We start from the raw sequence: 53449 nt of genomic DNA, 5'->3' as shown, positions 1-53449 counted from the left end.
CCGTCACTATGCTCACGTGGACTGCCCCGGCCACGCCGACTATGTGAAGAACATGATCACGGGTGCGGCACAGATGGACGGCGCGATCCTGGTTGTTTCGGCAGCCGATGGCCCGATGCCGCAGACGCGCGAGCACATTCTTCTTGCCCGCCAGGTTGGCGTTCCGGCGATTGTGGTGTTCCTGAACAAGGTCGACCAGGTTGACGATGAGGAGCTTCTTGAGCTGGTGGAGCTCGAGGTTCGCGAGCTTCTTTCGTCCTACGACTTCCCGGGCGACGACATTCCGATCGTGAAGGGTTCGGCGCTTGCAGCTCTTGAAGACTCCAACAAGGAGATCGGCGAGGACGCGATCCGCAAGCTGATGGCCGAGGTTGACGCCTACATTCCGACGCCTGAGCGTCCGGTTGACCAGCCGTTCCTGATGCCGATCGAGGACGTGTTCTCGATTTCGGGTCGCGGCACGGTGGTGACGGGTCGCGTCGAGCGCGGCATCATCAAGGTTGGCGAGGAAATCGAGATTGTCGGCATCCGTCCGACGACGAAGACGACCTGCACGGGCGTTGAGATGTTCCGCAAGCTTCTGGATCAGGGCCAGGCTGGCGACAACATCGGTGCGCTTCTTCGCGGTGTCGAGCGTGAGGGTGTTGAGCGCGGTCAGGTTCTGGCCAAGCCGGGTTCGGTTACGCCGCACACGAAGTTCAAGGCAGAAGCCTACATCCTGACGAAGGAAGAGGGCGGCCGTCATACGCCGTTCTTCACGAACTACCGCCCGCAGTTCTACTTCCGTACGACGGACGTGACGGGCATCGTTCACCTTCCGGAAGGCACGGAGATGGTGATGCCGGGCGACAATGTGACGGTCGACGTCGAGCTGATCGTGCCGATCGCCATGGAAGAGAAGCTGCGCTTCGCTATCCGTGAAGGCGGCCGCACCGTCGGTGCCGGCATCGTCGCATCGATCACTGAGTAAGAACGGCAACCTTCCGACGCGGCGCGGTTACCCGCGTCGCAGCGGAACAAGGAAGTGACACATGAACGGACAGAATATCCGTATCCGCCTCAAGGCGTTTGATCATCGCGTTCTTGATGCCTCGACGCGGGAAATCGTGTCTACGGCGAAACGCACGGGCGCGAACGTGCGCGGCCCGGTGCCGCTGCCCACGCGCATCGAGAAGTTTACTGTGAACCGGTCTCCTCACATCGACAAGAAGAGCCGCGAGCAGTTTGAGATGCGCACCCACAAGCGGCTGCTCGACATTGTCGATCCGACGCCGCAGACGGTCGACGCGCTGATGAAGCTCGACCTCGCTGCTGGTGTGGATGTCGAGATCAAGCTCTAGGGCGCAAGACAAAAAGTCAGGAACCCGAGCCTCTGTCCGTGACAACGGGTGAGGGGCTGGGAACCCCGAAAGGAAATCGAACCGATGCGTTCAGGTGTTATCGCACAAAAGATCGGTATGACACGCGTCTACAACGAAGCGGGCGAGCATGTGCCCGTGACGGTTCTGCGCATGGAGAACTGTCAGGTCGTTGCGCAGCGTACCGAGGAGAAGAACGGCTATACGGCTGTTCAGCTTGGCGTTGGACTGGCCAAGGTGAAGAACACGTCGAAGGCGCTGCGCGGCCATTTCGCGACCGCTTCCGTCGAGCCTAAGGCCAAGGTGGCCGAGTTCCGTGTGTCGCCCGACAACCTTCTGGATGTCGGCGCCGAGATCACGGTCGAGCATTTCGTCCCCGGCCAGAAGGTCGATGTGACGGGCACCTCGATCGGTAAGGGCTTCCAGGGTGTCATGAAGCGCCACAATTTCGGTGGTGGCCGTGCAACCCATGGTAACTCGGTTTCGCACCGTTCGCATGGTTCGACCGGTCAGCGCCAGGACCCCGGCAAGGTGTTCAAGGGCAAGAAGATGGCCGGGCACATGGGCGCGCATCGCGTGACCACGCAGAACCTGGAGATCGTCTCTACCGACACCGAGCGTGGCCTTATTCTGGTCCGCGGTGCCGTTCCCGGTTCCAAGGGTGCTTGGATTACAGTGCGTGACGCCGTTAAGGCTCCGCTGCCAGACAATGTGCCGATGCCGGCCGCTATCCGTAGCAATGGCGCTGCAAAGGCTGAAGAAGCTGCCGCCACCGAGGGGGCTGAATAATGGACATTAAAGTTACGACCCTCGCAGGCAAGGATGCCGGGAAGCTGAAGATCTCGGATGAGATTTTCGGTCTGGACCCCCGCGAAGACATCCTGCACCGCGTTGTGCGCTGGCAGCTTGCCAAGAAGCAGCAGGGCACACACAAGACCAAGGGACGCTCGGAGATCGCGCGTACCGGCGCGAAAATGTACCGTCAGAAGGGTACGGGTCGCGCGCGTCACTCTTCGGCTCGTGTGCCTCAGTTCCGCGGCGGTGGCCGTGCTCATGGTCCGGTCGTTCGCGACCACAGCCACGATCTTCCCAAGAAGGTTCGTGCGCTCGGCCTTAAGCATGCCCTGTCGGCCAAGGCGAAGGACTCCAGCCTCATCATTATTGATGATCTGGCACTCGCCGACGGCAAGACGAAGTCCCTGGTGGAGAGCTTCGCCAAGCTCGGCCTGAGCAACGCTCTGCTGATCGGTGGCGCCGAAGTCGATGCCGGCTTCAAGCGCGCTGCCCAAAACATCGCCAACATCGACGTTCTGCCGGTGCAGGGCATCAATGTTTACGACATTCTGCGCCGCGGCACGCTGGTCCTTTCCAAGGCCGCCGTCGAGGCCCTTGAGGAGCGTTTCAAATGACGGAGCTTCGCCACTATGACGTGATCGTCAGCCCGGCGATCACCGAGAAATCGACAATGGCGTCGGAAAACAACCAGGTGGTCTTCAATGTGGACCGCAAGGCGACGAAGCCGGAAATCAAGGCTGCTGTCGAGGCGCTCTTTGGCGTCAAGGTGACCGGCGTCAATACGCTTGTTCGCAAGGGCAAGGTGAAGCGTTTTCGCGGAACGATTGGCCGCCAGAGCGACGTGAAGAAAGCGATCGTCACGCTGGCCGAAGGTCATTCCATCGACATCGCGACTGGCCTCTAATCGGGCGGCGAGGAAGAGACAATGGCACTGAAGAAGTTTAAACCGGTAACCCCAGGCCAGCGCCAGCTGGTCATCGTTGACCGCTCCGGCCTTCACAAGGGCAAGCCCGTTAAGGGCCTGACCCAGGGTCTGACGGGCAAGGGCGGCCGCAACAACACGGGTCGCATCACCGCTCGCTTTCAGGGTGGTGGTCACAAGCGCACCTACCGTCTGATTGACTTCAAGCGTCGCAAGCTTGATATCTCGGCGACGGTGGAGCGTATCGAGTACGATCCCAACCGTACGGCGTTCATCGCGCTGGTGCGTTACGAAGACGGCGAGCTGTCCTACATCCTCGCTCCGCAGCGTCTGGCTGCCGGCGATAAGATCATCGCCAGCGACAAGGCGGTCGACGTAAAGCCGGGCAATGCGATGCCGCTCGCGGCGATGCCCATCGGCACGATCGTGCACAATGTCGAGATGAAGCCCGAGAAGGGCGGTCAGATCGCACGCTCAGCCGGCGCATATGTTCAGCTCGTCGGCCGTGACCAGGGTATGGCGATCCTTCGCCTCAATTCGGGCGAACAGCGCCTGGTGTCTGGTCGTTGCTTTGCAACCGTCGGCGCGGTGTCCAACCCCGACCATGGCAATGTCAGCCTGGGCAAGGCCGGTCGCAAGCGCTGGATGGGCAAACGCCCGCACAACCGCGGCGTCGTCATGAACCCGGTCGATCACCCCCATGGTGGTGGTGAAGGCCGTACCTCCGGTGGCCGTCACCCTGTGTCGCCCTGGGGCAAACCCACAAAGGGCATGAAGACCCGGTCGAACAAGTCGACCGACAAGTTCATCATGCGCTCGCGCCACAAGCGCAAGAGCTAAGGAAAGGTAGCGGCAAGTGTCCCGTTCAGTCTGGAAAGGCCCCTTCGTCGACGGCTATCTTCTGAAGAAGGCCGAGAAGGTGCGCGATAGCGGCCGTAACGAGGTCATCAAGATGTGGAGCCGTCGCTCCACCATTCTGCCCCAGTTCGTGGGTTTGACCTTCGGTGTTTACAACGGCCAAAAACACATTCCCGTTTCCGTCTCCGAGGAGATGGTCGGTCACAAGTTTGGTGAATTTGCTCCGACCCGCACCTATTACGGCCATGGGGCGGACAAGAAGGCAAAGAGGAAATAACGATGGGCAAGGCCAAAGCGCCGCGCAGGCTTGCTGACAATGAGGCCCGTGCCGTATTGCGCACGATCCGCGTCAGCCCGCAGAAGCTGAACCTCGTTGCTGCGATGATCCGCGGCAAGAAGGTGGCGACTGCGCTCGCCGACCTGGAGTTTTCGCGCAAGCGGATCGCCGAAACCGTCAAGAAGACGCTGGAATCGGCAATTGCGAATGCGGAAAACAATCACGACCTGGACGTGGATGCGCTGGTCGTGGCCGAAGCCCATGTCGGTAAGTCGATCGTCATGAAGCGGTTCCATGCGCGTGGTCGTGGCCGCGCCAGCCGCATCGAGAAGCCATTTTCACATCTGACGATTGTCGTGCGTGAAGTGGAAGAGAAAGTGGAGGCCGCCTGATGGGTCAGAAAATCAATCCGATCGGGTTCCGTCTCGGTATCAACCGCACGTGGGACTCTCGTTGGTACGCCAATGACGGCGAGTACGGCGATCTGCTGCACGAGGATTTCAAGATCCGCAACTATATCGAGAAGGAGCTGAAGCAGGCTGCCATCTCGAAGGTCGTGATCGAACGTCCGCACAAGAAGTTCCGCGTGACCATTCACTCTGCGCGTCCGGGCCTGATCATCGGCAAGAAGGGTGCGGACATCGAGAAGCTGCGCCGCAAGGTCTCGCAGATGACGAATGCGGAAACGCATTTGAACATCGTCGAGGTCCGCAAGCCGGAGATCGATGCCACGCTGATCGCTCAGTCGATCGCTCAGCAGCTCGAGCGCCGTGTGGCTTTCCGCCGTGCCATGAAGCGTGCCGTCCAGTCGGCCATGCGTCTTGGTGCCGAGGGCATCCGTATCAACTGTGCGGGTCGTCTTGGCGGTGCGGAAATCGCCCGCATGGAATGGTACCGCGAGGGCCGTGTTCCGCTGCACACGCTGCGCGCCGATGTCGATTATGGCACGGCCGAAGCAAAAACCGCTTATGGCATTTGCGGCGTCAAGGTCTGGGTCTTCAAGGGCGAGATCCTTGAGCATGATCCGATGGCTTCCGAGCGCCGTGCCACCGAGGGTGACCAGGGCGGTAGCAGCAACCGGCGTCGCGAGAACGCTTAGGAATTTTGGAGTAGAGAACGATGCTGCAACCAAAGCGCACAAAGTTCCGCAAGCAGTTCAAGGGCCGTATCCACGGCGCTGCCAAGGGCGGCACGGAACTCAACTTCGGGTCCTTCGGTTTGAAGGCGCTCGAGCCGGAGCGCGTTACTGCGCGCCAGATTGAAGCGGCCCGCCGCGCGATCACACGCTACATGAAGCGTCAGGGTCGCGTCTGGATCCGCATTTTCCCGGACGTCCCGGTCACGTCGAAGCCGACCGAAGTTCGTATGGGTAAGGGCAAGGGCTCCGTTGACTATTGGGCCTGCCGTGTTAAGCCCGGCCGCGTCATGTTTGAGATCGATGGCGTTGGTGCAGACATTGCGCGTGAAGCGCTGCGTCTGGGCGCTGCAAAGCTGCCGGTCAAGACGCGCTTCGTGCAGCGTATTGCAGAGTAGGAAAGGCGAACGCTATGAAGGCTGTTGATGTCAGGGCGATGACGCCGGACCAGCTCAACGATGAGCTGACAAAACTCAAGAAAGAGCAGTTCAACCTCCGCTTCCAGAAAGCGACCGGACAGCTCGAGAAAACCGCGCGCGTGAAAGAAATCCGTAGGGATATTGCGCGCATTAAGACAATCGCGGCCGAGAAGTCGGCCGGCAGCAAGGCCTGAGGACAGCGAACATGCCAAAGCGCGTTTTGCAGGGCACCGTGGTGAGCGACAAGAACGACAAGACCGTTGTCGTCCGTGTCGAGCGTCGCTTTACCCATCCGATGATGAAAAAGACGGTGCGTATGTCCAAGAAGTACAAGGCGCATGACGAAGAGAATGCGTGCAAGGTCGGCGATGTGGTCATGATTCAGGAGACCGCGCCGATTTCGAAGGACAAAAATTGGGTCGTCCTCAAAGACGCCCAGGCACAATAAACATTGAAATTGCCGGGAAGCGGAGTATCTGAGCCGCTTTCCATTGAACGAGAAGGCGGCCAGTCATGATTCAGATGCAAACAAACCTCGATGTGGCGGACAATTCCGGCGCCCGTCGTGTCATGTGCATCAAGGTGCTTGGCGGTTCGAAGCGGAAGTATGCCTCCGTGGGCGACATCATTGTCGTTTCCGTGAAAGAGGCGATCCCGCGCGGCCGCGTAAAGAAGGGCGACGTGATGAAGGCGGTTGTTGTGCGCACGGCGAAGGACATTCGCCGCGCTGACGGCAGCGTCATCCGTTTCGACAAGAACGCAGCTGTTCTCGTCGACAACAAGAAAGAGCCCGTCGGCACGCGTATTTTCGGACCGGTTCCGCGCGAGCTTCGCGCCAAAAACCACATGAAAATCATTTCGCTCGCGCCGGAAGTGCTCTAGGAGGCCGGGGATATGCAGAAGATTAAAAAAGGCGACAACGTCGTCGTGCTCGCCGGCAAGGACAAGGGCCGCACCGGCGAAGTGGTGAAGGTGATGCCGAAGGAAGACAAGGCGCTCGTGCGCGGTGTCAACCTGGTTCGCCGCCATCAGAAGCAGTCCGCTCAGGCAGAGGGCGGCATCATTACGAAGGAAGCGCCAATCCACCTGTCGAACCTGGCGCTGGCCGACCCAAAGGATGGCAAGCCGACCCGCGTTGGCTTCAAGGTCCAGGAAGACGGCAAGAAGGTGCGCGTGGCAAAGCGCTCTGGAGAATTGATCGATGGCTAATGCTCAGTACCAGCCGCGCTGGAAGAAGAAGTATGATGAGGTGATCCGTAAGGAACTCCTCGATACTTTCAAGTACGAGAACGAGATGCAGGTGCCGCGCATCGACAAAATCGTCATCAACATGGGTGTTGGCGAGGCGACGGGCGATTCCAAGAAGCCGACTTCGGCTGCTGAGGATCTTGCCAAAATCGCCGGTCAGAAGCCGGTCATCACCCGTGCTTCGAAGTCGATCGCCGGTTTCAAGGTGCGCGAGGGCATGCCGCTCGGCGCCAAGGTGACGCTCCGCAAGGACCGCATGTATGAGTTTCTGGACCGCCTCGTGACGATCGCGCTTCCGCGCGTCCGCGACTTTCGCGGTCTGAACCCGAAGAGCTTTGACGGCCGTGGCAACTTCGCCATGGGCCTGAAGGAGCATATCGTGTTCCCCGAGATCAACTATGATCAGGTCGATCAGATTTGGGGAATGGACATCATCGTTTGTACGACTGCAAAAACCGACGACGAAGCGCGGGCCTTGCTCAAGGCCTTTAACTTCCCGTTCCGGCAGTAACGGCAGGCGAGAAGAAGGACACTTTAAATGGCAAAAGTCAGCGCAGTCGAAAAGAACAAGCGTCGACGCAAGATGGTCGATCGCTACGCTGCAAAGCGCGCAGAGCTCAAGGCGATCGTCAAGGATCAGTCCAAGCCGATCGAGGAGCGCTTCCAGGCGCAGCTCAAGCTTGCTGCTCTCCCGCGCAACTCGTCCAAGACGCGTATCCGCAACCGTTGCGATGTGACCGGGCGTCCGCGTGCGTATTACCGCAAGCTTAAGATGTCGCGTGTCGCGCTGCGTGAACTGGGCAATAACGGGCTCATCCCGGGCCTGGTCAAGTCGAGCTGGTAAGGGGTAAGAACGATGTCCGTGAATGATCCGCTCGGCGATATGCTGACCCGTATCCGCAACGCCATCGGCCGCAACAAGCCGAAGGTTTCTACGCCGGCTTCGCGTCTGCGTGCCCGTGTGCTCGATGTTCTCAAGGCCGAAGGGTATATCCGCGATTATAGCCAGGTCGACTATGACAATGGCAAGTCCGAGATCGAAATCGAGCTGAAATATGCCGAAGGTGGCTCCGTGATCCGCGAGATCGCGCGTGTTTCGAAGCCGGGCCGTCGCGTGTATGTGTCGGTGAAATCCATCCCGCAGGTCGCCAACGGTCTCGGTATCGCCATCCTTTCAACGCCCAAGGGCGTGATGGCTGATCACGAGGCGCGCGAACAGAATGTGGGCGGCGAGGTGCTCTGCCAGATCTTCTGATCCGGCAGCAGGCATACGCAAAGAACGAGGGCAGACAAATGTCTCGCATTGGCAAAAAGCCGGTCCCGGTTCCACAGGGTGTTACTGCCCAGGTCGAGGGCCAGACCGTGACGGCCAAGGGGCCGAAGGGTGAACTGAAGTTCGTCGTCAACGACGAAGTTTTGGTGAAGCTTGAGAACGACGCAATCGCTGTTGACCCGCGCGATCAGTCCAAGGACGCTCGCTCCAAATGGGGCATGTCGCGCACGCAGATCGCCAACATCCTTCAGGGCGTGAAGGACGGTTTCGAGAAGCGTCTTGAGATCAATGGCGTCGGTTACCGTGCTGCGATGCAGGGAAAAAACCTGCAGCTTTCGCTTGGCTATAGCCACGAAGTGATTTACGAGGCTCCGGAAGGAATCAGCATCAGCTGTCCGAAGCCGACCGAAATCGTCATCGCAGGCATCGACAAGCAGGTTGTCGGTCAGGTAGCGGCTGAGATTCGCAAGAAGCGTGGCCCCGAGCCGTACAAGGGCAAGGGCGTCAAATATGCGGACGAGACGATCGTTCGCAAAGAAGGCAAGAAGAAGTAGGAACTCGAACCATGGTCTCGAAAGTCTCCGTCAAGCGGCGTGCGGGACGTGTTCGCCGGAAGATCAAGGCGGTCTCCAATGGCCAGCCCCGTCTTTCGGTCTACCGTTCCTCCAAGAACATCTATGTCCAGGTTATCGACGACGCCAAGGGCCATACGCTCGCGGCTGCTTCGACCCTGGACAAGGACCTCAAGGGTCAGATCAAGACTGGTGCCGATTCCGCTGCTGCTGCCGCCGTTGGCAAGCTGGTTGCAGAACGCGCCAAGAAGGCAGGCGTAGAGGAAGTGGTCTTCGACCGCGGCCCCTATCTCTTTCACGGTCGCGTCAAGGCTCTGGCCGATGCCGCCCGCGAAGGTGGCCTGAAATTCTAAACCGTTCGGGCGCTTCCGAAGGAAGCGCCCGAATTATCATTTTCAACCCCGTGCTTCCGGAAAAGAACAAGGAAAAGGGCAATGGCACAAGGACGTAGGGACGATCGCCGCGAGCGTGAAGAGCGCGACAGCGAATTCGTCGACAAGCTTGTACATATCAATCGCGTCGCCAAGGTGGTGAAGGGTGGCCGTCGTTTCGGTTTTGCCGCACTCGTCGTGGTCGGCGATCAGAAAGGCCGTGTTGGCTTCGGTCATGGCAAGGCACGCGAAGTGCCGGAGGCCATCCGCAAGGCGACCGAGAGCGCCAAGCGTGAGATGGTTTTCGTTCCGCTGCGCGGGGGCCGTACGCTGCATCACGATGTTTCGGGCCGTCATGGCGCCGGTCGTGTTCTCCTGCGCGCCGCGAAGCCTGGTACCGGCATCATCGCCGGTGGTCCGATGCGCGCCGTCTTCGAGACGCTCGGCGTTCAGGACGTGGTGGCCAAGTCGCTCGGCTCATCGAATCCCTACAACATGGTTCGTGCCACTTTCGATGCCCTGAAGCATCAGTTGCATCCCAAGGACGTTGCTGCCCAGCGCGGCATTAAATATTCCACGCTCCAGGCGCGCCGCGGCGCTGCTGCAGGCAGCGAGGAATAAGGATCACGGCAGATCGGCTCGTTTTTCAACGGGCTTTGATCGCCAGGTTTGCAAGGATTGATGAAAATGGCAGAAAAGAAGAAGGGCAAGACGGTCACCGTCGAACAGATCGGCAGCCCGATCCGCCGCCCGGCCAACCAGCGCCTGACGCTGATCGGCCTTGGTTTGAACAAGATGCACCGCCGTTCCACGCTTGAGGACACGCCGTCCGTGCGCGGCATGATCGCGTCGGTGCAACATCTCGTCCGCGTCGTGGACGAGGCCTGAGGATCCCAGGAGCGATATTATGAAACTGAACGAACTCAGGGATAAAGAAGGCGCCACCAAGTCGCGCAAGCGCGTCGGGCGTGGCATCGGTTCGGGCACCGGCAAGACCGGTGGCCGCGGCGTGAAGGGCCAGAAGTCACGCTCGGGCGTGTCGATCAACGGCTTCGAGGGTGGTCAGATGCCACTCTATCGCCGTCTGCCCAAGCGCGGCTTCAAGAACATCTTTGGCAACGACTTCAATGAAGTGTCGCTCGGCCGCATTCAGGCCGCGATCGATGCCAAGAAGCTTGATGGCAAGGCTGTTATCGATGTGGCAGCTCTGGTCTCTGCCGGTGTTCTGCGCCGTGCAAAGGATGGTGTTCGCGTCCTCAGCGACGGTGAACTGAAGACCAAGGTCACGCTCGAGGTCGCCGGTGCCTCCAAGGCTGCTGTCGAGAAAATCGAGAAGGCCGGCGGAACGGTCAAACTCCTTGAAGCAGCGGCCAAGGCCGGGTAATCCGATCCACAGGCGGCGGGCGATTGTCCGCCGCTTGCATCTATGCCTGTCAGACCCTATTTCGGGTTTTCGACAACGTGTGCCCGTATCGATTCGATAATCTGCGGGGCATGACGAAGCGGAGAATTCTTCATGGCATCGGCAGCGGAACAGCTTGCGTCCAATCTCAATTTCGCGGCCTTCGCGAAGGCTGAGGATCTCAAGAAACGCATCTGGTTCACGCTCGGGGCGTTGCTGGTTTACCGGCTGGGCACCTATATCCCGATGCCAGGCATCAATCCGGATGCTTTCGCTCAGGCTTTTCAGCAGCAGTCTGGCGGTGTTCTGGGCATGTTCAACATGTTCGCCGGTGGCGCCGTGGAGCGCATGGCGATCTTTGCCCTCGGCATCATGCCGTATATTTCCGCCTCCATCATTATGCAGCTCATGACGTCGGTCGTCCCGTCGCTCGAGCAGCTGAAGAAGGAAGGTGAGCAGGGCCGCAAGGTCATCAACCAGTATACACGCTACGGCACGGTCATTCTCGCGACGGTTCAGGCCTACGGCATTGCCGTGGGATTGGAAGGCGGCGCGAACATCGTTGCTGATCCGGGCTGGTTCTTCCGCATTTCCGCCGTCATCACGCTTGTCGGCGGCACCATGTTCCTGATGTGGCTGGGTGAGCAGATCACCGCTCGCGGCATCGGTAACGGCATCTCTCTCATCATTTTCTCTGGCATTGTCGCTGGTCTGCCTTCTGCCATCGGCGGCACGCTTGAGCTTGGCCGCACTGGCGCGCTGTCGACCGGCCTCATCCTCGCGATCATTGTTCTGGTCGTTGCGGTGATTGCCGTGATCGTGTTCTTCGAGCGCGCCCAGCGCCGCCTTCTGATCCAGTATCCCAAGCGCCAGGTCGGAAACCGCATGTTCCAGGGCGACACGTCGCACCTGCCGCTCAAGCTCAACACGGCCGGTGTGATCCCGCCGATCTTCGCTTCGTCGCTTCTGCTGCTGCCTGCAACTGTCGCCGGTTTCTCCGACACGACACAGCTTCCTGGCTGGGCGTCCACCATGTTGGCCTCTCTGGGCCATGGTCAGCCGCTGTTCATGTTTCTCTACGCGGCGCTGATTGCATTCTTCGCCTTCTTCTACACGGCCATCGTGTTCAATCCGAAGGATACGGCCGACCAGTTGAAGAAGCATTCGGGCTTCATTCCGGGCTACCGTCCTGGCGAGCGCACGGCAGAATATATCGACTATGTTTTGACGCGTATCACCGTTATCGGTGCCATCTATCTTGTCTTGATCTGCCTTCTGCCGGAGTTCTTGATTTCGGCCACCGGCGTTCCCTTCTATCTCGGCGGCACGTCTCTGCTGATCGTGGTGAGCGTTACGCTCGACACTGTTGCCCAGATGCAGGGGCATCTGATTGCCCATCAGTATGAAGGGCTGATCAAGAAATCCAAATTGCGTGGGGGTAAGAGGGGACGATGAGGCTTATACTTCTTGGACCGCCGGGAGCGGGTAAGGGCACGCAGGCCCAGCGGCTGGTCGAGAAGCACGGCGTTCCGCAACTCTCCACGGGTGACATGTTGCGGGCCGCGGTTGCAGCCGGAACGGAAGTCGGCAAGCGCGCGAAAGCCGTGATGGATGCCGGGGAGCTGGTGTCGGACGAGATCGTCAACGCGATCGTTGCAGAACGTATCGATCAGCCCGACTGCGCGAACGGTTTTATTCTCGACGGATATCCGCGAACTCTTGCGCAGGCTGATGCCGTTGAGGCGATGCTGGCCGAACGCGAAGTCAAGCTCGATGCGACCATTGAGCTTGTGGTCGACGACGCGGCTCTGGTGGGGCGTATCGAAAAGCGTGCGCAGGATGCCATTGCTGCCGGCCAGACGCCGCGCAAGGATGATAATGCTGCGGTTTTCGACGAGCGCCTGCGCGAATACTACAAAAAGACTGCAGCGCTGATTGGCTATTATCATGCCAAGGGTTTCCTGCGGCGGGTCGATGGGATGAAGACCATCGATGAGGTGACAGCAGAGATCGAGCAGGTCCTCGCTTCACTTTAGGCCGAAGCGTTCTTCGGCAGTGCTTGACTGCGTGGTGTTTATCGACTAATGCCACTCGGTCTCCTGATCGAACGTAACGTTGGTCGGGCCGTCAGGCTCGGCCATCTTGTTTGTAGGAACAATCATCTCCCGCAAGGGCCGGCCTCCACCGGACGCGGGCAAACGAAGCGCCGGGGAACCGGCTCACATGGAGAAGAAGATGGCCCGTATTGCAGGCGTCAATATTCCGACCAACAAGCGCGTTGTTATTGCGCTTCAGTATATCCACGGTATCGGTCCGAAGACCGCCGGGGATATCGTCAAGCAGGTCAACATCCCGCTCGAGCGCCGCGTCAGCGAGCTTACCGATGCCGAGATCCTCGCCATCCGCGAGACGATCGATCGCGACCTGCGCGTTGAGGGTGATCTTCGCCGCGAAGTTTCGATGAATATCAAGCGTCTGATGGACCTGGGCTGCTATCGCGGCCTGCGTCACCGTCGTTCGCTTCCGGTCCGCGGTCAGCGCACGCACACCAATGCACGCACCCGCAAGGGCCCTGCCAAGGCAATCGCCGGCAAGAAGAAGTAATTGAGTGAGTAGCGAATAGCGAATAGCGAATAGAAGCCGATCTTGTTTCTACCCGCTACTCGCTAACCACTATTCGCTTCTCCAGGTGGAGCCGCTGGTGTTACGGCGGTGTAGAGATCGACTGAAAGGAAGATTATGGCCAAGGAAGCCGCACGCGTTCGGCGTCGCGAACGTAAGAATATCTCGTCGGGTGTTGCTCACGTCAATTCGAGCTTCAACAACACGATGATCACCATCACGGACGCACAGGGCAATGCCATTGCCTGGTCGTCCGCTGGCGCACAGGGCTTCAAGGGCTCGCGTAAGTCGACCCCGTTTGCGGCCCAGGTTGCTGCCGAGGACTGCGCCCGCAAGGCTGCCGAGCATGGCATGCGCACGCTTGAGGTTGAGGTTTCCGGCCCCGGTTCGGGTCGTGAGTCCGCGCTGCGCGCGCTGCAGGCTGCCGGCTTCACCATCACGTCCATTCGCGATGTGACGCCGATCCCGCACAATGGCTGCCGCCCGCGCAAGAAGCGCCGCGTATAATCAGAGTTTTGCCGCAAGAGCGCTTCGGCGCTCCTCTGTGGTTTTCCAGATCGCCCGTCACGAATGGATGGTGGCGGGGTAACGGAAGGAACCCGGAATGATCCAGAAAAACTGGCAAGAGCTTATCAAGCCGAACAAGGTCGAGTTTTCGTCCAAGGGCCGCACCGTCACCACGCTGGTGGCTGAGCCTCTTGAGCGTGGCTTCGGTCTGACGCTCGGCAATGCGCTGCGGCGTGTGCTGCTGTCGTCGCTTCGCGGCGCGGCCGTGACCGCGGTGCAGATCGACGGCGTGCTGCACGAATTCTCGTCGATCCCCGGCGTGCGTGAAGATGTGACGGACATCGTTCTGAACATCAAGGAAATCGCGCTCTCCATGGAAGGCGAGGGGCCCAAGCGCATGGTTGTGCGCAAGCAGGGACCCGGCACCGTGACGGCTGGCGACATCCAGACCGTAGGCGATGTGGAAGTTCTCAACCCCGACCACGTGCTGTGCACACTGGACGAGGGCGCGGAAATCCGCATGGAATTCACGGTCGACAACGGCAAGGGTTATGTCCCGGCCGAGCGCAACCGCGCCGAAGACGCGCCGATCGGTCTGATCCCGGTCGACAGCCTCTACTCGCCGGTTAAGAAGGTCTCCTACAAGGTTGAAAATACCCGCGAGGGCCAGGTTCTCGACTATGACAAGTTGACCATGACCATCGAGACCAATGGTTCGGTGACGGGCGAGGACGCGGTGGCTTTTGCTGCGCGCATCCTGCAGGACCAGCTTGCGCTGTTCGTCAACTTCGAAGAGCCGCAGAAGGAGCAGCCCGCCGAACAGGTGGCAGAGCTCGCCTTCAATCCGGCGCTTCTCAAGAAGGTGGACGAGCTGGAGCTTTCGGTTCGCTCTGCAAACTGCCTGAAGAACGACAACATCGTTTATATCGGCGACCTGATCCAGAAGACGGAAGCCGAGATGTTGCGCACGCCGAATTTCGGCCGCAAGTCGCTCAACGAAATCAAGGAAGTGCTGGCTTCGATGGGCCTTCACCTCGGCATGGATGTCGAGGACTGGCCGCCGGAAAATATCGAAGAACTCGCCAAGCGCTACGAAGACCAATACTAGGCCCGTAGAGCCCGCCAAGATCGGGCGACGGGGATTGAAGGAGAAAGGCCATGCGTCACGGAAAATCCGGCCGCAAGCTGAACAGGACGGCAAGCCACCGCAAGGCGCTCTTTGCCAACATGGCGGCTTCGCTGATCGAACATGAACAGATCGTCACCACTCTGCCCAAGGCGAAGGAACTTCGCCCGATCGTGGAAAAGCTGGTGACGCTCGGCAAGCGTGGTGACCTGCACGCCCGTCGTCAGGCCATTTCGGCCATCCGCGACGAGAGCTTGGTCAAGCGCCTGTTCGACACGCTCGCTCCGCGTTATGCAGAGCGCAATGGCGGCTACACCCGCATCATGAAGGCGGGCTTCCGCCATGGCGACAACGCACCGATGGCTGTCATCGAGTTCGTTGACCGCGATGTGGAAGCAAAGGGCGCTGCCGACCGTGCGCGTCTCGAAGCTGAAGGCGGCAACGAAGAGGCGGAAGCCGCATAAGCCGGCCAGTCTTGTACGTGCTTTTAAAGAAGGGGCTTCGCGGCCCCTTTTTTGTTGCGCAAATTTCATTCTTTACGAGGCGGAGCCTTTCAATGTGCACAATGCTCTGAAAAAAGCGATTTGCGTCGCTGCACGATCATTTGCATTCTTCAGTAACGGATAGAGGCCAGGCATATGCGGATGCGTTCTGTTTTCCTAAGCGTTGTTCTTCTTGCTTCTTTTGCTGGAACCGTGGTCACGGGTTCGGTCCAAGCGCAGCAGGATGAAAACGGTACTCTGCGCGGATTCCTTTCCAACCTTCTGGATGAAGATGAAAGCAAGACGCTGGCCGTCCCGCGGCAGGAAGCTGCAGAACGTCGCGTTCCTTTCGGGCGGGCCGATATTCAGTTGTCGTTCGCGCCATTGGTCAAGGAAACGTCGCCTGCAGTGGTGAATGTCTACGCATCGTCCACCGTTCAGGTGCGGTCGCCTTTCATGGGCGATCCGTTTTTCGAACAGTTCTTCGGCAGGCCGCAAATGCCGCCGCGCGTGCGTTCCTCCCTCGGTTCCGGCGTATTGGTCGATCCAAGCGGTGTCATTGTAACGAACAATCATGTCATCAGCGATGCAGATGAGGTCAAGGTGGCGCTTGCGGACGGGCGTGAGTTTGAAAGCGAAATCCTGCTCAAAGACAAGGCACTCGATCTCGCGGTTTTGAAGATCTCCGGCAATGATGCCTTTCCGGCCGTCGGATTGGGCAACTCTGACAATCTCGAGGTGGGTGACCTCGTGCTTGCCATCGGCAATCCATTCGGTGTCGGCCAGACGACAACCAGCGGCATCGTGTCCGCGCTTGCGCGCAGCCATGTGGGCGTGTCCGATTTCGGTTTCTTCATCCAGACCGATGCAGCGATCAATCCGGGCAATTCCGGCGGCGCGCTGATCGATATGCGGGGGCAGGTGATTGGCATCAACACCGCCATTGTCAGCCGCAGCGGCGGTTCCATTGGTATCGGTTTTGCTATTCCCGCCAACATGGTGCGTGCGGTGGTAAATGCTGCACTGTCCGGTGCAGAGACTTTCGAGCGGCCATTCTTCGGCGCTTCCTTCGATCCGGTAACTGCACAGATTGCCGAGGCGCTGGGCATGGAGCGTCCCGTCGGCGCGCTAGTGCGTGAAGTGGCGCCGGACAGCCCCGCCGAGCGTGCCGGCCTGCGACCCGGCGATGTGGTGGTCGCCATGGACGGTGCTGATATCCAGCACCCCGATGCGCTCGAGTATCGGCTCGTGACGCATCCACTTGAGGAAAAAGGCGTCATCGGCGTGTTGCGCGAGGGGCGGACGCTGGAACTGGGCTTCACGCTCGAGCGCCTGTCCGACGGAGGAGACCCGGCGCCGGTAACGCTCGAGGGGCGTGGGCCCTTCGCCGGCGCAGCCATTGCCGCTCTCGAGCCGCGTCTTGCCCAGCGTTTGAAACTGCCACTGAACAAGAAGGGGGTCGTCATTCTGGAGGTCGACCGGCGTTCGCCCGCTGCCAGTGTCGGCCTGCGCCCGGGCGACATCATCCGCGAGGTCAACGGGATCGAGATTGAAGACGTGGAAACGATGCAGGTCGTGGCCGGTGACACAAGCCGCCGCTGGGCCTTTTCCGTGGAGCGGGACGGGCGCATATTGCGTCAGCGCCTGCGCTTCTGATCTGCCTGTTCGATGACTGACCAATGAGTGATCTCTTTTCCAATCCCGATGAAAGCGGCGCGCGCGTCAACCGTCCGCTCGCTGATCGCCTGCGCCCACAGAAACTCGACGAGGTGGTGGGCCAGGAGCATCTGACGGGCCCCGATGGGGTTTTGACCCGCATGATCGCAAGCCGCTCGCTGGGGTCGCTCATCTTCTGGGGACCGCCGGGCACCGGCAAAACTACGGTCGCGCGTCTTCTGGCTGGTGAAACGGAGCTGGCCTTCGAGCAGATCTCGGCGATCTTCTCAGGCGTGGCGGACTTGAAGAAAGTGTTCGAGGCGGCCCGTCTCAGGCGCAGTCAGGGAAGGCAGACGCTTCTGTTCGTCGATGAAATCCATCGCTTCAACCGCTCGCAGCAGGATTCGTTTCTGCCGGTGATGGAGGACGGCACCGTTGTGCTGGTCGGCGCGACAACGGAGAACCCGTCCTTCGAGCTCAACGCTGCGCTTCTGTCGCGTGCCCGTGTGCTCAATTTCAACACGCTCGGACCGGAAAGCCTGTTGCGCCTGCTCGAACGCGCCGAGGCGCTGGAAGAAAAGCCTTTGCCGCTGAATGAAGAGGCGCGGGCGGTTCTTGTGCGCATGGCTGATGGCGATGGACGCGCTTCGCTCACGCTTGCCGAAGAGGTCTGGCGTGCGGCGCGGGAGGCCGAGGTGTTCGATGCGGAGGCGCTGCAGCGCGTCGCCCAGCGCCGTGCCCCTGTCTACGACAAGGGGCAGGACGGGCACTACAATCTGATTTCCGCCCTGCACAAATCCGTTCGCGGCTCCGATCCCGATGCGGCACTGTATTATCTCTGCCGCATGTTCGATGCGGGCGAGACCCCGCTCTATATCGGCCGCAGGCTTGTGCGCATGGCTGTGGAAGACATTGGTCTTGCCGATCCTCAGGCTCTCGTCATCGCCAATGCGGCCAAGGATGCCTATGAATATCTCGGATCGCCGGAGGGCGAGCTCGCTCTGGCGCAGGCTTGTGTCTATCTGGCGACAGCACCGAAATCGAATGGCGTCTACACCGCTTTCAAGCAGGCCTTTGCCGACGCGAAGGCCAACGGCTCCCTTCTGCCGCCCAAGCACATTCTCAACGCGCCGACCAAACTCATGAAGGAGACCGGTTACGGGGCCGGCTATGCCTATGATCACGACCAGCCGGATGCGTTTTCCGGGCAAAATTACTTTCCCGAAGAGATGGGGCGCAAGCGCTATTACGACCCGCCGGAGCGTGGTTTTGAACGTGAGATCCGCAAGCGGCTGGATTATTGGGCGCGCCTGCGCAAGGAGCGGGGAGAGCCATGATGTCGACGCTTGTTGATTTTTGCGCAGCTTCTGCGAAAAGGACGGCATGAACCATCTGCTGATCGTAGCTGCCGGCGGGGCAATCGGCGCCAGCCTGAGACATTTGACCGGCCTTGCTGCCATGCGGTTGCTTGGGCCTGGCTTTCCCTGGGGGACGCTGACGGTCAATCTGGCCGGCTCATTTGTAATGGGCGTGTTCGTCGAGTGGCTTGCACGGCGTGTAGGGGCTTCGCCGGAATTGCGATTGTTCATGGCCACAGGGCTGCTTGGCGGGTTCACGACGTTCTCGGCTTTTTCGCTTGATGTTGCCGTCCTGTGGGAACGGGGCGAAAGTTTGCTGGCCGCATCTTATGTGCTTGTTAGTGTCTGCGGCGCGATTGCCGCGCTGTTCGGCGGGCTGTATCTGGTTCGGCATTTCGCCTGAGACGACTTTTTATGGATATTTGAAATGGCTGGCGTACAGCAGATCGAAGTGGACAAGGACGAGAGCGGAATGCGGCTTGACCGTTGGTTCAAGACGCATTTTCCAGGGCTCGGTTTCGGCCATTTGCAAAAGCTCCTGCGCTCTGGCCAGATCCGGGTGAGTGGCAGCCGTGCCAAGGCCGACACGCGTCTCGAGCCGGGGCAGGTGGTGCGTGTGCCCCCTCTGGATGTCGACCGCAAGGGCGATGGCCAGGCGACCGCCCACAGCCTGCGCAACACAGGCGATGCTGAAGCGCTCTCTCAGATGTTGCTCTACGAGGATCCGAAGGTTTTTGTCTTCAACAAGCCGGCCGGTCTTGCCGTGCAGGGTGGATCGGGCGTCAATCGCCATGTGGATGGAATGCTGGAGGCGCTGCGCAACAAGAAGGGCGAAAAGCCGCGCCTGGTCCATCGCCTCGACCGCGACACGTCGGGTGTGCTCGTGGTGGCGCGCACGCGTCAGGCGGCCATGCGGCTTGCCGAGGCCTTTCGCGCCCGCGACACGAAAAAGACCTATTGGGCTCTCGTGAAGGGCGTGCCCAACAAGGACGAAGCGCGCATCTCCACCTGGCTCGCCAAGGAGCAAACGCCCGATGGCGACCGCATGCGCGTCGTGAAACACGGCGAGCCGGATTCCGATCATGCCGTTTCCAACTATCGTATTGTGGAAAGGGCTGGTTCAGCGCTCTCCTGGCTCGAAATGGAGCCCTATACGGGCCGTACGCACCAGCTTCGCGTTCACGCTGCCTATATCGGGTGCCCGATCATCGGCGATCCGAAATATTTCGAAGCCGATCAGAACTGGGAGTTTCCCGGCGGCATCCAGAAACGTCTGCATCTGCATGCGCGCCGCATCGTCATCCCGAATCCGGGTGGCGGCAAGATTGACGTGACGGCACCGCTGCCTCCCCATATGCGCCAGAGCTGGAACCTTCTCGGGTTTGATGAAGCCTCTGCGGAGGAGGGCGCGTGACGGCGCTGTCTCCCGGCCAGACGTTGGGTCGACAAGACGCAATAGATGCGTTCGCGACCGTCATTATGCTCGGCTTGACCCTGACATGGGGCGTCAATCAGGTTGCCATCAAGCTGGCCAATGTCGGCTTCAATCCAATGTTGTCCATGTTTCTGCGTTCTGCGGTGGCTACATTGCTCGTTTTCCTTTGGTGCCGCTACCGCGGCATTCATCTGTTTGAGCGCGATGGCACTCTGAGACCGGGAATACTGGCCGGGCTTCTATTCGGTTTCGAGTTCATTCTGGTATTTCTCGGTCTCGATTACACATCGGCTGCGCGCGGAGCCCTGATGCTCAACACAATGCCGTTTTGGGTCCTGCTTGGCGGCCATTTCTTCCTCGGAGAAAAGATGTCGGCGCTGAAATTCGGCGGGCTTCTCCTGGCCTTTGCAGGCGTGGTGCTTGTTTTCTCGGACAGTCTCAGTCTACCGGGACCCGATGCGCTCTTTGGCGATGTTCTGTGTCTCGTCGCGGGCATTGCATGGGCCGCCACGATTGTCGTTATCAAACAGTCCAGCCTGTCCAATGCAGGAGCGGAAAAGACTTTGCTCTACCAACTTTCCGTTTCGGCCATTGTTACCGTTCCTTTCATCCCGTTCGGCGGGCCGCTTTTGCGCGAGGTAAGCGCACTGGCAACCAGTGCATTGGTTTTCCAGGCCGTGTTCGTCGTCTCCTTCACCTATCTCGTCTGGTTCTGGCTGATGCGCCGTTATCCTGCATCGGGGCTTTCCAGTTTCGCTTTCCTCACGCCAGTCTTCGGCGTTTTGTCGGGCGGCCTTCTTCTGGGCGAACCCCTGACCATCAAAATCCTTCTGGCTCTTTGTCTGATCGCCATCGGACTGACCGTGGTCAACCGGCCGCGCCGTCGCGTCGTCCCCGCATAGCGAAATGACAAACACACACTATATGTAGACCCATGCGCGACCTTCTGAACGATCTTGAAAGCGGAAAGACCCCGTCGGAGCTAGATCCGATCCGACGGGCGCAGAGCACCATTCGCAAACCACTTCCCAAGCGCTTTTACAACGAAGTCTCGCTGAATGCCGACGAGGAGGGTGGTTTCTCCGTTCAACTCGACGGCAAGTCGGTGCGGACCCCGGGAGCAAGCGCCGTTGTTTTGCCCAACGAGGCGGCAGCGCTTTTGGTGGCAGCGGAATATGAGGCTCAAGGTGAGCACATCGATCCTGCGACGATGCCTGTGACCCGGCTTGTCAACACGGCGATAGACGGCGTTGCCGTTCACAGCCAGGCTGTGCTGGAGGATGTTCTGCGCTACAGCACGGGCGATCTTCTGTGCTACCGCGCAGCGTCTCCGGAACGACTGGTGGCACTGCAGGCAGAGGCCTGGGATCCCGTTCTGGATTGGGCGCAGGAGCATATGGGCGCGCATTTCGTGCTGGCGGAGGGGGTGATCCATGTGGAGCAGCCCCGAGAGGCAATCGCTGCCGTGAGCGCGTATTTGCGCCAGAAAAACGATCCCTTCCGACTGGCGGCTCTTCATGTAATGACCACGCTGACAGGGTCGGCGCTGCTGGCACTCGCGGTGGAAGCTGGCGCACTCGATCCCCTGGCGGCATGGAAAGCCGCTCATGTGGACGAGGATTGGAACATTTCCCTGTGGGGAGAGGATGGCGAGGCCGCACAGCGCCGCGCCTTTCGCGAACGCGACATGATGGCCGCCGCAAAGCTTTTGGCTGCGCTCGACTGATACCGGTAGGCTTCGGCTGGCTGTTGCCAGCCGCTACCGGCCACCGAACATCTGGTAGATGACACCGGCAATCTCGCTTTCCAACGGAAACGAGAGCATTCCCATGACCGAGTATCCGAGCAGCCAGGGCATCACGTAGAACCGGATCATGAAGAAGAACCAGGCGACGTAGACCGGCACCAGCGGTTCCAGCAGGAAGCCCGGCGTGATGGGCCGAAACAGTTTCAGTATCGGATCGGTGACGCGCACGAAAAAGCGCATGAAGAAAAAGCTGGAGTCTTCGGGCAGGAATATGCCCATGGCGGCACGCCCGATCAGCGTCCACATGATGACGCCCAACACGTAGTCCAGCACCAGTACCCAGATTGGAAATGCAGCCATGCTTCCCTGCATCAAGTCTCTCCCAGGACGCGAATCGGGGGCGGGTTATCCCGCCCCCGAACGCCGATCATAGCGTGATCAGTGTTTGTCAGAAAGAATGGCCGGACCAGTCGGCACGCGTGTTTCTTCCACCATGCGCTGGATTTCTTCATCGGGCGCAGGCGTCAGCAGCGTGACCACCACCATCGCAACCAGGCTCACGGCCATGCCGACAATGCCGAAGCGCAGATGGTCCAGTCCGAACCATGGCGTTCCGCCAGTGTAGACATAGTAGAGGTAGAGGCTGCCTGCGATGAAGCCTGCGGCCATACCGGCAACCGCGCCTGGCCTGTTCGCCCGTTTCCACCACACGCCGAGGGCGAGCGGGAAGAAAAGTCCCGAACAGGCAAAGCAGAATGCCCATGCAACGGCACCAAGAATGCCTGTCAGCTGAAGCGATGCGATCAGCGCGCCCAGAGCACCAATGCCTACCAGCAGGATGCGTGCCACGATGAGCCGAACCGCCGTGTCGGCCTTCGGGTCGATCATCTTGTAGTAGAGATCGTGGCTCAACGCGTTGGCGATCGCCAGGAGCAGACCGTCAGCGGTTGACATGGCGGCTGCCATGCCACCGGCAGCGACAAGGCCGGATATCACATAGGGAAGCCCTGCGATCTCTGGTGTTGCAAGCACGACGATGTCCGGCCGCATGAAGAACTCGTTGAGCTGCAATATGCCATCGCTGTTCTGGTCGGCAATCGCAAGGAAGCCCACACTTGACCAGTTCTGGATCCAGGCCAGCGATGCCACCTCCTCAAATGGCTTGCCGATGATGGCGGTTGGCAGGTTCGGATCAAGAAGTTGCAATTTGGTGAGGGTCGCCAGTGCCGGTGCCGTGAAGTACAGCAGGAAAATGAACAGCAGCGACCATGCCACGGATTTGCGCGCCGACCGCACGGTCGGGGTTGTGAAATAGCGCATCAGAATGTGGGGCAGGGAAGCCGTTCCGCACATCATGCAAAGAGCAAGTGTGATGAACTTCCATTCTGCATAGTCACCCACCGGGCCGGTATGCGGCGTTGTGAGCACTGAAAGGCCCGGTATAGCTTCGGCTGGCGGGTTCAGGCCGTACTGGGCCTCGAAATTCGCCATGTTTGCTGCCGCTTCGCCATAGGTGAAATGCGGGATGAGACCGAAGCCCTGGGCATTCGACATCCAGATCACCGGAACCAGATAGGCGATGATCAGCACGATGTACTGCGCCACCTGCGTCCACGTGACAGCGCGCATTCCGCCCAGCATCGAGCATAACAGAATGCCCAGAAGGCCGAACCACACACCGTAGGAGAATGGGATGTGGAGCGCGCGCGCGGCGATGGTGCCGGTTGCGTTGATCTGGGCGGTCACATAGGTGAACGATGCTACGACCAGAACGATCACGGCGCACAGGCGTGCGAGATTGCCGCCATATCGTGTGCCGATGAAGTCCGGTACCGTGTAGCAGCCGAACTTGCGCAAATATGGCGCCATCAGCGAGTTGACGAGCACATAGCCACCGGTCCAGCCGACGATGAAGGCCATATAGCCGTAACCGCCGAAATAGACGCCGCCGGCAAGGGCGACAAACGATGCGCCAGACATCCAGTCCGCTGCGGTCGCCATACCGTTATAAACGGCAGGAACCTGCCGCCCGGCCACATAATAGGCGTCCACTTCCATGGTGCGCGAAAGCCAGCCGATAAGGGCGTAGATCGCGATGGTGAAGGCAACGAACAGAATGCCGATCGTGTCGGCGCCGACACCTAGCTGCTCCAGAACCGCCATCAACAGGATGAAGGCAAGGAACCCACCGGTGTATATCGCATACACCCGGCCGATATTGTCGATGAACCGTCCTTGAATCAAAGCCATGCCGGTTCCTCCCTATTCTTCTTCGCCAAAGCCGAACTCGTCGTCGATGGCATCCTGGCGCCAGTTCTGCACCCAGATGATGACGACGAAAGCGATCAGCGAGCCCTGGGCAATCATGTAGAACCCGAAGGGGAAGCCAAGAAATGTGAATTGGTTGAGTGTCGAAACCATTGCTGGAACGACAAGTGAGAAGAACGCCCACAAGGCCAGAACCACGATTGTCAGGTTCCTGGTTTTGGCCCAGTAACGATCCCTCACATCACCTGCGTCATTAGCGGACATGGTGTCCTCCTCCCTAAAAACGTCAGCGACGAAAGTCGTTAACTGCCGCCATTGCGGTTCTGTGGATTAGGAATCACAATGGCATGTCTCAAGCATTGGGCATCTTCTGAGCAATGAAAATCGAGACATTGGTCGTATGACAGGAGGATGTGTCTTATGGGAATTGCCTGGACCAGGGGGATGGCGTTTCTGCGTGAAGCGGCGGCTAGGCTCACGATCAAACGTGACAATGCGCCCATTGATACGGTGGACGCGCTTTGCGCCTTCATTGCCACACGGTCCTCGTTTGTCGCTCAGAAAAAGCTCTACGGCTATCTGAAGGCGCGGATGGGGACGCGCTATCCGTCAATGTTCGAGGATGATGTGTTCGTCCAGTCCATCAACGTGGCCAAGCTCCATGTCTTCGCGGCCTGCCTCTCCGATCTCACCCTTCACGCTGTCGCGAAGATCGCTTCCGATGGTCCGCTAGATCGGGAAGAGGCGGCTGCGCTGGCCCGTCATTGCCATTCAGAGGGGCTCACCCACAATCGGGATGCACTTCCCCAGTCGGAAACGGTGGATGAATGGCGTGACGCGTTTGAAAAGCGCATCGCGAAGACCCATTGGCAGAACGTGGCGGTAGACGGAGGGGCGTTTACCGAGAGCCCGCACGCGCTTTTCCGTTGGGCGCCGATCGCCGATCAATTGAAGCGCCACGACAGGGAAATCGTGGAAAACTCGATCCGTTTCGCGTTCGGTGAAGTGACCCGCGCTTTTCGTGCGCGCGCCGACTTGTCTGCTCTCGCCCGAAGCTGGAAGGACCAGCTGAAAAGCGGCTGAACAAAAAAGGGGGCCCGTCCGTGAACGGAGCCCCCGCAATCGCCTTGGGAGGAGCGATTAGACCGAGTAGTACATCTCAAACTCGACCGGGTGCGGCGTCATTTCGTAACGCAGAACTTCCGCCATTTTCAGTTCGATATAGGCGTCGATCTGATCATCGTCGAACACACCGCCAGCCTTGAGGAAGCCGCGATCCTTGTCGAGGCTCATGAGCGCTTCGCGCAGTGATCCGCAGACGGTCGGAACCTTCTTCAGCTCCTTCGGCGGCAGGTCATAAAGATCCTTGTCCATGGCCTGGCCGGGATGAATCTTGTTCTTGATGCCGTCGATGCCGGCCATCAGCATAGCTGCGAAGGCCAGATAGGGGTTTGCGCCCGGATCGGGGAAACGGACCTCGACGCGTTTGGCTTTTGGTGAGGAGCCAAACGGAATGCGGCATGAAGCAGAGCGGTTGCGGGCCGAATAGGCGAGCAAGACCGGAGCTTCAAAACCCGGAACCAGACGCTTGTAGGAGTTGGTGATCGGGTTGGTGAAGGCGTTGATAGCCTTGGCGTGCTTGATGATGCCGCCGATATAGAACAGGCAGTTTTCCGACAGACCTGCATATTCATTGCCAGCGAAGGTCGGCTTGCCTTCCTTCCAGATCGACTGGTGAACATGCATACCCGAGCCGTTGTCGCCATAGATCGGCTTTGGCATGAAGGTTGCCGTCTTGCCATAGGCATTGGCAACCTGATGAACGCCGTATTTGAACTTCTGAACGCTGTCTGCGCTCTTAAGCAACGTCTCGAACTTGATGCCCAGTTCATGCTGTGCGGCACCGACCTCGTGGTGATGCTTCTCGACGATCACGCCCATCTCGGTGAGAACCGTCAGCATTTCCGAGCGCATGTCCTGAGCTGAATCGATCGGCGGCACAGGGAAATATCCGCCCTTCACGCGCGGGCGGTGGCCGAGATTGCCCGTCTCATATTCCGCATCATCGTTGCTCGGGAGTTCGCTCGAGTCGAGCTTGAACCCGGTGTTGTAGGGATCTGCCTTGTATTTCACATCGTCGAAGATGAAGAATTCCGGTTCGGGGCCGACATACACGGTATCGCCAATCCCTTCCGACTTCAGGAAGGCTTCCGCCTTCTTGGCCGTGCCGCGCGGATCGCGGTTGTAGGCCTCACCCGAAATCGGGTCGAGAATGTCGCAGAAAATGGCCATGGTTGACTGGGCGAAGAACGGGTCCATATGGGCCGTATCGGTCTCCGGCATCAAAACCATGTCGGATTCATTGATGGCCTTCCAGCCGGCGATGGACGAGCCGTCGAACATAACGCCGTCGGCGAACATGTCCTCGTCCACGGCGGAGACATCCATGGTGACGTGCTGCAGCTTGCCTTTGGGATCCGTGAAGCGCAGATCGACAAACTTTACGTCGTTTTCCTTGATCTGCTTCATGATGTCTTGTGCAGTGGTCATATTCGCCTTCCTATTTGCGATGGTCTTGCCTGATGATCCCGGAGGTGTTCCGGGAAAGAGAATAATTGCGGATCAAACGGCGTCGGCACCGGTCTCGCCGGTACGGATGCGGATAACTTCTTCCACATTGGTCACGAAAATCTTCCCGTCGCCGATGCGGCCCGTCTGGGCGGCCTTCCGGATCGCCTCGATTGCCGCATCAACCGTTTCGTCCGGCAGGACAACTTCGATCTTCACCTTTGGGAGAAAGTCGACGACATATTCTGCCCCGCGATAGAGTTCGGTGTGCCCCTTCTGGCGCCCGAACCCCTTCGCCTCGATCACGGTTATGCCCTGAAGGCCGATTTCCTGAAGGGCTTCCTTCACTTCGTCGAGCTTGAAGGGTTTGATGATCGCTTCGACCTTTTTCATGCCTTAGTGGCCTCCAAATGAGTTCAGGAACGGTGATCCCGCGCCCCTTGTTGTTCCGGTTCGAATAAAGCACGAAACATGCCAACTCCAATGAGAGCCTTGCATGAACCGTGCCAATCGCTGCATTGTGTCCGCCGGATGCTACAATCGCACGGGTTTTCAGGCAGCGACATGTTGCGCGCTCACCTTTGAAAATCATCAAGGGACACATGTGGAGCGCGGCACAGTTTGAAGCCTGCTTAAAAAATATGCAATGCGCTCAATAAAACGGCAGCGAGTGATGCATTTGGAGATCGTTACGCCTGAAGAGATGGGCAGGGTGGACCGCGCTGCCATCGCTGATGGGCCGCTGGCCGGTTATTGTCTGATGCGCCATGCGGGCGCGGCGGTGGCAGGTGAAATCCTGGCTCGCTATGCGGAAGCAGAAGGCGTTTTTGTCCTTTGCGGTCCGGGCAACAACGGCGGTGACGGCTATGTCGTTGCGCGCCTGCTGGCAGAACGAGGCCTCCGTGTCCGCGTTTTTGCCGAGGCCAAACCGGTCGCGAGCGGCGATGCGTCGCGCGCGCTTGAGGATTGCCCGGTTGAGGCAGAGCCATTCACCGCTTTCCAACCCACGCCAGGATGGATTGTGGTGGATGCGTTGTTCGGCGCAGGCCTGAAACGCCCGCTTGAAGGGAGGGCAGCCGAGATTGTCGCCAGGGTAAGCAGCAGTGGGCTGCCTGTGGTCGCCATCGATCTGCCTTCCGGCGTTTGCGGGGTATCCGGAAAGCCACTCGGTGCCGCCCTCTCGGCGGAAGTGACTGTCACCTTTTTTCGCAAGAAGCCGGGGCACCTCCTCGTGCCGGGACGGCAAATGTGCGGTGACCTTGTCGTTGCGGATATCGGCATCGCAGACAGCGCGCTTGATACAGTTGGTCGAGCACTTTGGGAGAACCAGCCTGCTTTGTGGCGGGAAGCCGTGCCGAAGCCCTGTGTCAGCGCGCACAAATATTCGCGCGGTCATGTGGCCGTAATTTCTGGTGGGGCAACCTCGACGGGTGCGGCTCGGCTTGCCGCGCGGGCAGCGGCGCGTGCGGGGGCAGGGGCCGTGACGATGCTTTCGCCCACGAACGCGCTTTCGATAAATGCGATGCATTTGACATCGATCATGTTGCGCAAGGCCGACACCGTCGGCGAGTTGCAGGCCTTCCTCGCCCACCGCTTACCCTCCGGGGTGGTTCTGGGACCAGGAGCAGGCACTGGAGAGCGAACGCGCAGTTTCGCACGCGCGCTTCTCCATCAGGCCAATGACGCAAGCGGGTTGGTTTTCGATGCTGACGCCCTCACGGCCTTTAGCGACAAGCCGGATATGTTTTTCGATATGATCAAGGGTTCCGCCGCGCAGGTCGTTCTCACGCCGCACGAAGGGGAGTTCTCCCGACTGTTTCCAGGCCTGGAGGACGCGCCAGCGATTTCCAAAGTGCAAAGAGCGCGGGAGGCGGCAAGACGGTCCGGGGCGACGATCGTGCTCAAGGGGCCTGATACGATCGTTGCGGCGCCCGACGGGCGAGGGGCAATCAATGCCAACGCTACGCCACATCTGGCAACGGCCGGATCAGGCGATGTCCTGTCAGGAATTGCCGCAAGCCTTCTGGCTCAAGGGATGCCGGCCTTTGAGGCAGCGTGCGCTGCTGTTTGGATTCACGCAGAATGCGGTCGGTCATTCGGACCCGGTCTGATCGCCGAAGACCTGCCTGAAATGCTGCCGAAGGTGCTGCAGGGACTCACTTGAGAAAACGCTCTCTGGCCCTCGTCAGTTGGCCCTTGAGCCTCTTGTCGAATTCATGAACAGCAGCTTGGGCATGCTCCCTCGACGCCGGGTCAATAACGGCGCATCAACCCCACCAGACGCCCCTGGACCTTCACCCGGTCGGGGCCGAATATCCGTGTCTCATACGCCGGATTGGCAGCCTCAAGGGCGATCGATGCTCCCTTGCGACGGAAACGTTTCAAGGTCGCTTCTTCCTGATCGACCAAAGCAACCACAATCTCGCCGGGGTTGGCAGTCTGCGTCTCGCGGATGATGACGGTATCACCATCAAAAATTCCCGCCTCGATCATCGAATCGCCTTTGACCTCCAACGCGTAGTGATCGCCTCCACTCAGCATGTCTGGAGGCACGGCGATGGAATGGGTCTGGTGCTGGATGGCATCGATCGGAACACCCGCAGCGATGCGCCCCATGACAGGCACGGAAACGACACCGGCGAGAGCATCGTCATTGCTGGCTGACGGTTTGGGCGGGGCAGGTGGCGCTTTGCCGAGGCTGCCTTCGATAACGCTTGGAGAAAATTTGCGTGCGCCCGCATTCAGGCCCGGCGCAATCGAATCGGGCAGGCGCAACACCTCGAGCGCACGGGCGCGATTAGGAAGGCGGCGGATAAAGCCACGTTCCTCCAGGGCGGTGATCAACCGGTGAATGCCAGACTTGGACGCAAGGTCCAGCGCCTCCTTCATTTCATCGAAGGAGGGCGGGATTCCAGTCTCCTTCAAGCGCTCGTGAATGAACAGGAGAAGTTCGTGCTGCTTGCGGGTCAGCATGGTCGCCACCGAGAATCAGTTAAAAACAAAACCAGAACATACTGTATATGTTCCAGTTGTGTTCCGCAACTGCCGGTATTTGCTTCTCATTTAGGCGCTATGGCGCGTCAAACAGAGCCTTTGCGCCATCCGCTACGAACTGAACGGCGAGAGCAGCCAGTATCACGCCGAGAAGTCTGGTCAGGATCGATCGTCCGGTCTCGCCCAGAAAACGGTCGACGCGCTCTGCGAGTGTAAAAACCGCATAGGTGATGCCGATCGTCGTCAATAGAATTGCCAGCAGTGCGGCGGTTCCGCCAAGGCCGCCGAATGAGCCGGAAAGAAGCACGGTGGCAGAAATAGCGCCGGGGCCGGCAATCAGAGGTATGGCCAACGGAAAAGCTGCGATGTTTCGGATCATGTCGCGCGTGATGGCGCGTTCGGCGCTTTTTTCATGCCGCTCCTGGCGGCGTTCGAATATCATTTCGAAGGCGATGAAGAAGAGAAGCAGGCCGCCTGCCACACGGAAAGCAGGCAGGGTGATCCCGAAAATGGAAAGTATCGCACTGCCGGCCACGCCAAAGAGTGCAAGGACTGCGAAACCGATGATTGCGGCGCGAACTGCGACCTGATTCCGCTCAGATCGGTTCATTCCGACCGTCAACGCCAGAAAGAGCGGTGCCAGACCCGGTGGATCCACGGTCACGAGCAGCGTGACGAATGCGTTGAACAAGGTCTCGTAACCTGCCATCGGGGCCTCCTTTCAAACTGTCTAACCCAGTTGGGAGGCTCCAGAAAAGCTCTGATTGCGACGCTGTGCGCGTGTGCTGCGTCAATTTGTCTACGACACCATTCACAGACCAGCCATATGCGTCTGAAATCGCGTTGGATTTCCTTGGCTTCCGTCACTGCTCCGATTGGAGAATCAACGGCGCTTCATATATAAGAAGTCAGTGATTCCTTATTCTGTGTGTGACTCGATTTGACTGACCAGACAACGCCGACCGGATCGGACGAGCCCGACGATATCGAGCCGATTTCCATCATAGAGGAGATGCAGCGCTCCTACCTCGATTACGCGATGAGCGTTATCGTGAGCCGCGCTCTGCCGGATGCGCGCGATGGTTTGAAGCCGGTGCATCGGCGCATTCTCTACGCGTCGCATGAAAGCGGTTATCACTGGAACCGCAAGTATGTGAAATCGGCACGTCCGGTCGCCGATGTGATGGGTAAGTATCACCCTCATGGCGATGCGGCGATCTACGATGCGCTCGTGCGCATGGCGCAGCATTGGTCCATGCGTTTGCCGCTGATCGATGGTCAGGGCAATTTTGGCTCAATTGACGGCGATCCGCCGGCGGCCATGCGCTATACCGAATCGCGGCTTACCAAAGGCGCTCACGAGCTTTTGGAAGACATCGATAAGGAAACGGTCGACTTCCAGGACACGTATGACGGTTCCGGCAGCGAACCCAAAGTGCTGCCGGCGCGCTATCCGAACCTTCTGGTCAATGGTTCCGGTGGTATCGCGGTTGGTATGGCGACCAATATTCCGCCGCACAATCTGTCGGAAGTCATCAATGGCTGCGTGGCCATGATCGACAATCCGGCGATTGGTCTGCCTGAATTGCAGGAACTGATTCCGGGCCCGGACTTCCCGACCGGGGGCCTCATCCTCGGGCGTTCCGGCATCCGCAGCGCCTATGAGACCGGACGCGGTTCCATCATGATGCGCGGCAAGGTTGCCATCGAACCGGCGCGCAACGACCGTGAAGCGATTGTGATCACGGAAATTCCCTACCAGGTCAACAAGGCCTCGATGATCGAGAAGATGGCCGAATTGGTGCGCGACAAGCGCATCGAGGGTATTTCCGACATCCGAGACGAAAGTGACCGCCAGGGCTATCGCGTCGTGGTTGAGCTGAAACGCGATGCGGTTGCCGATGTCGTACTGAACCAGCTTTATCGCTTTACGCCGCTGCAAACCTCCTTTGGCGCGAACATGGTGGCGCTGAATGGCGGCAAGCCCGAGCAGATGAACCTGCTCGATCTCTTGAAGGCCTTTGTCCATTTCCGCGAAGAGGTCGTCAGCCGCCGCACCAAATATCTGCTGCGCAAGGCGCGTGACCGCGCGCATGTGCTGGTCGGTCTTGCCATCGCTGTCGCCAATATCGACGAGGTGATCAAGCTTATCCGCCATGCGCCCGATCCGCAGACAGCGCGGGAGCAATTGATGGAGCGCCGTTGGCCGGCCTCTGACGTGGAAGCCTTGATCCTTCTGATCGACGATCCGCGGCATCGCATCAATGAGGATGGCACCTATAACCTTTCCGAGGAGCAGGCACGCGCGATCCTCGAATTGCGCCTGCAGCGTTTGACGGCACTCGGTCGCGATGAAATCGCGGATGAGTTGAACCAGATCGGCGCGGAAATCAGCGATTACCTGGAAATCCTGGCATCGCGCGCTCGGATCCAGCAAATCGTCAAGGATGAGCTTATCGCGGTCCGGGATGAATTTGGCACGCCCCGCCGGACCGAGATCACGGAAGGTGGAGCCGACCTTGACGATGAGGATCTGATCCAGCGCGAGGAAATGGTCGTTACCGTCACGCGCAAGGGTTATATCAAGCGCGTGCCCCTTTCCATCTACAGGGCGCAGGCGCGTGGCGGCAAGGGCCGTTCGGGCATGTCGACCAAGGACGAGGATTTCGTCACGCGGCTGTTCGTGGCCAACACGCACACACCCATTCTGTTCTTCTCCTCACGCGGCATTGTCTACAAGGAAAAGGTCTGGCGCCTGCCGGTTGGCACGCCGCAATCCGTCGGCAAATTCCTGCGCAACATGCTGCCGCTTGAGGAGGGTGAGAGCATAACGACGATCATGCCGCTGCCGGAGGACGAGGAGAGCTGGGGTGCGCTGGACGTCATGTTCGCCACCACACGAGGCACGGTGCGTCGCAACAAACTTTCGGATTTTGTTCAGGTCAATCGCAACGGCAAGATTGCGATGAAGCTCGAGGATCCGAATGATGAGATCCTCGGTGTCTACACCTGTACGGAAGATGACGACGTGCTGCTGACCGCAGCTTCGGGCCAGTGCATCCGGTTCTGTGTCTCGGATGTGCGCGTTTTTGCGGGCCGCAATTCGATCGGCGTGCGCGGAATTAATCTGGCGGAGGGCGACCGGGTTATCTCCATGGCGATACTTTCCCACGTCGAAGCAAGCCCGGCTGCTCGTGCCGCTTATCTCAAGCAGGCAGCGGCAGAACGCCGGCAGGCAAACGGGGATGAGGAAGACGTCGCTCTTACCAACGAGGAACTGGGAGAAGAAGAGAGCCTTTCACCTGAACGCTATGAGGAATTGAAGGCCCGGGAGCAGATGGTTTTGACCGTCAGCGAATTCGGCTATGGAAAACGCTCCTCGAGCTATGATTTCAGGGTGACTGGTCGAGGCGGTAAGGGCATTCGAGCCACTGATGTCAGCAAAACCGATGAGATCGGTCCTTTGGTGGCCGCCTTCCCGGTGGAGGAGGATGATCAGATCATGCTGGTGTCGAATGCCGGGCAGGTCATTCGCGTTCCGGTCAACGGAATACGTATCGCCAGCCGCGCCACAAAGGGTGTTACCATCTTCAACACCGCTAAGGGGGAGAAGGTTGTTTCGGTAGAGCGCATTTCGGATACGCAGACCGAAGAGGAAATATCATCCGGCGATGAACCCGTAGCCAGCGAAACGGATACGGAACCGCAAGGAGGGGCCACAGAATGATTGGCCTTTGTACCGTTCCAGACTCTTTCGCGGCTCTGCGCCGGATTTAATGAAAGCGGCGGTTGGCAGAGCTGCGGACCCGGTTTTCCAGCTTGATGCGGCTGGCTTCTTCGTGGAGACCGACGACGGTGGCAATCAGCATCGCGACGGTCATTGCGGCAGCGAGCGTAAAGATCAGCATGGCTTGTCTCCTTTTGGCCTATTAACGTGACGAACCGCGATTTGGTTTCATTTTTCCGCGCGGCGTTCCTGTAGGCATTGGTGACCTGACTAGCCGATTGGGTTCAAACCGCTGTTGAATGAGGCATTCAGGCGTGGTTCATCTTTTGCGACCTAAGCGGTTCTGGCCAGGGCTCAAGAGGCGCGATTGTCGAATTGCCAACCCCTGTTAAGACGGATACAAGCACGCCATGACCGAGCGAACAGCTTTCTACGCGGGATCCTTCGACCCTTTGACCAACGGGCACCTCGACGTGCTCAAAGGTGCGTTGACCGTGGCTGACAAGGTGGTTGTTGGAATCGGCGTGCATCCGGGCAAAAAGCCGCTTTTCAGCTATGAGGAGCGCGTTTCGCTGATCCAGCGTTCCGCGGTGGTTGAGTTGGGTCAAGACGCCGGGCGGATCGAGGTGGTGGCTTTCGACAAGCTGGTGATCGACGCTGCGCGCGCACAGGGCGCCTCGATCATGATCCGCGGTCTGCGCGATGGCACGGATCTGGATTACGAAATGCAGATGGCGGGCATGAACGAGACCATGGCACCGGATCTGCAGACCGTTTTTTTACCAGCAAGCCCTTCGGTGCGCACCATTACCGCCACACTCGTCCGGCAGATCGCTTCCATGGGTGGAGACATCGCGCCATTCGTGCCTTCCGTGGTGCTGGCAGCGCTTAAGGCCAAATTCCCCGCCTGAAACCAAAAGGAGAGTTTTATGCAGCTTCGCAAGCTCGTTTCGTCTGCGCTCGTGGTCGGGGCCTTTCTTGCCGGGCTCGGCGTGGCATCAGCCGCCGAGCCGGAGAATACAATGATTCTAACGCTCAAAAACGGCGAGGTGACCATAGCGTTACGACCAGATCTCGCACCGAAACATGTGGAGCAGGTCAAGGCCCTGGTTGCGGAGGGGGCTTACGACAATGTCGCTTTTCATCGGGTCATCGATGGCTTCATGGCGCAGACCGGTGATGTTCAGTACGGTGATGTCGAGGACGGATTTGATGCACGGCGTGTCGGAACCGGCGGTTCGGACAAACCCAATTTGCCGGCGGAATTCTCTGAGGCTGCGTTCACGCGCGGCACCGTCGGGATGGCACGCTCCCAGGATCCCAACTCCGCCAATTCTCAGTTTTTCATCATGTTCGCCCCTGCCGAACACCTGAACGGACAATACACGGTGATCGGTGAGGTCGAATCGGGCATGGAACTGGTCGACGCGATCAAGAAGGGCGATGCGGCACAGAATGGTATGGTGCAGAACCCGGACAAGATCCTGAGTGCACGCATGGCAAGTGACGGCGCGAATTAAACGCGTCGACAAAAGAAAGGTTTAAGAATGGCTGATATCAAGGATCCGGAAAACACCATCGTGATGGAAACGACCAAGGGCAAGGTCATCATCCAGCTCTTTCCGGACGTCGCTCCCGAACATGTGAAGCGCATCAAGGAACTCGCGCGCGACAAGTTTTACGATGGTATCGTGTTCCATCGTGTGATCGACGGTTTCATGGCGCAAACCGGTGATCCTACCGGCACGGGTATGGGCGGATCGGACAAGCCTGATCTCAAGGCCGAGTTCTCGAACATGGCTCATGAACGCGGCACCTGCTCGATGGCACGTTCGCAGAACCCGAACTCTGCCAACTCCCAGTTCTTCATCTGCTTCAACAAGGCGCCTTGGCTCGATCGTCAGTACTCCGTCTGGGGTCAGGTGACTGAAGGCATGGACAGTATCGACAAGATCAAGCGTGGCGAGCCGGTCTCCGAACCCGACTCCATCATCTCCATGCGGGTCGCGGCGGACGTTGCCTAACATTTTGATACCGGGCGGCGCAGGGTCGCCCGGTCTTTTCTGCCGACCGGTTTGTAATGCGTGTAGACATCTTTGATTTCGAGCTGCCGGAGGAGCGGATTGCGCTGAGACCTGCCAATCCGCGCCATTCAGCACGCCTTTTGAAGGTCGAAGGTGGAGCCCTGACCGATCACGTGGTCCGCGCGCTTCCCGAAATATTACGGCCAGGCGATGCCTTGGTTTTCAATGACACGAAAGTCATTCCCGCCCGCCTCAGCGGTGTTCGCCGGCGTGGGGAGACCGAGGCGCGCATCGAGGCAACGCTGCATATGCGCGAAGGGCCAGATCGCTGGCGGGCATTCCTGAAGCCGGCGAAGCGAGTGAACGCAGGCGAGCGCATCCAGTTTGGCCATGATGGTGAAAGCTGTTTCCTCGGTACGCTTGAAGCAACAGTAGCGGAAAAGGGCGAAGGGGGCGAAGCGCTCCTGGTGTTTGACTTCTCAGGTCCGGTACTGGACGAGGCGATCGCGGCTTCGGGCCACATGCCGCTTCCACCCTATATTGCAGGCAAACGCGCAGAAGATGAGCGCGACGAAGTCGATTACCAGACGATTTATGCCCGTGAAGAGGGAGCGGTTGCGGCGCCGACGGCCGGTCTCCATTTCACCCCGGAACTGATGCAGGCGCTGGACGTAGCCGGGATCGAGCGCCATTTCGTGACCTTGCATGTAGGAGCGGGTACCTTTCTCCCAGTCAAGGTTGACGATACGGACGACCACAAGATGCACTCGGAATGGGGGGAGGTGGATGCCGAGACGGCGGAAGCCCTGAATGCGGTCCGGAAACGGGGCGGGCGCGTTGTTTCAGTGGGCACCACCTCCTTGCGGCTCCTGGAAAGCGCATCTCAGCGCACCGGGACGCTGGAGGCGTGGTCAGGCGCGACCGATATTTTCATCACACCTGGATATCGTTTCCGTACGGTCGACGTGTTGATGACGAATTTTCATCTGCCGCGCTCGACGCTTTTCATGCTCGTTTCGGCCTTTTGCGGGACGGAGACCATGAAGCGTGCCTATGATCATGCGATCCGCAATGAATACCGCTTCTATTCCTATGGTGATGCCAGCCTGCTTTTCAGGGACGATCAGTTGTGAGTGACCAGTTCACCTTCCGCCTTCTGGCGACGGATGGCGATGCCCGACGCGGCGAAATCTCCATGCCGCGCGGTACGATCCGTACCCCCGCCTTCATGCCGGTGGGAACGGCAGGCACGGTCAAGGCCATGTATATGGATCAGGTGCATGAGCTGGGTGCCGACATTATCCTCGGCAACACGTATCATCTGATGCTGCGGCCAGGGGCCGAGCGGATGGCGCGGCTTGGTGGATTGCACGAATTCGCGGGCTGGCCATACCCGATCCTGACGGATTCGGGCGGATTTCAGGTCATGTCTTTGGCGGACTTGCGTAAAATCACCGAAAAAGGCGTGACCTTCCGCTCGCATGTGGATGGACAAGTGTTCGAAATGTCGCCCGAGAGGTCGATCGAGATACAGGGGCTCCTTGGTTCGGACATCCAGATGCAGCTTGATGAGTGCGTGGCATTGCCCGCAGAAGAATCCGATATTGAACGCGCCATGGAGCTGTCGCTGCGCTGGGCGGAACGCTGCAAGTCGGCGTTCGGTAATCAATCTGGCAAAGCGATGTTCGGCATCGTCCAGGGCGGAGACAAGCCGCATTTGCGCGAGCGTTCCGCGCGGGCTCTCGCTGCAATGGATCTGAAAGGCTATGCCGTGGGCGGGCTGGCCGTGGGTGAACCGCAGGCGGTCATGCTCGAGATGCTCGAGGCCACCTGTCCGGTTCTACCGGCCGAAAAACCGCGCTACCTGATGGGTGTTGGAACGCCCGATGATATTCTGAAATCGGTTGCACGCGGCATCGACATGTTCGATTGCGTGATGCCGACCCGTGCTGGGCGGCACGGGCTTGCCTATACACGGCGCGGCAAGATCAACCTCAAGAACGCTCGCCATGCTGAGGATACCCGTCCGCTCGATGAAGAGAGCGATTGCCCCGCAGCGCGGGATTATTCGCGTGCGTATCTTCATCATCTGGTGAAAGCGGGAGAGTCGCTCGCCGGCATGTTGCTGACCTGGAACAATCTCGCATACTACCAGTCTTTGATGCAGGACATTCGTGACGCCATCGAAGCCGGTCGTTTCGGGCAGCGAGCAGCGGAAATTCGCGCGGCCTGGGAAAAGGGCGATATCCCACCGCTTTGAACAAGCTTGCCCAAAGAATGAGCAAGTCACTCGACTTGCAGCTCAGGAATTGTGCATCATCTCCCGTTCTCTGCTCCAATTGTCGTAACATTTAGAAACGACTTGCTTTTTTCCGGCTTCCCCGTTGAAATGCTTCTGAGAGGAGCATTTCTTGACGCCATTTGACGAGATGCGCCTGGGGGGCCAGGCCCGAGATCCCTACGAAGATTACCAGAGCTGGTTTGACCGGCAGGACGCCAAACGCCTGAAGCAGAAGGCGGGCGACGCGGAACGGGTTTTCCGCAGAACCGGTATCACTTTTGCTGTATATGGCGATCAGGAGGCGGCGGAACGGCTGATCCCGTTCGACATTGTCCCACGCATCATCTCCGGCAAGGAATGGCGCCGGCTGGTCCAGGGGATCGAGCAGCGTGTTCAGGCGCTCAATGCGTTTCTCGAAGACATCTATCATCGACAGGAAATTCTGCGTGCGGGGCGCATACCCCGCGACATCATCTCCGGCAATGAGGCCTTCTTGCCGGAAATGATCGGCGTGAAACCGCCTGGAGGGGTCTATACCCACATCACCGGTGTCGACATTGTACGGACTGGGGAAGACGACTTCTTCGTTCTGGAAGACAATGCCCGCACCCCTTCAGGTGTCTCTTATATGCTGGAAAACCGGGAGACCATGATGCAGCTCTTTCCCGAGCTGTTTCAGCAGGTCAAGGTGCGGCCGGTTGAGAATTACCCGCAGCTCCTGCGCGATTCTCTCGCCCGCGTGAAACCGGAGCTCTGCGAGGGAAAGCCGACCATCGCCGTTCTGACACCCGGTAGCTTCAATTCAGCCTATTTCGAGCATGCTTTCCTCGCCGACCAGATGGGCGTGGAACTGGTGGAAGGATCGGATCTCCGCGTTGTGGACGGTCATGTGGCCATGCGAACCACGCAGGGCTACAGGCGTATTGATGTTCTCTATCGCAGGATTGACGACGACTATCTCGACCCTCTGACCTTCCGGCCGGATTCGGTCCTTGGTGTGCCGGGCATCATGGATGTCTATCGGGCCGGCAAGATCACCATTGCAAACGCTCCGGGGACCGGAATATGCGACGACAAGGCGATCTATTCCTATATGCCCGAGATTGTGGAGTTTTATACGGGGCGCAAGGCGATTTTGCCCAATGTTCCCACCTGGCGCTGCTCGGAGCCGGACAGTCTTGCCTATGTGCTTGAACATCTTGACGAGCTGGTCGTCAAGGAAGTCCATGGTTCCGGCGGTTATGGCATGCTGGTGGGGCCAGCCGCTTCGAAGAAGGAGAGGGTGGCTTTTGCAAAGAAACTGAAGGCCCGGCCGAAAAACTACATCGCCCAGCCGACGCTATCGCTCTCCACCTGTCCGATCCTGACCAGCAAGGGGCTGGCGCCACGCCATGTGGATCTGCGCCCCTTCGTCCTCGTGTCGGATCGCATTCGGATCGTACCGGGTGGGCTCACGAGAGTGGCGTTGAAGAAGGGATCCCTCGTGGTCAACTCCTCACAAGGGGGTGGAACCAAGGATACCTGGGTTCTCGATGATTAGGGCGCGCTGACATGCTTCTTGGACGTTCAGCAAACGGTCTTTACTGGATGGCCCGTTACATCGAGCGGGCGGAGAACATGGCGCGTCTGGTCGATACCGGGCTGAGGCTTGCTTTGACCCAGACCAGCGCCTCATCTGATGAATGGGCATCGGTTCTCACGAGCGCCGGTGTGCGTGATCTGTTTGAACAGGGCAATGATGCGTTTGACACAGCCACGGTGACAAATTTCCTGCTCCGGGACACGGCGAACCCTTCGAGTGTGCTGTCTTCCATAGATACGGCGCGGATGAACGCGCGGATGGTGAGGACAGCGCTCACACGAGAGACGTGGGAGAGTGTCAACGAAGCATGGATGGCCATGCATCGCATGCTCAAACGGCGCGTCGACGAGCAGGACCTGCCTGCCGTTCTTGATGCGGTCAAACGCGAAACAGCACTTATTCGTGGCGCGTTTCAAGGCACGATGCTGCGCAACGAGATCTTCGATTTCGCGCAGATGGGTACGATGATTGAACGCGCCGACAACACGTCCCGCATCCTTGATGTCAAATACTATGTGCTTCTGCCCTCGGCCGCGTGGGTCGGTTCCCCACTCGACAATATCCAGTGGCAAACGATCTTGCGTTCAGTCTCCGCCCTGCGGTCATACCGCTGGACCCATGAAGGTGATTTCAATCCGGCAAACATTGCCGATTATCTCATATTGAACCGGCGCATGCCGCGGTCCCTGGCGTTCTGTTATCGGCATATCTGTGATTCTCTGGACTATCTGGCGGATGAATATGGTGTGCGGCAACGGTGCAATGAGATGGCCGATGCCAAATTCGAGAAACTGAAAACGGCCGCAGTTTCGGATATATTCGATGAAGGTTTGCACGAATTTTTGAGTGATTTTATCCGCGACAATGCCGCTTTGGGCAATCAGATCGCAACAGATTTCCGCTTTTATTGAGGGCAATCCGATGCGTCTGAAAATCACTCACCGGACAGAATACCGCTATGATGCCCCTCTTTCCTATGCGTTGCAGCGCCTTCGGCTGTGCCCTCAAAGCGGCCCGACCCAGGACGTTGTGGAGTGGTCGTTGAAGACAGAAGGCGCGACTGAGGAAGCACAATTCATCGATGGCTTCGGCAACGACACGCGTCTGGTGAGTATAGATGGCGAACCGCACACGATCGTTCTTTTAGCATCGGGCATCGTGGAAACCCGTGACACCGCGGGGGTCACGGGCAAGCATCAGGGGCTCGCTCCGTTATGGCTTTTTGAGCAGCAGACCCCACTTTGTACGGCTGGTCGCGGGATAGCAGCGTTGGTGCGCGACATTACAGGCGCCGCTGATGTGGAGCGATTGCATGCCCTGATGAATGAAGTGCGCGAGCGCGTCGCCTATCGGATCGGCGCCACGGACGCGGCCACGACGGCGGAAGAGGCGCTCGCAAACGGTGAGGGGGTCTGCCAGGATCACACCCACATCTTCCTGGCATCTGCGCGACTGATGGGCTTTCCCGCGCGATATGTGAGCGGATACCTGCGGATGGATGACAGTGATGATCAGGCTGCGAGCCATGCTTGGGCCGAAGCGCATCTGGAAGGGCTGGGCTGGGTTGCCTTTGATTGCTCCAACGGCATTTCGGCGGATGATCGGTATGTCCGCGTGGCCACGGGGCGTGACTACCGCGATGCGATGCCTGTGATGGGGATCAGGATCGGTCACGCTCAGGAAGAGCTTGCGGTTCAGATCACGGTGGAGCAGTAGTCTTTCAGAACGAATCTTTATGAGGCACGGTCCAGATGACCTATTGCGTCGGGCTGAAAACGCAGCATGGCCTGGTGTTCATGTCGGACACGCGGACAAATGCCGGCGTGGACAACATTTCCACCTTTCGCAAAATGCATTGCTGGCAAAAGCCGGATGATCGCGTTCTGGTGCTGCTTTCGGCTGGCAATTTGGCAACCACACAAGCCGTGGTCAGCCTGCTTGACGAGCGCACCAAGGCGCCGGATGAGCGAACCCCGTCCATGATTGAAACGCCATCCATGTATCAGGCGGCCCGCCTGGTCGGTGATACGGTGAAGGAAGTTATCCGTCAGTCGGCGCCCGTCGGACAGAGTGCTGACGCTTTTGGCGCCTCCTTCATCCTTGGTGGCCAGATCCGCGGCATGGCACCGCGCCTGTTCCTGATCTACCCGGAGGGGAATTTCATTGAGGTGAGCGCCGATACGCCGTTCTTCCAGATTGGCGAGACCAAATATGGCAAACCCATTCTGGTGCGTGCGTTCGATCCGGCCATGAGCCTGGAGGAAACGGTGAAGCTTCTGTTGGTTTCCTTCGATTCCACGCTGAAGTCCAATTTGTCCGTCGGCCTGCCAATCGATCTTTTATACTATGAGAACGACACGTTCCGCATCGGCTACGAAAAGCGCATCGAAGCCGACGATCCCTATCTGCGGGAAATCTCGGAGGGCTGGTCCGACGCGTTGAAGAGGGCTTTCAAGAGTCTTCCTGACTTCAAGCGCTAGGGGATCATGCTACCCGGCTCACATCGTTGCGCGCTACAGATCGCAAGGTCTCATGCCTCTCTCAGTCTGACTGCCGAGATCCGATAGGTACCATCGGCCTGTTGTTTCACTGTGAGGCTTCATGGCTTTTGCCGTTCGGGTCGGTCGTCAGCAGGTGCAAGACAACGGTTGTCCTTTGATCGAAGATTGCGCTGCGCGGATTTCTGCTTCGCCTGCGAAAGCGAAAAAAGGCGCAAGCAGCACCAGCGCGATAGTCGATAACGCGGTTTTCGTGGTGTGGTTCTCCCTTTTCTGCGCCTGACCACCTCTGTTCCTTCAGACAATCCGCATTTTTGGTCCGGTTTGAAGTCACGAGACGCGCGCGGGAATGGTTTGCCGCGTGATGTCGGCCGCGATGACGGCAAGGTGTTTGGCAGGTGCTGGAACCGAGGAGAGCTTGCTCGATTTTCGTTTTTGCATTTAAATGCCAAAAACGAACATTGAGATCATCATGAACCCTTCCTTCCTGACGCCACGGCTGGCCGAAATCCTCGAGCAGGCGAAGGAGCATGGCCGCGTCCTCGTCGATGATCTGGCCGAGCATTTCGGTGTGACGCCGCAGACGATACGGCGTGATCTCAACGAGCTTTGCGATCGGCGCCTTCTGACCCGGATCCATGGCGGGGCTCTGTTGCCTTCCGGCATAGAAAATATGGAGTATGAAGCGCGGCGTAAAATCGCTTCGGAAGAAAAGCGCGCAATCGGACAGGCTGCGGCGCGGATCATCCCCGACAGGGCGTCGCTTTTTGTGAATATCGGCACGACCACTGAGGCGGTGAGTGACGCTTTGCTCGATCATGAAGGTCTCATGGTGATCACCAATAATATCAATGTTGCCAATCGGATGAGGGTTTTTCCTTCCTTTGAGGTGATCATTGCAGGTGGTGTGGTGCGCGGGTCGGATGGCGGGATCGTCGGCGAGGCCGCGGTGGACTTCATCCGTCAGTTCAAGGTCGACTACGCAGTCATTGGTGTCTCTTCCATCGACCCCGATGGTGCGCTCTATGATTTCGATTTTCGCGAGGTGAAGGTGGCGCAGGCCATCATCGCCAATGCGCGTCACGTGATCCTGGTGTCGGATTCCACCAAGTTTGAGCGCGGTGCGCCGGTCCGGATCGGACACTTATCCCAAGTCGACACGTTCATCACGGACCATTGCCCGCTGCCGGCGATGCGGGCGCTCTGCGAGGAGGCGGGTGTCCGGTTGATCGAGACGGAATGTTAACGAATGTTGATTTTCGTTTGACATTCATTTTTCTTTCGAAATAATTCCTTTATCTCCAAGGCAGGAATGTTTCCTGTGATCCCAGAGGCAGGGGAGAAACGCGTGCCCGCTTCCAAGTCCACCAGTTCCAGGATTTTCGACGTGTTCGTCATTGGTGGCGGAATCAATGGATGCGGCATAGCGCGTGACGCTGTCGGGCGTGGATACTCCGTATTTTTGGCGGAGATGAACGACCTGGCGAGCGGCACATCCTCCGGATCGACCAAGCTCATCCATGGTGGCCTGCGCTATCTGGAATATTATGAGTTCCGTCTCGTTCGCGAGGCGCTCATGGAGCGCGAGATCCTGTGGCGCAACGCGCCGCATATCATTTGGCCCATGCGTTTCGTTCTGCCGCTTCACAAGGGTCTCCGCCCAGCCTGGCTCGTCCGGCTCGGGCTTTTCATTTACGATCATATCGGTGGGAGGAAACTGCTTCCCAAGACACGCACGCTCGACATGCGCACCGACCCCGCCGGCAAACCGCTCAAAGGTTCCTACCGCCGCGCGTTCGAATACTCCGATTGCTGGGTCAACGATGCCCGCTTTGTCGTGCTCAATGCCCGAGACGCCGCCGACCGAGGAGCAGATGTGCGGGTGCGCACTCGGGTCACCTCGGCTAAAGACGAAAAAGGGATCTGGAAAATTGGTATCCAGAATCTTTTGACCGGTGAGACCGAGACCGTGCGGGCGCGCTATCTCGTCAATGCAGCTGGGCCCTGGGTGGATCACGTCATTTCGGGCGTGCTTGGTCAGAACGATGTTCAAAACGTGCGTCTGGTGAAGGGAAGTCATATCGTCGTCCGGAGCAAGTTCGACGATCCGCGCGCTTATTTCTTTCAAAACTCGGATGGACGGATCATTTTCGCCATACCCTATGAGAATGATTTCACGCTGATCGGCACCACCGATCAGGATTATGATGGCGATCCGAAGGAAGTCGCGATCAGCGACAGCGAGATCGACTATCTGTGTGCGGCCGCCAGCGAATATTTCGTCGAACCGGTGCGCCGCGATGATATTGTGTGGACCTATTCAGGTGTGCGCCCGCTGTTCGATGACGGCGCCTCTAAAGCGCAGGAAGCCACCCGGGACTATGTTCTGAAATCGGAAACCGGGCGGGGCGGGGCGCCCATGGTGCATGTGTTCGGCGGCAAGATAACGACCTATCGCAAGCTGGCTGAATCGGCGCTGGAGAAAATCGCCGAATCCATCGGCGCAAAAGGTCGACCATGGACCCACTCGGCCACGCTACCGGGTGGCGAGTTCGCTTTTGACGGTTATGAAGCGCAGGTAGAAGCGCTGCTGCGCGACTACGCGTTTCTCGATCGCCATCACGCGGCCCGGCTGGTCAGGCTTTACGGCCTCTGTGCCCGAGAGATTCTCGGGAATGCTCAATCGCCGGGCGATCTCGGGCGGCATTTCGGTGTCGATCTTTACGAAGCTGAACTGCGCTATTTGACCGCTCGTGAATGGGCAGTCACCGGGGAAGACGTGCTTTGGCGCAGAACCAAGCGCGGTTTGCGGCTGACGCCGGAGGAGGCGGCAGAGGTCGACGATTTCATGCGTGATATTTCGGGAATGCAAGACCAGGCGGCCAACGCTGGGGGAGGACATGCTTGAACTGCGCAAGGTTTCAAAGGTCGTTTCCGGCGAAACGCATATAGATGATGTTTCGCTGCGGCTGGAGCCGGGCTCACTCAATGTGCTGCTCGGACCGACGCTTGCCGGCAAAACCAGCCTGATGCGGCTCATGGCCGGGCTCGATCGACCCACATCCGGCAGCGTGTGGATGGAAGGAGAGGATGTTACCGGCATTCCCGTCCAGAAGCGCAGCGTTGCCATGGTCTATCAGCAATTTATCAATTATCCGGCGATGACCGTTTACGAAAACATCGCCTCGCCGCTACGGGTCGCTGGCACAGAAAAGCGGGTCATCGAGGAAAAGGTCCGGCAGGCGGCAGAGCTTCTGCACCTGACACCGCATCTGGAGCGTACCCCGCTGGAACTTTCCGGCGGACAGCAGCAACGCACTGCTCTGGCCCGCGCCATGGTCAAGGAAGCACGCCTCGTGCTTCTGGATGAACCGCTCGCCAATCTGGATTACAAGCTGCGCGAGGAATTGCGGGCAGAACTGCCCAAGATCTTTGCCGCTTCGGGCGCGATCTTCGTCTATGCCACCACAGAGCCGAGTGAAGCGTTGCTTCTGGGGGGCAACACGGCAACGCTCAGCCGGGGACGCCTCACGCAGTTCGGGCCAACCATCGACGTGTTCCGCAAGCCGGTCGATCTCGTGACAGCGCGCACCTTTTCCGATCCGCCCCTGAACACGGTTTCGGTGGAAAAGGCAGCCGGGCAGTTCGTACTCGACAAAACCGTCCAATTGCCTGTGCCGCAGGGGCTCGAGAGCGCGCCGGACGGTTCCTACACGCTTGGTTTCCAGCCGCACCACCTTTCTCTTGCGCCACGTGAGGCCAGTGCGGTTTCTGTCCGCGCCACCGTGTCGGTGACGGAGATCACCGGATCAGAGAGCTTCGTCCATCTCGACTTCGCGGGGCACCGCTGGGTGATGCTGGAAGAGGGGATTCATCGGCTCGACGTAGGCGAAGCCGTCGAGGTCTTCATCGACACCCGCCACATGCTGGTGTTCGACGATGCAAGCCGGCGTGTCACGATCGGCGAAAGCCGGGCTGCATAGGAGGCGGGAATGGCGCGAATTGATCTGAACAACATCCGCCACGCCTATCTGCCCAATCCTGCGAGTGATGATGATTACGCACTGAAGCGGGTCCACCACACGTTTGACGATGGCGGCGCCTATGCGCTGCTTGGCCCGTCGGGCTGCGGCAAGACCACGCTTTTGAACATCATTTCAGGGCTCCTGCGGCCGACCGAAGGCCAGATCCTCTTCGATGGAAAAAATGTCACTGACCTCTCAACCGAAGACCGGAACATCGCGCAGGTGTTTCAGTTTCCGGTCGTCTACGACACGATGACGGTCTACCAGAATCTTGCCTTTCCCCTGCGCAATCGCGGCGTGGCGGCCGACGAGATCGATCGGCGCGTGCGTGAAACACTCGAAATGATCGATCTGGCGGAACGGGCCGACCAGAAAGCCAAGGGACTGACCGCTGACGACAAGCAGAAGATCGCGCTCGGCCGTGGGCTGGTGCGCTCCGATGTCAGCGCCATTCTCTTCGACGAACCGCTCACTGTTATCGATCCGCACATGAAATGGGTGCTGCGCTCGCAATTGAAGGAGCTCCACCGGCGCTTTGCCTTTACCATGGTCTATGTGACCCACGACCAGACCGAGGCGCTGACCTTTGCCGATCAGGTCGTGGTAATGAATGAAGGCGAAATCGTTCAGATCGGAACGCCTGAAGAGCTTTTCGAACGCCCCAACCACACCTTTGTCGGCTATTTCATCGGCTCTCCGGGCATGAATGTCCTTCCTGTGCGGATCGACGGGCAGGGTGCACACATCGGTTCCCACGCCATCTCACTTGACGGGCAGTTGCCGGGAAACGGCGATGCCAGGATGGAGCTCGGTGTGCGTCCCGAATATGTCCGGATTGGCGAGAAGGGCATACCCGCGCAGATCCTGCGCGTGGAGGATACCGGTCGCCGAAAGATCGTTCATGCGACCGTCGAGGGACAGCCCATTGCCGCGATTGTTGCGGAAGGAACGGCTCTGCCGAGCGAACCGCGCATCAGTTTCGATCCGGCAGGCATAAATCTCTATGCGGATTCATGGCGTGTTGCCCCGGTCTCCGCGCGTCAGGGGGGAGCGACATGACCAAGACATGGAACAACCGCGCCTGGTTTCTCGTCCTGCCGGTCCTTCTGCTGGTGGCCTTCAACGCCATCATTCCGTTGATGACGGTTGTGAACTACTCGGTTCAGGAAACCTTCGGCAACAATCTGTTCTTCTTCGAGGGAACGAAATGGTATGAGGATGTGCTCACCTCCGACCGTTTTCACGCCTCGCTTTTCCGGCAGTTTCTGTTCACCGGGATCATTCTTCTGATCGAGGTTCCGCTTGGTGTCGCCATCGCTCTCACCATGCCCCGTTCCGGCCCCTGGGTGTCGGTCTGTCTCGTTTTGATGGCACTGCCGCTGCTCATCCCGTGGAATGTGGTCGGCGCCATGTGGAACATCATGGCCCTGCCGGATATCGGCCTTCTGGGCTATGGGCTCAATGCACTCGGCATCCCCTACAACTTCACGCGTCAGCCCATCTCCGCATGGTTCACCGTGGTGTTGATGGATGTCTGGCACTGGACATCTCTCGTTGTGCTGCTTGCCTATGCGGGCCTGCGTTCCATTCCCGAAGCCTATTACCAGGCTGCCAGGATCGATGGTGCATCGCGCTGGTCGGTGTTTCGCTACATCCAGTTGCCCAAGATGAACCGCGTTCTGACGATCGCAATTCTCCTGCGCTTCATGGATTCCTTCATGATCTACACCGAGCCTTTCGTCTTGACCGGAGGCGGGCCGGGCAATGCCACGACCTTCCTGTCCATCGATCTGGTGAAGGCGGCTCTGGGCGAATTCAATCTCGGCATCGCAGCAGCCATGAGCATCATCTACTTCCTGATGACGCTCATGGTGAGCTGGATCTTCTACACGCTGATGACCCGGGGAGAAGACCAATGAGAGTGACCCGCTGGCTTGTTCCAACGCTCTACATCATCTTCCTGCTCCTGCCGATCTACTGGCTCGTGAACATGTCCTTCAAGACGACCAACGAGATCCTCGGCGGCTTCAGCCCATGGCCGAAAAACTTCACCATCGACAGCTATGTGGAGATCCTCACCAATCCGGTCTGGTACAACGGTTACATTAGCTCTATCAGTTATGTCCTTATAAACACAGTGATTTCGGTCGCCTTTGCACTGCCTGCCGCCTATGCGTTCTCACGCTATCGTTTTCTCGGCGACAAGCACCTGTTCTTCTGGCTCCTGACCAACCGGATGGCGCCGCCGGCGGTCTTTGCCTTGCCGTTCTACCAGCTCTATTCCGCCGTCGGCCTGTTCGATACACCGTGGGCCGTGGCGCTCGCGCATTGCCTGTTCAACATCCCGCTGGCGGTCTGGATCCTCGAAGGCTTCATGTCCGGTGTGCCCAAGGAGATCGATGAAACAGCCTATATCGACGGCTATTCGTTTCCGCGGTTCTTCGTGAAGATCTTCATGCCGCTCATTGCGTCGGGCATCGGTGTCACGGCCTTCTTCTGCTTCATGTTCTCATGGGTGGAGCTGCTTCTGGCCAAGACGCTGACCTCTGTCGCTGCCAAGCCGATCGCCGCCGTCATGACCCGCACGGCGAGCACATCTGGCTACGAGCTGGGGCTTCTGGCGGCTGCCGGGGTTTTGACCATTATCCCGGGTGCCATCGTGATCTGGTTCGTGCGCAATTACATCGCCAAGGGCTTTGCCCTCGGGCGCGTCTAGGGAGGACTTCATGCCCCATTGGCTTGATCTCACATGGATGGCCTGGACGTGGCAGACGGCCACATTCTTCCTCGTCATCTTCGCGCTTCTGTGCGCCATGACCGTCTGGGAATGGGCGAGCCCCGGCGGAGGGCCGCGGCACGGGATTCTCGGTCTCGATACCACGCGGGGAGACCGTCTTTTCATCTCGTTGCTCGGCAGCGCCTTTATCCATCTGGGGTGGCTGGGGCTGACCGATATGCCGCTTTGGGGCGGCACGATTTTGTCTTTGATCTATGCCTATGCGGTGTTCCGCTGGGTGTAGGTTCCAGACAAAGCAAAGCGGGATGCAAAGCGTCCCGCAAACCGGCGGTCAAGAGCTCCCAAATGGGCTCATTGAGCGTCAAACCACATTCATCGAATGAGTGTGGAAACAGGAGGAGGAGTTTGAAATGAAAGCGCATTTGAAGACTTCTGTCGCAGCGCTTGCCCTGCTCTGGCTGCCCGGCCAGGCCATGGCAGACATGGCGGCTGCGGAAAAGTGGATCGACAGTGAGTTCCAGCCTTCCTCTCTCAGCCGTGAGGAGCAGCTGGCCGAAATGGAATGGTTCATTAAGGCAGCGGAACCGTTTCAGGGAATGGAGATCAACGTTCTCTCCGAAACCATACCGACACATTCCTATGAATCCGAAACCCTGACCAAGGCATTTCAGGAGATCACGGGCATCAAGGTGAACCACCAGCTTCTGGGAGAAGGCGAGGTGGTGCAGGCTGTACAGACCCAGATGCAGACCAACCGCAATCTCTATGACGCCTATGTCAACGATGCCGATCTGGTGGGCACGCATTCGCGCCTGCAAAGTGCAGTCAACCTTACCGACTGGATGGAAGGTGAAGGTGCAGACGTCACGTCTCCGACCCTCGATCTTGAGGATTTCATCGGCGTCGCCTCTGCTACCGGACCGGACGGCAAGCTCTGGCAACTGCCGGACCAGCAGTTTGCCAACCTCTACTGGTTCCGAAAGGACTGGTTTGATCGCCCTGAAATCAAAGAGAAATTCAAGGAGAAATACGGTTACGAGCTAGGCGTTCCAGTCAACTGGTCGGCCTATGAGGATATCGCCGACTTCTTCACCAATGACGTGAAGGAGATCGATGGTGTTCGCGTCTATGGTCATATGGACTACGGCAAGCGCGCACCGGATCTCGGCTGGCGCATGACGGACGCCTGGCTCTCCATGGCCGGTGCTGGCTCCAAGGGGCTGCCCAATGGCCGCCCGATCGATGAATGGGGCATCCGCATGGAGGAGGGGTCGTGCAATCCTGCCGGCGCTTCCGTCACTCGAGGTGGTGCTGCCAATGGACCTGCCGCCGTCTACGCCATCCGCAAATGGGATGAGTGGCTGCGCCAGTATGCGCCTCCAGGTGCCGCCGATCTCGACTTCTATCAGTCGCTGCCGGCGCTCAGCCAGGGCAATGTCGCCCAGCAGATATTCTGGTACACCGCCTTCACCGCCGATATGGTCAAGCCGAAAAGCGAGGGCAACAACACCGTCGATGACGAAGGCAATCTGCTCTGGAAGATGGCACCGTCACCGCATGGGCCCTACTGGGAAGAGGGCATGAAGCTCGGTTATCAGGATGTGGGCTCCTGGACGCTGTTCAAATCCACGCCTGTGGATCGCCGCAAGGCGGCCTGGCTCTACGCCCAGTTCGTCACCTCGAAAACGGTCGACGTGAAGAAGAGCCATGTCGGTCTCACGATCATTCGCGATTCCACGGTGAATCACGAATCCTTCACCGAGCGCTCTCCGAAGCTCGGCGGTCTCGTGGAGTTCTATCGCTCGCCGGACCGGGTTCTGTGGACGGACACGGGCGTCAATGTGCCGGACTATCCAAAGCTCGCCCAGATCTGGTGGCAGCAGATCGGCGACGTGAACTCCGGCGCGTTCACCCCGCAGGAGGCGATGGATCGTCTGGCCGGTGAAATGGATATCACCATGGCCCGCATGCAGGCAGCGGACGAAAGCGCCAATGTCTATGGCGGTTGCGGTCCGCGCTTGAATGAGGAAAAGGATCCGTCCGAGTGGATCGGCAAGGGCGGCGCTAAAGCCAAACTCGAAAACGAAAAGCCCCAGGGCGAAACCATCGTTTACGAGGAAATCGTCAAGCGCTGGCAGTAAGGCCGGTTGCAACATGCCTGAATGGCATCAAAATGGACGGGGAGCCGGCAAGCCCGGTTCCCCGTTTGGCAAACGATTTCTGACCGATCCGGAGGACCAATGAGCGGTTATGTATTGGCGATAGACCAGGGCACGACATCCAGCAGGACCATCCTGTTCGACGCTTCAATGCAGCCGGTGGCGACCGGGCAAAAGGAATTTCAGCAGCACTATCCGAATTCGGGCTGGGTGGAACACGATCCCGAAGACATCTGGAAGGGAGTGGTGTCGACCGCGCGCAGCGCCCTGCGTAAGGCGAAGCTGAAAGCAGCCGATTTGGCAGCCATCGGCATCACCAATCAGCGCGAAACCATCGTCGTGTGGGAGCGCGATACCGGCAAGCCCATCCACAACGCAATCGTCTGGCAGGACCGTCGCACCGCCCCCATGTGCGAAAAGCTGAAGGCGGAAGGGCTGGAAAAAACCTTTACGGCAAAAACCGGCCTGCTTCTCGATCCCTATTTTTCCGGAACCAAACTCGCCTGGATCCTCGATGAGGTGAAAGGCGCGCGCGAGCGGGCAGAGAAGGGGGAACTCCTTGCCGGCACCATCGACACGTTTCTGATCTGGCGCCTGACCGGCGGCAAGGCGCATGTCACGGATGCCACGAATGCCTCGCGCACGCTTCTTTATAATATCGAGACCAATGAATGGGATGACGAACTCCTGAAAATCCTGCGCGTGCCGAAAACCCTCTTGCCTGAGGTGAAGGACAGCGCCGCAGATTTCGGTGTCACCGAGAAAAAGCTTTTTGGCACGGCAATTCCTCTACTTGGCGTAGCCGGCGATCAGCAGGCAGCCGTGATCGGTCAGGCCTGTTTCGAACCGGGCATGCTCAAGGCCACCTATGGCACGGGATGTTTTGCCGTGCTCAACACGGGTCAGACGATGGTGTCCTCCAAAAACCGTCTTCTTACGACCATCGCCTACCGGCTCGACGGGGTGACAACCTACGCGCTTGAAGGCTCGATCTTTGTCGCTGGTGCAGCCGTTCAATGGCTGCGCGACGGCTTGAAGATCATCGGCAAGGCTGCCGATTCGGGCGCCCTGGCGGAGAAAGCCGATCCCACCCAGCAGCTCTATCTCGTGCCCGCCTTTGTCGGGCTTGGCGCCCCACACTGGGATGCGGAAGCGCGGGGAGCGATCTATGGCCTCACACGCAATTCGGGCCCGGCAGAATTCGCGCGCGCCACGCTCGAATCGGTCGCATACCAGACACGCGACCTGCTTGATGCCATGCGCAAGGACTGGCACGACGGGGAAAACGACACGGTGCTGCGGGTCGATGGCGGTATGGTTGCCAGCGACTGGATGCTGCAATTCCTGGCCGACATGCTCGACGCGCCGGTCGACCGGCCGACTCAGCTCGAAACCACGGCGCTGGGCGCTGCCTGGCTTGCGGGATCGCGGGCCGGCGTCTGGCCCAGCGCCGAGGAATTCGCTGCCGGTTGGAAGCTCGACCGTCAGTTTTGTCCTTCGATTGACGCAGCCGAACGTGACCGCAAGCTTCATGGCTGGCGCGACGCCATTCGCCGGACCCTCAGTTCATCGTGAAAGCCTTGTGTAGAAGGGGCTTTGAAAGATGAATAAAAAAGTCGGGCGAAAGACGCTTTTTTGCGGTTGACCGGCGATAAGCGCCTCTCTATGTTCCGCCGCAATTTCCGGGGTTCGGAAGAACCCACCGGGAGCGCGTAGCTCAGTTGGTAGAGCAACTGACTTTTAATCAGTAGGTCCAGGGTTCGAGCCCCTGCGCGCTCACCATATTTCTGCTCCATCCAGATAAGACAAAATTCTCGTGTCTCGATGTGTTCACGGGCATTCATCGCGACGGTATGCCACGCAAAGGTGATTGGCGTGTGCGGGTGCGTCTGCTTATAGGGAAGGCGCATTCAAAGACGCGCGGTTTGCGCTTTCAGTTTGAGACGAAGCATGGCGATTGATGTCGGATATTTAAGCGCGGCGGGTGCTGGAGCACTATCATTTCTGTCTCCCTGCGTGTTGCCGCTTGTTCCGCCTTATCTGTGCTACATGGCCGGCGTTTCGGTTGAGCAGTTCCAGGGTGAGGGGGCAAGCGAAGCCAGTTCGTCCTCCACGAGCACCACGCGCTTTGCGCTCTTCTCGGCATCTCTTTCCTTCGTGCTTGGCTTCACCACGGTCTTTGTGCTCTTGGGGGCCGGCGCGTCGACCATTGGCGCCGTCTTGCGGACATGGCAGCAGGAACTCGCCATCGCGGCAGGCATCGTCATCATCTTCATGGGGCTCAACTTCCTTGGCGTGGTGCGCATCCCCTTCCTGTCGCGGGAGGCGCGCATTCAGGCGGGCGGAAAGCCAGCCACGAGAATTGGTGCTTACGTAATGGGGCTCGCCTTCGCCTTCGGATGGACGCCGTGCATCGGCCCGGTGCTCGGCCCGATCCTGACACTGGCCGGAGGGCGCGAGACCGTGGCTGATGGCGCATTGCTTCTGGCGGTGTATTCGCTGGGCCTTGGTGTGCCCTTTCTTCTCGCAGCGCTTTTCTCGGGAAGCTTCATGCGCTTCCTTTCCCGCTTCCGCATGCATCTGGGGCGCGTCGAAAAGGTGATGGGCGGTTTGCTCGTCCTGGCCGGTGTCCTTTTCTTAACCGGCGGCATGCAATCCATGGCGTTCTGGCTTCTTGAGACCTTTCCGGCCCTTGGCAAACTCGGTTGAGAGCGGATTGGTGCCGTAAGGGCAGGATGCTAGAAAAGACGAATCGTCAGAAAGCATTACGGGCATCAATCCATGAGCGAACGCACCTGCCTTTCGGTTATCCTCGCAGCGGGCGAGGGCACGCGCATGAAAAGCGCAACGCCCAAGGTGCTGCACAAGATTGCCGGCCTGGAGATGCTTGGCCATGTAACACGGGCACTCGATGCAGCCGGTGCCGGTGACATGGCGCTGGTTGTGGGCCATGGCGCCGAGGCGGTGTCCCGTGCAGCCGAGGGCTTTGCTCCCGGTGCCGAGACATTCGTTCAATCGGAGCG

The 53449-nt window shown here is 59.0% G+C and carries 66 protein-coding genes and 1 tRNA gene (2 of these 67 only partly in view); 59 read left to right on the top strand and 8 right to left on the bottom strand.

Annotation, left to right across the window (positions count from 1 at the left end; genetic code table 11):
* The 34 genes from tuf to AC2CHD_RS02400 form a co-directional block, all read left to right on the top strand.
* Window positions 1-970 carry the 3' portion of an elongation factor Tu gene (tuf, locus tag AC2CHD_RS02565; protein WP_223004024.1) on the top strand. 206 nt of this gene lie to the left of the window's left edge, so the window shows 970 of its 1176 coding nt (coding positions 207-1176); its start codon lies beyond the left edge, outside the window; it ends in the stop codon at window positions 968-970.
* Window positions 971-1031: 61 nt separating this feature from the next.
* Complete coding sequence (gene rpsJ, locus AC2CHD_RS02560; protein WP_007009511.1) at window positions 1032-1340, top strand: 30S ribosomal protein S10; 309 nt, start codon at window positions 1032-1034, stop codon at window positions 1338-1340.
* Between the two features lie 84 nt (window positions 1341-1424).
* A complete protein-coding gene (gene rplC, locus AC2CHD_RS02555; protein WP_007009512.1) occupies window positions 1425-2147 on the top strand; it encodes a 50S ribosomal protein L3 in 723 nt (240 codons plus the stop codon).
* Window positions 2147-2767 (top strand): 50S ribosomal protein L4, encoded by a 621-nt coding sequence (rplD, locus tag AC2CHD_RS02550; protein ID WP_229446814.1) that lies wholly within the window; start codon window positions 2147-2149, stop codon window positions 2765-2767. Before rplC ends, rplD begins: the two co-directional genes overlap by 1 nt.
* Entirely contained in the window at window positions 2764-3057 is a 294-nt protein-coding gene (locus tag AC2CHD_RS02545; RefSeq protein WP_007009515.1) for a 50S ribosomal protein L23, read from the top strand. Before rplD ends, AC2CHD_RS02545 begins: the two co-directional genes overlap by 4 nt.
* Window positions 3058-3078: 21 nt before the next feature.
* The gene (rplB, locus tag AC2CHD_RS02540; RefSeq protein WP_229446815.1) at window positions 3079-3915 is read left to right on the top strand and encodes a 50S ribosomal protein L2; all 837 of its coding nucleotides are present in this window, start codon (window positions 3079-3081) and stop codon (window positions 3913-3915) included.
* 16 nt (window positions 3916-3931) lie between these two features.
* On the top strand, window positions 3932-4210 hold the full coding sequence (gene rpsS / locus AC2CHD_RS02535; RefSeq protein ID WP_009452531.1) for a 30S ribosomal protein S19: 279 nt from the start codon (window positions 3932-3934) through the stop codon (window positions 4208-4210).
* A 2-nt stretch (window positions 4211-4212) separates the two neighbouring features.
* Complete coding sequence (gene rplV / locus AC2CHD_RS02530; RefSeq protein WP_007009518.1) at window positions 4213-4602, top strand: 50S ribosomal protein L22; 390 nt, start codon at window positions 4213-4215, stop codon at window positions 4600-4602.
* Complete coding sequence (gene rpsC, locus AC2CHD_RS02525) at window positions 4602-5309, top strand: 30S ribosomal protein S3 (protein ID WP_484552482.1); 708 nt, start codon at window positions 4602-4604, stop codon at window positions 5307-5309. Before rplV ends, rpsC begins: the two co-directional genes overlap by 1 nt.
* Window positions 5310-5329: 20 nt before the next feature.
* Window positions 5330-5743, top strand: coding sequence for a 50S ribosomal protein L16 (gene rplP / locus AC2CHD_RS02520; RefSeq protein ID WP_229446816.1), 414 nt, complete (start codon window positions 5330-5332; stop codon window positions 5741-5743).
* Between the two features lie 14 nt (window positions 5744-5757).
* On the top strand, window positions 5758-5958 hold the full coding sequence (gene rpmC, locus AC2CHD_RS02515) for a 50S ribosomal protein L29 (RefSeq protein WP_229446817.1): 201 nt from the start codon (window positions 5758-5760) through the stop codon (window positions 5956-5958).
* Window positions 5959-5969: 11 nt separating this feature from the next.
* Window positions 5970-6212 carry a 30S ribosomal protein S17 gene (gene rpsQ / locus AC2CHD_RS02510; protein WP_223020755.1) on the top strand — a complete coding sequence of 81 codons (243 nt, stop codon included), beginning with the start codon at window positions 5970-5972 and terminating at the stop codon, window positions 6210-6212.
* 65 nt (window positions 6213-6277) lie between these two features.
* The gene (rplN, locus tag AC2CHD_RS02505) at window positions 6278-6646 is read left to right on the top strand and encodes a 50S ribosomal protein L14 (RefSeq protein ID WP_007009523.1); all 369 of its coding nucleotides are present in this window, start codon (window positions 6278-6280) and stop codon (window positions 6644-6646) included.
* A 12-nt stretch (window positions 6647-6658) separates the two neighbouring features.
* Complete coding sequence (rplX, locus tag AC2CHD_RS02500) at window positions 6659-6973, top strand: 50S ribosomal protein L24 (RefSeq protein ID WP_007009524.1); 315 nt, start codon at window positions 6659-6661, stop codon at window positions 6971-6973.
* Entirely contained in the window at window positions 6966-7523 is a 558-nt protein-coding gene (gene rplE / locus AC2CHD_RS02495; protein ID WP_229446818.1) for a 50S ribosomal protein L5, read from the top strand. The genes rplX and rplE overlap by 8 nt, the downstream gene beginning before the upstream one ends.
* A 27-nt stretch (window positions 7524-7550) precedes the next feature.
* Window positions 7551-7856, top strand: a complete 306-nt coding sequence (gene rpsN, locus AC2CHD_RS02490) for a 30S ribosomal protein S14 (RefSeq protein WP_007009526.1) — start codon at window positions 7551-7553, stop codon at window positions 7854-7856.
* A gap of 12 nt (window positions 7857-7868) precedes the next feature.
* Complete coding sequence (rpsH, locus tag AC2CHD_RS02485; RefSeq protein ID WP_229446819.1) at window positions 7869-8267, top strand: 30S ribosomal protein S8; 399 nt, start codon at window positions 7869-7871, stop codon at window positions 8265-8267.
* Between the two features lie 38 nt (window positions 8268-8305).
* Entirely contained in the window at window positions 8306-8839 is a 534-nt protein-coding gene (rplF, locus tag AC2CHD_RS02480) for a 50S ribosomal protein L6 (protein ID WP_007009529.1), read from the top strand.
* Window positions 8840-8850: 11 nt separating this feature from the next.
* Window positions 8851-9210, top strand: a complete 360-nt coding sequence (gene rplR, locus AC2CHD_RS02475) for a 50S ribosomal protein L18 (protein ID WP_007009530.1) — start codon at window positions 8851-8853, stop codon at window positions 9208-9210.
* Window positions 9211-9291: 81 nt separating this feature from the next.
* Window positions 9292-9849, top strand: coding sequence for a 30S ribosomal protein S5 (gene rpsE, locus AC2CHD_RS02470; RefSeq protein ID WP_484552481.1), 558 nt, complete (start codon window positions 9292-9294; stop codon window positions 9847-9849).
* A gap of 66 nt (window positions 9850-9915) precedes the next feature.
* The gene (rpmD, locus tag AC2CHD_RS02465) at window positions 9916-10116 is read left to right on the top strand and encodes a 50S ribosomal protein L30 (protein WP_484552480.1); all 201 of its coding nucleotides are present in this window, start codon (window positions 9916-9918) and stop codon (window positions 10114-10116) included.
* A 19-nt stretch (window positions 10117-10135) separates the two neighbouring features.
* Window positions 10136-10612, top strand: a complete 477-nt coding sequence (rplO, locus tag AC2CHD_RS02460) for a 50S ribosomal protein L15 (RefSeq protein ID WP_484552479.1) — start codon at window positions 10136-10138, stop codon at window positions 10610-10612.
* Between the two features lie 132 nt (window positions 10613-10744).
* Window positions 10745-12085, top strand: coding sequence for a preprotein translocase subunit SecY (gene secY, locus AC2CHD_RS02455; RefSeq protein ID WP_229446823.1), 1341 nt, complete (start codon window positions 10745-10747; stop codon window positions 12083-12085).
* The gene (locus AC2CHD_RS02450) at window positions 12082-12666 is read left to right on the top strand and encodes an adenylate kinase (RefSeq protein ID WP_484552478.1); all 585 of its coding nucleotides are present in this window, start codon (window positions 12082-12084) and stop codon (window positions 12664-12666) included. Before secY ends, AC2CHD_RS02450 begins: the two co-directional genes overlap by 4 nt.
* A 199-nt stretch (window positions 12667-12865) precedes the next feature.
* The gene (gene rpsM, locus AC2CHD_RS02445) at window positions 12866-13234 is read left to right on the top strand and encodes a 30S ribosomal protein S13 (protein ID WP_007009536.1); all 369 of its coding nucleotides are present in this window, start codon (window positions 12866-12868) and stop codon (window positions 13232-13234) included.
* Window positions 13235-13369: 135 nt separating this feature from the next.
* Entirely contained in the window at window positions 13370-13759 is a 390-nt protein-coding gene (rpsK, locus tag AC2CHD_RS02440) for a 30S ribosomal protein S11 (protein ID WP_007009537.1), read from the top strand.
* Between the two features lie 97 nt (window positions 13760-13856).
* Window positions 13857-14867, top strand: a complete 1011-nt coding sequence (locus AC2CHD_RS02435) for a DNA-directed RNA polymerase subunit alpha (protein ID WP_229446824.1) — start codon at window positions 13857-13859, stop codon at window positions 14865-14867.
* Between the two features lie 50 nt (window positions 14868-14917).
* The gene (gene rplQ, locus AC2CHD_RS02430; protein ID WP_007009539.1) at window positions 14918-15349 is read left to right on the top strand and encodes a 50S ribosomal protein L17; all 432 of its coding nucleotides are present in this window, start codon (window positions 14918-14920) and stop codon (window positions 15347-15349) included.
* A 180-nt stretch (window positions 15350-15529) separates the two neighbouring features.
* The gene (locus AC2CHD_RS02425) at window positions 15530-17023 is read left to right on the top strand and encodes a DegQ family serine endoprotease (protein ID WP_484552477.1); all 1494 of its coding nucleotides are present in this window, start codon (window positions 15530-15532) and stop codon (window positions 17021-17023) included.
* A gap of 23 nt (window positions 17024-17046) precedes the next feature.
* Window positions 17047-18360, top strand: a complete 1314-nt coding sequence (locus tag AC2CHD_RS02420) for a replication-associated recombination protein A (RefSeq protein ID WP_484552476.1) — start codon at window positions 17047-17049, stop codon at window positions 18358-18360.
* 46 nt (window positions 18361-18406) lie between these two features.
* Window positions 18407-18784, top strand: a complete 378-nt coding sequence (crcB, locus tag AC2CHD_RS02415; RefSeq protein WP_484552475.1) for a fluoride efflux transporter CrcB — start codon at window positions 18407-18409, stop codon at window positions 18782-18784.
* A 24-nt stretch (window positions 18785-18808) separates the two neighbouring features.
* Window positions 18809-19795, top strand: coding sequence for an RluA family pseudouridine synthase (locus tag AC2CHD_RS02410; protein ID WP_229446828.1), 987 nt, complete (start codon window positions 18809-18811; stop codon window positions 19793-19795).
* A gap of 65 nt (window positions 19796-19860) precedes the next feature.
* Window positions 19861-20718: a DMT family transporter gene (locus AC2CHD_RS02405; protein WP_484553192.1), complete on the top strand. Its 858-nt coding sequence runs from the start codon at window positions 19861-19863 to the stop codon at window positions 20716-20718.
* Window positions 20719-20750: 32 nt separating this feature from the next.
* Window positions 20751-21542, top strand: a complete 792-nt coding sequence (locus AC2CHD_RS02400; protein ID WP_484552474.1) for an ATP12 family chaperone protein — start codon at window positions 20751-20753, stop codon at window positions 21540-21542.
* 33 nt (window positions 21543-21575) lie between these two features.
* Here the strand turns inward: AC2CHD_RS02400 and AC2CHD_RS02395 are convergent, their stop codons facing one another.
* The 3 genes from AC2CHD_RS02395 to AC2CHD_RS02385 form a co-directional block, all read right to left on the bottom strand.
* A complete protein-coding gene (locus tag AC2CHD_RS02395; protein ID WP_484552473.1) occupies window positions 21576-21923 on the bottom strand; it encodes a YggT family protein in 348 nt (115 codons plus the stop codon).
* A 78-nt stretch (window positions 21924-22001) separates the two neighbouring features.
* Window positions 22002-23813 carry a sodium:solute symporter family protein gene (locus tag AC2CHD_RS02390; RefSeq protein ID WP_484552472.1) on the bottom strand — a complete coding sequence of 604 codons (1812 nt, stop codon included), beginning with the start codon at window positions 23811-23813 and terminating at the stop codon, window positions 22002-22004.
* A gap of 12 nt (window positions 23814-23825) precedes the next feature.
* On the bottom strand, window positions 23826-24095 hold the full coding sequence (locus tag AC2CHD_RS02385; RefSeq protein WP_223020739.1) for a DUF4212 domain-containing protein: 270 nt from the start codon (window positions 24093-24095) through the stop codon (window positions 23826-23828).
* A gap of 180 nt (window positions 24096-24275) precedes the next feature.
* On the opposite strand from AC2CHD_RS02385, the gene AC2CHD_RS02380 reads away from it, so the two are divergent.
* Window positions 24276-24914 carry a hypothetical protein gene (locus AC2CHD_RS02380; RefSeq protein ID WP_484552471.1) on the top strand — a complete coding sequence of 213 codons (639 nt, stop codon included), beginning with the start codon at window positions 24276-24278 and terminating at the stop codon, window positions 24912-24914.
* A gap of 57 nt (window positions 24915-24971) precedes the next feature.
* Here AC2CHD_RS02380 and glnA read toward each other — a convergent pair whose 3' ends face one another.
* The gene (glnA, locus tag AC2CHD_RS02375) at window positions 24972-26381 is read right to left on the bottom strand and encodes a type I glutamate--ammonia ligase (RefSeq protein WP_229446833.1); all 1410 of its coding nucleotides are present in this window, start codon (window positions 26379-26381) and stop codon (window positions 24972-24974) included.
* Window positions 26382-26453: 72 nt separating this feature from the next.
* Entirely contained in the window at window positions 26454-26792 is a 339-nt protein-coding gene (locus AC2CHD_RS02370) for a P-II family nitrogen regulator (protein ID WP_007009552.1), read from the bottom strand.
* A gap of 280 nt (window positions 26793-27072) precedes the next feature.
* Between AC2CHD_RS02370 and AC2CHD_RS02365 the strand changes: the two genes are divergently transcribed.
* Window positions 27073-28563 (top strand): NAD(P)H-hydrate dehydratase, encoded by a 1491-nt coding sequence (locus AC2CHD_RS02365; protein WP_484552470.1) that lies wholly within the window; start codon window positions 27073-27075, stop codon window positions 28561-28563.
* Between the two features lie 89 nt (window positions 28564-28652).
* Here AC2CHD_RS02365 and lexA read toward each other — a convergent pair whose 3' ends face one another.
* On the bottom strand, window positions 28653-29372 hold the full coding sequence (gene lexA / locus AC2CHD_RS02360) for a transcriptional repressor LexA (RefSeq protein WP_484552469.1): 720 nt from the start codon (window positions 29370-29372) through the stop codon (window positions 28653-28655).
* A 97-nt stretch (window positions 29373-29469) separates the two neighbouring features.
* Entirely contained in the window at window positions 29470-30102 is a 633-nt protein-coding gene (locus tag AC2CHD_RS02355; protein WP_229446836.1) for a MarC family protein, read from the bottom strand.
* 231 nt (window positions 30103-30333) lie between these two features.
* Here AC2CHD_RS02355 and gyrA point away from each other — a divergent pair, with 231 nt between their 5' ends.
* Complete coding sequence (gyrA, locus tag AC2CHD_RS02350) at window positions 30334-33120, top strand: DNA gyrase subunit A (protein WP_484552468.1); 2787 nt, start codon at window positions 30334-30336, stop codon at window positions 33118-33120.
* Between the two features lie 46 nt (window positions 33121-33166).
* Here gyrA and AC2CHD_RS02345 read toward each other — a convergent pair whose 3' ends face one another.
* Complete coding sequence (locus AC2CHD_RS02345) at window positions 33167-33301, bottom strand: hypothetical protein (protein ID WP_255663312.1); 135 nt, start codon at window positions 33299-33301, stop codon at window positions 33167-33169.
* A gap of 229 nt (window positions 33302-33530) precedes the next feature.
* Between AC2CHD_RS02345 and coaD the strand changes: the two genes are divergently transcribed.
* The 22 genes from coaD to glmU form a co-directional block, all read left to right on the top strand.
* A complete protein-coding gene (coaD, locus tag AC2CHD_RS02340) occupies window positions 33531-34031 on the top strand; it encodes a pantetheine-phosphate adenylyltransferase (RefSeq protein ID WP_484552467.1) in 501 nt (166 codons plus the stop codon).
* Window positions 34032-34049: 18 nt separating this feature from the next.
* Entirely contained in the window at window positions 34050-34640 is a 591-nt protein-coding gene (locus AC2CHD_RS02335; protein WP_229446839.1) for a peptidylprolyl isomerase, read from the top strand.
* A gap of 27 nt (window positions 34641-34667) precedes the next feature.
* On the top strand, window positions 34668-35144 hold the full coding sequence (locus tag AC2CHD_RS02330) for a peptidylprolyl isomerase (RefSeq protein WP_229446840.1): 477 nt from the start codon (window positions 34668-34670) through the stop codon (window positions 35142-35144).
* Window positions 35145-35200: 56 nt separating this feature from the next.
* Entirely contained in the window at window positions 35201-36277 is a 1077-nt protein-coding gene (gene queA / locus AC2CHD_RS02325; protein ID WP_484552466.1) for a tRNA preQ1(34) S-adenosylmethionine ribosyltransferase-isomerase QueA, read from the top strand.
* Window positions 36274-37404 (top strand): tRNA guanosine(34) transglycosylase Tgt, encoded by a 1131-nt coding sequence (tgt, locus tag AC2CHD_RS02320; RefSeq protein ID WP_484552465.1) that lies wholly within the window; start codon window positions 36274-36276, stop codon window positions 37402-37404. Before queA ends, tgt begins: the two co-directional genes overlap by 4 nt.
* Window positions 37405-37555: 151 nt before the next feature.
* Entirely contained in the window at window positions 37556-38965 is a 1410-nt protein-coding gene (locus AC2CHD_RS02315) for a circularly permuted type 2 ATP-grasp protein (RefSeq protein ID WP_484552464.1), read from the top strand.
* Between the two features lie 11 nt (window positions 38966-38976).
* Window positions 38977-39918: an alpha-E domain-containing protein gene (locus AC2CHD_RS02310; protein ID WP_229446844.1), complete on the top strand. Its 942-nt coding sequence runs from the start codon at window positions 38977-38979 to the stop codon at window positions 39916-39918.
* 10 nt (window positions 39919-39928) lie between these two features.
* A complete protein-coding gene (locus AC2CHD_RS02305; protein ID WP_484552463.1) occupies window positions 39929-40723 on the top strand; it encodes a transglutaminase family protein in 795 nt (264 codons plus the stop codon).
* Window positions 40724-40758: 35 nt separating this feature from the next.
* The gene (locus AC2CHD_RS02300; protein WP_229446846.1) at window positions 40759-41487 is read left to right on the top strand and encodes a proteasome-type protease; all 729 of its coding nucleotides are present in this window, start codon (window positions 40759-40761) and stop codon (window positions 41485-41487) included.
* Window positions 41488-41608: 121 nt separating this feature from the next.
* On the top strand, window positions 41609-41788 hold the full coding sequence (locus tag AC2CHD_RS02295; RefSeq protein WP_229446847.1) for a hypothetical protein: 180 nt from the start codon (window positions 41609-41611) through the stop codon (window positions 41786-41788).
* A 189-nt stretch (window positions 41789-41977) separates the two neighbouring features.
* Complete coding sequence (locus tag AC2CHD_RS02290; protein ID WP_484552462.1) at window positions 41978-42751, top strand: DeoR/GlpR family DNA-binding transcription regulator; 774 nt, start codon at window positions 41978-41980, stop codon at window positions 42749-42751.
* A gap of 66 nt (window positions 42752-42817) precedes the next feature.
* The gene (gene glpD / locus AC2CHD_RS02285; RefSeq protein WP_484552461.1) at window positions 42818-44413 is read left to right on the top strand and encodes a glycerol-3-phosphate dehydrogenase; all 1596 of its coding nucleotides are present in this window, start codon (window positions 42818-42820) and stop codon (window positions 44411-44413) included.
* Complete coding sequence (locus tag AC2CHD_RS02280) at window positions 44406-45488, top strand: ABC transporter ATP-binding protein (protein ID WP_484552460.1); 1083 nt, start codon at window positions 44406-44408, stop codon at window positions 45486-45488. The genes glpD and AC2CHD_RS02280 overlap by 8 nt, the downstream gene beginning before the upstream one ends.
* A gap of 9 nt (window positions 45489-45497) precedes the next feature.
* Entirely contained in the window at window positions 45498-46589 is a 1092-nt protein-coding gene (locus AC2CHD_RS02275; RefSeq protein ID WP_484552459.1) for an ABC transporter ATP-binding protein, read from the top strand.
* Window positions 46586-47449, top strand: coding sequence for a carbohydrate ABC transporter permease (locus AC2CHD_RS02270; protein ID WP_484552458.1), 864 nt, complete (start codon window positions 46586-46588; stop codon window positions 47447-47449). Before AC2CHD_RS02275 ends, AC2CHD_RS02270 begins: the two co-directional genes overlap by 4 nt.
* Window positions 47446-48246, top strand: coding sequence for a carbohydrate ABC transporter permease (locus tag AC2CHD_RS02265; protein WP_229446853.1), 801 nt, complete (start codon window positions 47446-47448; stop codon window positions 48244-48246). Before AC2CHD_RS02270 ends, AC2CHD_RS02265 begins: the two co-directional genes overlap by 4 nt.
* A gap of 10 nt (window positions 48247-48256) precedes the next feature.
* Window positions 48257-48550 (top strand): DUF2160 domain-containing protein, encoded by a 294-nt coding sequence (locus AC2CHD_RS02260; protein ID WP_007009573.1) that lies wholly within the window; start codon window positions 48257-48259, stop codon window positions 48548-48550.
* 127 nt (window positions 48551-48677) lie between these two features.
* On the top strand, window positions 48678-50408 hold the full coding sequence (locus tag AC2CHD_RS02255; RefSeq protein WP_229446854.1) for an ABC transporter substrate-binding protein: 1731 nt from the start codon (window positions 48678-48680) through the stop codon (window positions 50406-50408).
* A gap of 99 nt (window positions 50409-50507) precedes the next feature.
* Complete coding sequence (gene glpK, locus AC2CHD_RS02250; RefSeq protein ID WP_484552457.1) at window positions 50508-52001, top strand: glycerol kinase GlpK; 1494 nt, start codon at window positions 50508-50510, stop codon at window positions 51999-52001.
* A 131-nt stretch (window positions 52002-52132) separates the two neighbouring features.
* Window positions 52133-52208 (top strand) — tRNA-Lys (locus AC2CHD_RS02245).
* A gap of 168 nt (window positions 52209-52376) precedes the next feature.
* Window positions 52377-53135 carry a cytochrome c biogenesis CcdA family protein gene (locus tag AC2CHD_RS02240; protein WP_484552456.1) on the top strand — a complete coding sequence of 253 codons (759 nt, stop codon included), beginning with the start codon at window positions 52377-52379 and terminating at the stop codon, window positions 53133-53135.
* 72 nt (window positions 53136-53207) lie between these two features.
* Window positions 53208-53449: the 5' portion of a bifunctional UDP-N-acetylglucosamine diphosphorylase/glucosamine-1-phosphate N-acetyltransferase GlmU gene (glmU, locus tag AC2CHD_RS02235; RefSeq protein WP_484552455.1), read on the top strand. Its footprint extends 1120 nt past the window's final position; the window shows 242 of its 1362 coding nt (coding positions 1-242); it begins with the start codon at window positions 53208-53210; the stop codon falls past the right edge of the window.

The organism is Nitratireductor sp. ATLC21 (genome assembly GCF_057196525.1).
The sequence above is the reverse complement of the archived record's forward strand: the minus strand, read 5'-3'. Positions and strand labels throughout refer to the sequence as shown.

Excerpts from the sequence above, each read along its gene's own strand:
- rpsJ (WP_007009511.1), top strand. The coding sequence starts at position 1,032 with ATGAACGGACAGAATATCCGTATCCGCCTCAAGGCGTTTGATCATCGC.
- rplC (WP_007009512.1), top strand. The coding sequence starts at position 1,425 with ATGCGTTCAGGTGTTATCGCACAAAAGATCGGTATGACACGCGTCTAC.
- rplD (WP_229446814.1), top strand. The coding sequence starts at position 2,147 with ATGGACATTAAAGTTACGACCCTCGCAGGCAAGGATGCCGGGAAGCTG.
- AC2CHD_RS02545 (WP_007009515.1), top strand. The coding sequence starts at position 2,764 with ATGACGGAGCTTCGCCACTATGACGTGATCGTCAGCCCGGCGATCACC.
- rplB (WP_229446815.1), top strand. The coding sequence starts at position 3,079 with ATGGCACTGAAGAAGTTTAAACCGGTAACCCCAGGCCAGCGCCAGCTG.
- rplV (WP_007009518.1), top strand. The coding sequence starts at position 4,213 with ATGGGCAAGGCCAAAGCGCCGCGCAGGCTTGCTGACAATGAGGCCCGT.
- rpsC (WP_484552482.1), top strand. The coding sequence starts at position 4,602 with ATGGGTCAGAAAATCAATCCGATCGGGTTCCGTCTCGGTATCAACCGC.
- rplP (WP_229446816.1), top strand. The coding sequence starts at position 5,330 with ATGCTGCAACCAAAGCGCACAAAGTTCCGCAAGCAGTTCAAGGGCCGT.
- rpmC (WP_229446817.1), top strand. The coding sequence starts at position 5,758 with ATGAAGGCTGTTGATGTCAGGGCGATGACGCCGGACCAGCTCAACGAT.
- rpsQ (WP_223020755.1), top strand. The coding sequence starts at position 5,970 with ATGCCAAAGCGCGTTTTGCAGGGCACCGTGGTGAGCGACAAGAACGAC.
- rplN (WP_007009523.1), top strand. The coding sequence starts at position 6,278 with ATGATTCAGATGCAAACAAACCTCGATGTGGCGGACAATTCCGGCGCC.
- rplX (WP_007009524.1), top strand. The coding sequence starts at position 6,659 with ATGCAGAAGATTAAAAAAGGCGACAACGTCGTCGTGCTCGCCGGCAAG.
- rplE (WP_229446818.1), top strand. The coding sequence starts at position 6,966 with ATGGCTAATGCTCAGTACCAGCCGCGCTGGAAGAAGAAGTATGATGAG.
- rpsN (WP_007009526.1), top strand. The coding sequence starts at position 7,551 with ATGGCAAAAGTCAGCGCAGTCGAAAAGAACAAGCGTCGACGCAAGATG.
- rpsH (WP_229446819.1), top strand. The coding sequence starts at position 7,869 with ATGTCCGTGAATGATCCGCTCGGCGATATGCTGACCCGTATCCGCAAC.
- rplF (WP_007009529.1), top strand. The coding sequence starts at position 8,306 with ATGTCTCGCATTGGCAAAAAGCCGGTCCCGGTTCCACAGGGTGTTACT.
- rplR (WP_007009530.1), top strand. The coding sequence starts at position 8,851 with ATGGTCTCGAAAGTCTCCGTCAAGCGGCGTGCGGGACGTGTTCGCCGG.
- rpsE (WP_484552481.1), top strand. The coding sequence starts at position 9,292 with ATGGCACAAGGACGTAGGGACGATCGCCGCGAGCGTGAAGAGCGCGAC.
- rpmD (WP_484552480.1), top strand. The coding sequence starts at position 9,916 with ATGGCAGAAAAGAAGAAGGGCAAGACGGTCACCGTCGAACAGATCGGC.
- rplO (WP_484552479.1), top strand. The coding sequence starts at position 10,136 with ATGAAACTGAACGAACTCAGGGATAAAGAAGGCGCCACCAAGTCGCGC.
- secY (WP_229446823.1), top strand. The coding sequence starts at position 10,745 with ATGGCATCGGCAGCGGAACAGCTTGCGTCCAATCTCAATTTCGCGGCC.
- AC2CHD_RS02450 (WP_484552478.1), top strand. The coding sequence starts at position 12,082 with ATGAGGCTTATACTTCTTGGACCGCCGGGAGCGGGTAAGGGCACGCAG.
- rpsM (WP_007009536.1), top strand. The coding sequence starts at position 12,866 with ATGGCCCGTATTGCAGGCGTCAATATTCCGACCAACAAGCGCGTTGTT.
- rpsK (WP_007009537.1), top strand. The coding sequence starts at position 13,370 with ATGGCCAAGGAAGCCGCACGCGTTCGGCGTCGCGAACGTAAGAATATC.
- AC2CHD_RS02435 (WP_229446824.1), top strand. The coding sequence starts at position 13,857 with ATGATCCAGAAAAACTGGCAAGAGCTTATCAAGCCGAACAAGGTCGAG.
- rplQ (WP_007009539.1), top strand. The coding sequence starts at position 14,918 with ATGCGTCACGGAAAATCCGGCCGCAAGCTGAACAGGACGGCAAGCCAC.
- AC2CHD_RS02425 (WP_484552477.1), top strand. The coding sequence starts at position 15,530 with ATGCGTTCTGTTTTCCTAAGCGTTGTTCTTCTTGCTTCTTTTGCTGGA.
- AC2CHD_RS02420 (WP_484552476.1), top strand. The coding sequence starts at position 17,047 with ATGAGTGATCTCTTTTCCAATCCCGATGAAAGCGGCGCGCGCGTCAAC.
- crcB (WP_484552475.1), top strand. The coding sequence starts at position 18,407 with ATGAACCATCTGCTGATCGTAGCTGCCGGCGGGGCAATCGGCGCCAGC.
- AC2CHD_RS02410 (WP_229446828.1), top strand. The coding sequence starts at position 18,809 with ATGGCTGGCGTACAGCAGATCGAAGTGGACAAGGACGAGAGCGGAATG.
- AC2CHD_RS02405 (WP_484553192.1), top strand. The coding sequence starts at position 19,861 with ATGCTCGGCTTGACCCTGACATGGGGCGTCAATCAGGTTGCCATCAAG.
- AC2CHD_RS02400 (WP_484552474.1), top strand. The coding sequence starts at position 20,751 with ATGCGCGACCTTCTGAACGATCTTGAAAGCGGAAAGACCCCGTCGGAG.
- AC2CHD_RS02395 (WP_484552473.1), bottom strand. The coding sequence starts at position 21,923 with ATGGCTGCATTTCCAATCTGGGTACTGGTGCTGGACTACGTGTTGGGC.
- AC2CHD_RS02390 (WP_484552472.1), bottom strand. The coding sequence starts at position 23,813 with ATGGCTTTGATTCAAGGACGGTTCATCGACAATATCGGCCGGGTGTAT.
- AC2CHD_RS02385 (WP_223020739.1), bottom strand. The coding sequence starts at position 24,095 with ATGTCCGCTAATGACGCAGGTGATGTGAGGGATCGTTACTGGGCCAAA.
- AC2CHD_RS02380 (WP_484552471.1), top strand. The coding sequence starts at position 24,276 with ATGGCGTTTCTGCGTGAAGCGGCGGCTAGGCTCACGATCAAACGTGAC.
- glnA (WP_229446833.1), bottom strand. The coding sequence starts at position 26,381 with ATGACCACTGCACAAGACATCATGAAGCAGATCAAGGAAAACGACGTA.
- AC2CHD_RS02370 (WP_007009552.1), bottom strand. The coding sequence starts at position 26,792 with ATGAAAAAGGTCGAAGCGATCATCAAACCCTTCAAGCTCGACGAAGTG.
- AC2CHD_RS02365 (WP_484552470.1), top strand. The coding sequence starts at position 27,073 with ATGCATTTGGAGATCGTTACGCCTGAAGAGATGGGCAGGGTGGACCGC.
- lexA (WP_484552469.1), bottom strand. The coding sequence starts at position 29,372 with ATGCTGACCCGCAAGCAGCACGAACTTCTCCTGTTCATTCACGAGCGC.
- AC2CHD_RS02355 (WP_229446836.1), bottom strand. The coding sequence starts at position 30,102 with ATGGCAGGTTACGAGACCTTGTTCAACGCATTCGTCACGCTGCTCGTG.
- AC2CHD_RS02345 (WP_255663312.1), bottom strand. The coding sequence starts at position 33,301 with ATGCTGATCTTTACGCTCGCTGCCGCAATGACCGTCGCGATGCTGATT.
- coaD (WP_484552467.1), top strand. The coding sequence starts at position 33,531 with ATGACCGAGCGAACAGCTTTCTACGCGGGATCCTTCGACCCTTTGACC.
- AC2CHD_RS02335 (WP_229446839.1), top strand. The coding sequence starts at position 34,050 with ATGCAGCTTCGCAAGCTCGTTTCGTCTGCGCTCGTGGTCGGGGCCTTT.
- AC2CHD_RS02330 (WP_229446840.1), top strand. The coding sequence starts at position 34,668 with ATGGCTGATATCAAGGATCCGGAAAACACCATCGTGATGGAAACGACC.
- queA (WP_484552466.1), top strand. The coding sequence starts at position 35,201 with ATGCGTGTAGACATCTTTGATTTCGAGCTGCCGGAGGAGCGGATTGCG.
- AC2CHD_RS02310 (WP_229446844.1), top strand. The coding sequence starts at position 38,977 with ATGCTTCTTGGACGTTCAGCAAACGGTCTTTACTGGATGGCCCGTTAC.
- AC2CHD_RS02305 (WP_484552463.1), top strand. The coding sequence starts at position 39,929 with ATGCGTCTGAAAATCACTCACCGGACAGAATACCGCTATGATGCCCCT.
- AC2CHD_RS02300 (WP_229446846.1), top strand. The coding sequence starts at position 40,759 with ATGACCTATTGCGTCGGGCTGAAAACGCAGCATGGCCTGGTGTTCATG.
- AC2CHD_RS02295 (WP_229446847.1), top strand. The coding sequence starts at position 41,609 with ATGGCTTTTGCCGTTCGGGTCGGTCGTCAGCAGGTGCAAGACAACGGT.
- AC2CHD_RS02290 (WP_484552462.1), top strand. The coding sequence starts at position 41,978 with ATGAACCCTTCCTTCCTGACGCCACGGCTGGCCGAAATCCTCGAGCAG.
- glpD (WP_484552461.1), top strand. The coding sequence starts at position 42,818 with ATGTTTCCTGTGATCCCAGAGGCAGGGGAGAAACGCGTGCCCGCTTCC.
- AC2CHD_RS02280 (WP_484552460.1), top strand. The coding sequence starts at position 44,406 with ATGCTTGAACTGCGCAAGGTTTCAAAGGTCGTTTCCGGCGAAACGCAT.
- AC2CHD_RS02275 (WP_484552459.1), top strand. The coding sequence starts at position 45,498 with ATGGCGCGAATTGATCTGAACAACATCCGCCACGCCTATCTGCCCAAT.
- AC2CHD_RS02270 (WP_484552458.1), top strand. The coding sequence starts at position 46,586 with ATGACCAAGACATGGAACAACCGCGCCTGGTTTCTCGTCCTGCCGGTC.
- AC2CHD_RS02265 (WP_229446853.1), top strand. The coding sequence starts at position 47,446 with ATGAGAGTGACCCGCTGGCTTGTTCCAACGCTCTACATCATCTTCCTG.
- AC2CHD_RS02260 (WP_007009573.1), top strand. The coding sequence starts at position 48,257 with ATGCCCCATTGGCTTGATCTCACATGGATGGCCTGGACGTGGCAGACG.
- AC2CHD_RS02255 (WP_229446854.1), top strand. The coding sequence starts at position 48,678 with ATGAAAGCGCATTTGAAGACTTCTGTCGCAGCGCTTGCCCTGCTCTGG.
- glpK (WP_484552457.1), top strand. The coding sequence starts at position 50,508 with ATGAGCGGTTATGTATTGGCGATAGACCAGGGCACGACATCCAGCAGG.
- AC2CHD_RS02240 (WP_484552456.1), top strand. The coding sequence starts at position 52,377 with ATGGCGATTGATGTCGGATATTTAAGCGCGGCGGGTGCTGGAGCACTA.